The following is a 56,417-nucleotide window of genomic DNA, read 5'->3' as shown; positions in this document are numbered from 1 at the left end:
AGCTGACCGTCCGGGTAGCGCCCGGCCAGCCGGTGGGCCAGGTGCACGGCCAGCGTGGTCTTGCCGATGCCGCCCATGCCCACGATCGCCGCCACCCGGCCGCCGTCGTCGCCGAACGCCAGCAGCCGGGCCAGCTCGTCGGCCCGGCCGGCGAACGCGGCCAGGTCGCTGGGCAGCTGGGCCGGGGTGGCCTCGGGCGGGGCGGCCGGGACGACCGGCCGGGTGAGCGCCTCGCCCAGCTCGGGCCCCGGGTCGACACCCAGCTCGTCCCGCAGCCGCCGGACCACCTCGCCGCGGACCGGCACCGCCTCGGCCTGCTGGCCGGCGCTCACCAGGGCCTGGATGAGCAGGGCCTGGAGCGGCTCGTCGAAAGGGTGCCGTTCGGCGGTGGTCCGCAGCTCGAGCAGGATCCGCTCGGCCCGGCCGGACCGCAGGGCGGCGGTCGCGTACTCCTTGACCACGGTCAGGCGCTCGCGGTCGAGCGACGTGAAGGCCGGATGGGACTGGGTCTCCAGCGGCAGGGCGGCCGCGACCGAGCCGCGCCACAGGGCCAGCGCCTCGGCGAACAGGGCCACGGCCGGCTCGGGCGCGGCCATCCGGGCCTCGTCGGCCAGCCGCCGGAACCGCAGCAGGTCGAGCGAGTCGGCGCTGACGTCCATCCGGTAGCCGCTGCCGTCGCCGAACAGCCACCGCCCGGTCTCGCGGCGCCCCAGTTCCGGTTCCAGCAGCCGCCGCAGCACCCCGACGTGCCGCTGGACGATGTTGACCGCCGTCGGCGGCTCGTCCTCACCCCAGAGCACGTCCACGATCTCGGTCAGCGGCACGGTGGCGCCGGCCTGCGCCAGCAGCAGCGTCAGGAGCACGCTGGGCTGGCCCGCGGCCACCCGCAGCTCGGCGTCGTCGCGCCAGACACGGACCGGCCCGAGCACACCGAACGCGACTCCACTCATCACGGGAAAGATATACGCGCAGGTAGGAGCCTGGTTCGGTGTGAGCCCGATATCTGACAATCAATCTTCCAGATATCTGAGGACGGCCAGGACGCGGCGGCTGTAGCCCGGCTCGGCGGTCAGGCGGAGCTTGTCGAAGATGGCGTTGACGTGCTTCTCGACGGCGCTCTGGGAGACGTGGAGCTCGGCGCCGATGCGGGCGTTGGTCAGTCCCTGGGCCATCCGGTCGAGCACGTCGCGTTCGCGGGTGGTGAGGGTGGCCAGGGGGTCGGTGTGCGAGGTACGGGCGAGCAGCTGGCGTACCACCTCGGGGTCGAAGGCGGCGCCGCGTCTCCAGCGCGGCCGCCAGCCCGCCCGCGTCCAGCGCCGCCGGGAACACCCGCCAGGACACCTCGCGCAGCTCGGCCAGCGCGTCCGCCGCCTCCTCGTGGGCCTGGCGGAGCAGCTCCGGGATCCGGTCGGGCTGGGCCCGCCGCGCCCGGCCGAGCAGCATCCCGAGCGCGACCAGCCGCTGCTGCACGCCGTCGTGCAGGTCGCGTTCGATCCGGCGGCGCTCGGCGTCGACCGCGACCACGACCTCGGCCCGGGCGGTGGACAGCTCGGCGATCCGCCGCTCGTAGGCGACCCGGTCGCTCGGCGTCAGGAACCGCGCGGCCAGGGCCCGGTCCATCCGGCCGACGGTCAGCAGGCCCTGGAGCCCCAGGAAGGCCAGGACCGCCGCCGCCGAGAGGATCCAGACCACGTTCAGCGGCGACGGCTCGATGCCGTCCACCGTCCGCCCGGTGAACCAGCCGGCGACCAGCAGGACGGTGGCGACCGCACCCCACGTGTAGAGCAGTGTGAGCAGGCCGCCGAGCAGGCCCACCGGCAGCCGCAGGGCGAGGTAGGCGGCCGCCCGGCCCGGTTCGGCGTCGCCCTCGATCAGGCCGCCGCCGAGCATCCGGGTGACCCGCTCGCGGTCGAAGGTGGCCAGGGACCGTGCTCCGGCGCGTACCCATCGACGCCCGGGCGGCACCGCCCACAGCAACCCCGCGCCGAGGAAGAAGGCCAGCCCGACCAGGGCGGTGGCCGCGCCGGCCAGCACCCCGAGGATCTCCCGCGCCCATCTCACCGGACCAGTGTCCCGATCCGGCGCACCACGAACCAGGCCACCGCGGCCAGGACCACCACGATCACCACCTTCTGGAGTACGCCGGCATAGCGCTCGACCAGCTCCCAGTTCTCCCCGAGCAGGTAGCCGGCCAGCACGAACACGGTGTTCCAGAGGGCGCTGCCGGCCGTGGTGTAGAGCAGGAACCGGCGCATCGGCATGCGCTCGACCCCGGCCGGCAGCGAGATCACGCTCCGGAAGATCGGGACCATCCGGCCCAGGAACACCGCCTTGCCTCCGTGCCGGGCGAACCAGGCCTCGGTGCGGTCGATGTCGCCCAGGCTGATCAGCGGAAGGCGGGCGGCGACCGCGCGGACCCGATCGCGGCCGAACCCGGCGCCCAGCCCGTAGAGGACCAGCGCGCCGGCCACCGAGCCCAGGGTGGTCCAGAAGAGCGCGCCGGCCAGGCTCAGCTCGCCCCGGCTGGCGGCGAACCCGGCCAGCGGCAGGATCACCTCGCTGGGCAGCGGCGGGAAGAGATTCTCGAGCGCGATGGCCAGGCCGGCGCCGGGCCCGCCGAGCGTGTTCATCAGGTTGACCGCCCAGTCGGCGATGGTGTCGTTCATGCCGGAAACGCTAGAAATCCCGGGCGCCGCGGCCCATGGGGCAGAGCACCCGATCGCCTGTGGAAACCCACAGGTCCGCGGTTGCGGGGGTCCGCGAACAGGACGATGGTGAGGGCAGGAGATCAGCGTCGATCGATCCTGGAGCGCGCCATGAAAGCACTCGCGGCCGCGGTTGTCATCGGCACCATCGTCGGGCTGGCCGGTGTTGCCCCGGCATCCGCGTCACCGTCGCTCTCGGAAACCGGGCGGCTGGGTGAACGGCGGTTCGTGGTCACCGGCGACCGGATGTACGAGATGGGCGCGGCCGACGGGACCTACCCCGGCACCGGGTGGCACATCCGGGGCGAGATGGGCGGGTTCTGGTCGCCGCCGATCAAGCTGCTCGACGGCCTCTGGTTCGGGGTGAACGGCACCTGGTTGCGCGCGAGCCGGTTCACCACCCACCCCGGGTACACGTCGATGACCTTGAACGGGCCGGGTGGCCTGGCCGTCGAGCGCGTCGACGTGGTGCCGGACGGCCGGCGCGCGGCGCTGATCGGGCTGCGGTTCCCGGCCGGCGCCGGCCCGTCGCGGCTCACCGTCGAGGCGCATTCCGAGCTGCTGACGGCGTACCCCTGGAGCTTCACCACCCCGTCCGCCGACGCGGTCAACCGGCCCGACTCGGGCGCATTCGACGGCCGGAACCTGGTCTTCCGGGACCGCTCCTACGCGGCGCTGGTGGGCAGCACCCACGCGCCCCTCGGTCACGCGCTCGGCGCCGGCATGCGCGGGCCACAGGGGGCGGTGATCTGCGGCGACCCGGCGCCGGCGGCGTGCGACGACGGGCCGTCGGGCCGGGGTACGGGCGGACGGCTGTCCTATGCGGTCGCCGCCGGGAGCACGGTGTGGTTCGCGGTGGCCGGGTCCGATCAGGGTCTCGCCGCCGCGCGCGGCGAGCTGGCCGGCGCGCTCCGCGATCCGGCGGCGGCGCTGGCCACCAAGGTGGCGGCCCGGCGTGCCGTGGCCGCGCGCAGCCGTGTCGATCTGCCCGGCGACCGGCTGCTCCAGCAGAGCGTGGAGTGGTCCAAGCAGAACCTCGCCGACTCGGTGCAGGAGTCTCGTGACCTGCGGTTGTTCGCCAGCGACGAGGGCACGTCACTGCCACCTCCGGCGGGCCGTCTCGATCGCGCCCGCTGGATCGGCGCCGGCTGGCCGGACTATCCGTGGATCTTCGCCACCGACGGCGAGTACACGGCGTTCGCGGCGGTGGCGGCCGGCCAGTTCGAGGCGGTCAAGGACCATCTGCGTACGCTCCGCGACATCAGCGAGGTGGTGAACCACCGTTCCGGCAAGGTCGTGCACGAGGTCACGCCCGACGGTCAGGTCTACTACGGCGCCAACGACGACCCGGGCAACACCGACGAGACCGTGAAGCTGCCCAGCGCGGTCGCCCTGGTCTGGCGCTGGACCGGCGACGACCGGTTCCGCGACGAGATGTACGACTTCACGGTCCGGGGCATGCGGTACGCGCTGGCGCTGGACGCCGACCGCGACGGCTGGCCCGAGGGCAGCGGCAACGTCGAACGCGAGGGCATGGGCCCGGAGAAGCTCGACGTGGCCGTCTACACCATCCGCGGCCTGCTCGACCTGGCCACCCTGGCCGCGTCCCGGTCCGACCGGGCGACCGCGGCGTGGGCGTCCTCGCAGGCGGCGGCCCGGCTCCGCCGGTTCGAGTCGTCCTGGTGGTACGGCGGTGACGCCCGCTCGTACGCGGACTCCCGGTCGGCCGGCGACGCCAAGCTGTACCAACGGTTCTGGATCGGCGCCGTCCCGATGGAGTCCGGGCTGCCGCTCGCCCCCGCGCACGCGGCTGCCGCCCTGTCGCAGCGCGAGCGCGACTGCTTCACCGGCGACTTCGGCCTCTTCCACACCGGCGCCCCCGGCTGCGACAGCGTGGAATCCGCCGTCCCGCCCGAGCGCAGCGTCTTCTCCCTGGGCAACGCCGTCATGGCCGTCGCCGAGGGCAACCACGGCCGGCTCGCCCCGCAGCGCCGCTACACCACCGCGAACGCCCGCAGCCAGCTCGACCCGGCGGTGTGGGAGATGCCCGGCGCGATGCCGGAGATCCTCCCGTCGCCCGACTTCGGCTCGAACCTGGAGAAGGACTTCCTCAGCCGCTCCAGCGTCCTGCAGGCGTGGGGCGCCTACGGCGTCCTGTGGCCGGTCATCCACCAGCACCTGGGCGTCGCCCCCGACCTGGGCCACGGCCGCCTCACCGTGGTCCCCGTGTTCGCCTCCATGGCCGGCGCCGACATCGCGGTCGGCCCCGGCCACGTCGACGTCCGGTCGACCGCCCGCGCCCACCACGTCAGCGTCACGGTCAACGCCGCGGTGCGGGCCCGCCTGACCCTGGGCGTGGTCCTCCCGCCCGGCGCGACGGTCACCTCGGCCCGCCTCGACGGCCACCGCGTTCCCACCCGCCCGGTCACCACGCCCCGAGGCACCGAACTGCACGTCGAGGCCGGCGCCGGCGGCCGGCATGTGCTCGCCGTCGACCTGCGCTGACCCTTTGCTCAGGGCGAAGGGGCTTGCGCGCACGGACCCGGAAGGGCTCGGGCCATCTCCGATGGGCCCCAGCCCGTAGCCCGCGGGAGCATACGGTCTGCACCCCGACGGACGCGGGAAGATCAAGCCCTTGAACTTGATCTTGCCGTCGAGGCGGTTTCCGGGGCGGCGGGCCGGGGCGGGCGGACGGCCAGGTAGAGGAAGGGGAGGCAGAGGAGCAGGTCGGCCAGGTGGACGATCAGGGTCTCGCGGGTGATGCGGCTCAGGGGGAAGGCCAGACCGCCCAGGATGAGGAGCACGCCGATCGCGGCCGGGGCGGTGCGGAGGCGGATCAGCATGATGCCCAGGGCGACCATCATCATCGGGAACAGCGGGCCGCACAGCCAGAACAGGGTGTTCGCGGCGAGCGGGAAGTCGGTCAGGCGGTCGACCGTGGCGGCGTGGGTGACGCCGAACATCTCCTCGTGGATGGACTGCACCGAGAAGGCCACACCGCCCGCGGCGCCGAGGACGGTCAGGGGAACGGCCGCGGCCACGAACCGGGGGGAACGCGGGCGCAGGCCGTCGTAGAGAGACAGCAGGCCGATCAGCCACAGGGCGATGCCCAGGCCGGACAACGCGCCGCTGGTGGCGCCCTGACGACCGTCCTGCCAGAAGAAGGTGGCGGCGAGATTGAGCACGGGGCCGAGAATCAGGAAAATCATGGTGCCGACGCTAGGGACGTTGCCGGCGTGGGGAATCCAGCGTTCGTGGTAGGCCGGCCAGCCCGCCGCGGTACGCGAGGACGACGAGCTGGGCCCGGTCGCGGGCGCCCAGCTTGGCCATCGCCCGGTTGGTGTGGGTCTTCGCGGTGGCCGGGCTCATGCCCAGGCGGCCGGCGATGTCCGTGGTGGACAGGCCGTCGGCGATCAGGCCCACCACCTCGCGTTCGCGGGCGGTCAGGGTGTCCAGACCGGGTGGCGGGTCGGCGCCGACCCGGGCGAACGCCGCGATCAGCCGGCGGGTCACCGCGGGCGCCAGCAGGGCGTCCCCGGCGGCGACCACCCGCACGGCGTGGCGCAACTCGTCGGGGCTGAGGTCCTTGAGCAGGAAGCCGCTGGCGCCGGCGCGGAGGGCCTCGTACACGTACTCGTCGAACTCGAACGTGGTCAGCACGATGACGCGAACGCCGGGCAGACGCTGGTCGCCGAGGATCCGGCGGGTGGCGGTCAGGCCGTCGGTGCGGGGCATCCGGATGTCCATCAGCACCACGTCGGGGCGGTGGGCGCGGGTCAGCGCGATCGCCTCGTCGCCGTCCGCCGCCTCGGCGACCACCTCGACACCGGGCGTACGTTCGAGAAGCACCCGGAAACCGGCGCGCACCAACGCCTCGTCCTCGGCCAGCAGCACCCGCACGCTCATGCCGGCAGCCACCCGCGCACCTCGAAACCGCCGTGACCGGCCCGCCCGGCCCGCACCCAGCCGCCCAGGCCGGTGGCGCGCTCGGTCATGCCGCGCAGGCCGTTGCCGGGTGGCCCGCCACCGCCGGTCCCGTCGTCCCGGACCGCGAGCGACACCCCGTCGGCCGCGTAGCCGACGCGGATCTCGATGGTCGACGCTCCGGCGTGCCGCACCGCGTTGGCCACCGCCTCCTGCACGATCCGGTACGCCGTGGCCTCGACCGCCCGGGGCAGCGTCCGCCGGTCGCCCTCCTCGACCAGGGTCGCACCGGTGGCCGAGGCCAGCGACGGCAGCCGTTCCAGCGTCGGCGCCGGCTCGACGCCACGGACGCCGTCGCGCAGGACGCCGACCGCCGCCCGCAGCTCCGTCATCGCTTCGCGGGCTGCCCCGCGTACCGAAGCCAGCGCCTTCCGCACCTGATCGGGGTCGTCGTCGAGCGCGTCGGCGGCCACAGCGGCCTGCACCGACACCACGGCCAGGGTGTGTGCGCTCAGGTCGTGGAGCTCGCGGGCGATGCGGATGCGTTCCTCGGTCACGCGCTGCTCGGCGACCCGGTCACGCTCGGCGGCGAGCAGCCGCACCCGCTCGCGGCGCGCCCGGACCGCCTCGCCGAGCAGCAGCGCCGCCACGAACATGCCGGTCGAGCCGTCCAGCGCCGCGTCCAGCGGACCCAGGCCGGCCACGATCATCCGGCTCTGCGCGTCGATCACGATCAGCACCCCGGCCACGAGGAGCCCGAGCCGCCGCCGGGGCGCGACCGCGACGGAGTAGAGCGCGATCCACACCGGCACGGCCGGCGCCCCGCCCGGATAGCGGTCGACGTGGTAGGCGAGGAAGAGGAACACCACGGCGGCCAGGACGAGCGCCGGCTGCTGCCGCCGCGCCAGCAGGGCGAGGGCCATGCCGAGGACCATCGCGTACGCCAGCAGATCGGGCGCCCGGTCGGCCGGCTGGACCGGCGCGGCGGCCACCCGGGCGGCGGCCCCGGCGAACGCGAGGGCGGCTATCCCGAGGTCGCTCACGCAGGCCCGCATGGCGTCACGGTACGCATCCGCCGCGGCGCCCGCGTACCGCGAACGTGGTACCGCACTATGGTCGACTGATGAGCGCGCTGTCCCACCTCGAGTGCGGCCGTTGCGGCGAGAAGTACGACGCCGACGTCCCGCAGAACCTGTGCTCGTGCGGCCGGCCGCTGCTCGCCCGGTACGACCTGGACCACGTCGCGGTGACGCCGGCCGAGATCAAGGGGCGGGCACCCGATCTGTGGCGTTATCGGGAGCTGTTGCCGGTCCGCGAGGCGCGGCACGTGGTGACGCTGGGCGAGGGCATGTCGCCGCTGGTGCCGATCCCGCGCACCGGGGCGCGGCTCGGCCTGTCGCGGCTGCTGGTCAAGGACGAGGGGCTGCTGCCCACCGGCAGTTTCAAGGCCCGTGGCGCGGCGGTCGGTGTGTCCCGGGCCCATGAGCTGGGCATCGAGCGGATCACCATGCCGACCAACGGCAACGCGGGCGCCGCCTGGGCGACCTACGCGGCCCGGGCCGGCATGCGGGCGCTGGTGGTGGCGCCCGCGCGGGCGCCGGCGTTCACCCGGGCCGAGGCGGTGCTGGCGGGCGCCCGGGTGCACGTGGTCGACGGGCTGATCGCCGACGCGGGACGGCTGGCCGCCCAGGCGATCGACCGCGGGTGGTTCAACACGGCGACGTTGAAGGAGCCGTACCGGGTCGAGGGCAAGAAGACCATGGGCCTGGAGATCGTCGAGCAGCTCGGCTGGCGGATGCCCGACGTGATCGTCTACCCGACCGGCGGCGGGGTCGGCCTGATCGGCATCCGCAAGGCGCTGGACGAGCTCCTGGCCCTGGGGTGGATCAGCGGCCCGCTCCCCCGCCTGGTCGCGGTGCAGTCGACGGGCTGCGCGCCGATCGTCCGGGCCTTCGAGGCCGGCGCGGCGACCGCCGACCCGTGGCCGGCCGGCCAGGCCCGGACCCACGCGTTCGGCATCAACGTGGCCGGCACGCTGGGCGACTTCCTGGTGCTCGACGCGATCCGCGACTCCGGCGGCACCGCGGTGGCCGTGCCCGACAAGGCGATCGTGGCGGCCCAGGCCGCGTGCGCGGCGGCCGACGGGATGCTGATGTGCCCCGAGGGCGCGGCCACCGTCGCGGCCGCGGAACACCTGCGCGGCACCGGCTGGCTCACCGGCGACGAGGAGGTGGTCCTGCTCAACACCGGCGCCGCCGCCAACTCCGCCGACACGCTCGCCCTGCCGTCGCCGGAACTGCTCGCCCCGGACGCCGTCCTTCCCGATTGAATTCACTCCGTCGGGAATACGTCAGAGACAAATCGATCAAGAATTGCGCGCGTATCCTCCTCACCGCAATAGGAGGCGAGCGGCATGGCGACATTCACGGCAAGTGACGTGGTTCATCCGGTCGACGAGGCCGCGCGGCGCAATCTCGAATCCATGAATGGCTTGCAGGGCGCGGTCAAGGCATATCACAAGGCGTACAGCGAACGCCTGGTCCGCAGCTCCCAGCTGGCCGAGAATCTGCGCCTGGGACCGCGCCAGATACCTGAGGTCTACCGATTGCTGCCGCCGATCTGCGAGGCCTTCGGCATCGAGGAGCCGGAACTGTTCCTGACGATGGGCCCGGTGAACGCCTTCACGATCGGGCACACCCGGACCTCGATCACGATCTACAGCCAGTTGCTCGATCATCTCTCCCTCGACGAGGTCGAGGCGGTGCTGGCCCACGAATGCGGCCACATCCTGTGCGAGCACATGCTCTACCACTCGATGGCCCAGGTGATCGAGCTGGCGGTGAGCCTCGGCGGCTCGGCCGGCATCCCGTTCGCCTCGGCCCTGCTGAAGGTCGTGGCCGGGCCGTTGCGGATCTCGCTCAGCAACTGGAGCCGCAAGAGCGAGCTGTCGGCCGACCGGGCCGCGGCCGCCTACATGGGTGACCCCGACCCGATCCGCCGCGTCATGTTCCGCTTCGCCGGCCTGCGGCACGACTCGCCCTACACCCACGACGCCGGCCAGTTCAGCGCCCAGGCCCTGGAGTACGAGGCGCTGCGCGAGTCGCGCTGGGACCGCTTCCTGCAGTGGCAGGTCGGGCAGGCGTCGACCCACCCGCTGCTCGCGGTCCGGGTCCGTGAGATCGAGGGCTGGGCGACGACGCCGCGGTTCGAGAAGCTGGCCGAGCTGGCCGGCTACGTGCGCACCGCGCCCCGGTGCGGGATGTGTGGCCACCGGATCCAGGAACAGTGGCGGCACTGCCAGGTCTGTGGTGGCGCCCTGGCCGTCGCCGCGATGCCGGCGGGGTGAGGCGGCGATGGGGGTCTTCAAGAGCGAGCGCCGGTTCTGGACGGACGTCACCGACCTGCGCCCGGTCGTCGACCGGACGGCCGAACACTTCCGGGGCAAGGGTTACACGGTCGCCTCGGCCGAGACCGGCGCCGGGGCGTGGGACGTCGACATCACCCGGACCGGGGTGTTCCGTACGGTCTCCGGGATGCGGACCGCACTCAAGGTACGCCTGGAGCCCGAACCGGGCAGCGTCCTGGCCCGGGCCGGGGTCGGCATCCTGGGCCAGCAGGCGCTGCCCACGGTGGTGTCGATGCTGATCTTCTGGCCGATCCTGGTCACCCAGATCTGGGGCGCGATCCGCTCGGCCAAGGTCGACGACGAGGCGCTCGCGGTGATTGAGAAGGCGCTGTCCGGGGCGCCGGCGCCGGCCCCTTCGATCTGCCCGCACTGCGACGCCCCACACGGCGGCGGCCGGTTCTGCACCGAGTGCGGCGGCGCCCTGGTCACCGGCTGACCGGGACCCTCCCGAGGTCGCCGAGCAGGGTGGCCAGCGCCCCGGCGGCCGGACCGGCGTACTGCGCGATGCCGTCGCCCAGGTCGACGTGGGTCGGCCCGACGCCCGGCGTCATCACGGCCGAGAACCGGCGGGCCGGCAGCCCGGGGTACGCCATGGCCGCCGTCACGCCGCGCTCCGCGGTCAGCCAGTACACCGCGAGGTCGGTGAACAGGACCGCGGCGGCGCCGGGCAGCTGCACCACGGCCATCGTGCTCTCCCGGTCGGAGACGCCGCCCAGCTTGCGGACCCTGCGTTCGGTCCGGCTCCGGCCCGCGGGTTCGATCACCATGCCGGGTACGGCGTCAGCGTGGTCCCGGAGAACGTCGAGCACCGTCCGCCGGGCCGGTGGCGGCCCGGGCACCCGGGCCAGGTTCGGCCCGCCCTGGCCGTCGGCCCTCCACTGCGGACGGATGTGACCGTCCGCCTCCATCGCGCGGTTCACGAACTGGTAGAGGTCGACCACGTTGATGAACGCGGTGCCGGGCGGGGCGGCCTCGCCGCGCATGCCGCGGACCAGATAGTCGGTGAACGGGCTCATCCCGCCCGGCTCGGCCGCGTCCGGGGCCCGCTGTTTCGCGCTGCTGGCGGCCAGCACGAACCGGCCCTTGCCGCCCAGCTCGGTGGTGAGGTCGCCGCCCTTGAAGGCGCCGGCGTGGCAGCAGTCCAGCAGCACGATGGTCGCCGCGGCGGCGGTGCGCGCGATCAGCTGGCTGATCTCCTCGGTGCCCAGCGCCCCGGCCACCCGGCCGAGGACCGACCCGCGCCCGGCCAGCCGCAGCGATCCCCATCGGTCGGTGAATCCGTGACCGCTGTAGTAGAGCAGGACGACGTCCTTGCTGCCGGCGTCGCCCAGCAGCCGTTCCATGGCGCCGCAGATCTCGTGGGCCTGCCGGTCGGTGACCGTGGTGACGTCCTCCGGCCGGAAGAGGCCGGCCGGCTCGGCGGTCAGCGTCCGGCGCACCTGCTCGACGTCGTGCCGGGGGCCGTTCAGGTCGGTCAGGTTGGCGTCCTCGGGGAAGTGCCAGTTGGCGGCCAGCACGGCCCGGTACCGGTAGTCGGTCATTCCTGCTTCTCCAGGCGCGCCATCGCGAACTTGACCAGCCGGTCGTACTCGGCGCTGTCGATGCCGTGGCCGCTGAGCACGAAGCTCTCGGCGCGGCCGTCGACGGTGTAGCTGATCTCGACCCGGCGGGTCCGGTCCCGGGCGATCCAGGCCCGCAGGCATTCGAAGGCGCCGTTGAACGCGCCCGCCCCGGCCAGCGCGATCAGCACCGTCTCGACCACGCCCTTCTCGCCCGCGCCGGGGGTGGCGTCCCGCCGGACGCCGCCGACCTCGCGATGCAGCTCGTCGAAGAGCTCCTGTTCCTGGTCGGCCCAGGCGTCGCTCTCCGGGTCGTACCTGTCGGTGCCGGGCTTGATGGTGAGCGTGATGGTCATCGTCTCTTCCTCAGTCGTCGACCCGCCGGAACGCGCGGGTGAGGTGTACGAGCAGCTCCGGCATGGTGAGCCAGGCCTTCTGCAGTGAGCCGCCCGGACGGAGCAACCGGGCCGACGTCACCCGGTCGTCGCGGAAGTCGCACGAGAGCCGGCCGATACCGCCGAGGATCATGTTGAATCGCCCGCCCACGGAGTGCGCCACGCGCTGCGCGGAGTCGCTGACCCGGCCGAGGACCCGGCCGATCTCCACCTCGACGCCGCCCGCCCGGTCGTAGAGGTGGAACTCCCGGGCGGCCACCGAGGCGGCCGCCCGGCGTTCGCCGGCCTGCTCGGTCAGCCAGCCGATCAGGTCGGCGCCGTCGAAGTCGAGCTCGCCCTTCCACACCGTGCCGCCGAACCCGAGCACCACCTCGAACGGCTCATCGGTCAGAACAGCCGGCGTGCTATCCACCAGAGCACCCAGATCAAGGCCCCGGCGGCCATCACCAGGCCCCCGATCACGAGAGTGACCCGACGGCCCGGCGCCGGTCCTGGGCCCGGCCCCGGGCCGGGGCCGGCTTTTCCCAGCTCGGTCACCCGGTCCACGGTGCCGTCGACGAGCAGGATGGCCACGTCGTCCGGCACCGCCGCGTTCGCCGCCTCCGCGCCTTTCAGGGTGGAGAGCAGGTGGGTCGTGAAGGCGTACCCGTCGCCGCCGGCGGCCAGCCGCTCCACCCGGCGCCGGAAGGTGTCGAGCGCGTCCGGCTTCTCCCACGGCCCGGCCCACGAGCGCGGGCCGTCGTCCCCGTCCGCCGGGGCCGGCGTCCCGGGCAGCTCCCGCAGCGCCGCGCCGACCAGCTCGGGCACGTCGGCCCGGGCGGCGCCGCCGAGGATCTCGTCGACCACCGTGCCGCCGAACGACTTGTCCAGCAGCTCGCCGAACCGGGCCCGGCCGGCGTCGGTCAGGCCGGCGGTGAGCAGTTTCCGGGCCACGTCGAGGTCGGCGGCGACGTCCTCGACCACCACGGTGTAGCGCACCTCGGTGCCGATGACGTCGCGCCGGGCCGACGGCACGCCGGAGAGCAGGAAGCAGAGCCGGCCGTCGCGCCCGGCGACGATCAGCTCCGCCTCCTCCATCAGGACCTGGTCGGCCACCGGGGCCCACCAGCGGTCGGCCGGCTCGTCGCCGATGAACTGGTAGTCGTTGGCCCGGGCCGTTCCCCGGGTCATCAGATAGGTCTTCACGGCGTCACCATTCCTCGACCCGGCGGTCGTACGGGGTGGTCGCCAGCTTCTCGACGGCCTCCTGGAGCTGGAGCCGGCGGCGCTCCCCGGCGGCGATCTGCGCCTGGTTGGCCGCGCGGGCCAGCCGGTTCCGCCGGGCCTCGCCGCCCAGGTAGAACGTCAGCGCGCGACGGAAGCCCTTGGCCTCCACCTTGCGGGCCAGGAGCTGCTGGTAGGCGCCCTGGTACTCGTCGATCTCCTGCTTCTGCACCGTGTCCCAGCCGGACATCACGCAGCGGCACAGCTCCTGCATGATGGTGGCGGCCGCCTTCACCGCGATGCGCGGCGGGTTTCCCCGGAACCGGTAGTGCGCCTCGAAGTCCAGATGGTCGAGCACCGGGTTGGCCGGCCAGTGCGCCTCCATCAGCTCGACGCAGCCGTACGTGTCGATCGGCGCGTAGAGGACCCGGACGTCGCGGTCCTGCGCCTCGGCGGCGACGATCTCGAGCAGCGTGCCGTACTTCTCGCGGACCTTCTGCTTGAGCCGGTCGGCGTCCCGGCCGTGACCGCCGTTGTCGCCGAAGTACTTCTCACACTTGATCGGCGCCAGCACCAGCACCGCGGGCTCGTCCCGGTACTCCTCCATGTTCCGGGTCATCGCCCACTTCCGGGCCACCGCCTCGACATCCTCGAAGGCCAGCAGGTCGGGCACCGCGCGCCGCTGGGGCGGGGTGACCGCCTCCATCAGCACCGCCGAGTCGATCGGCACCAGCAGCATCACGCTCTCGCGGATGTGCGCCTCGCACCTGGCCCAGTCGGTCGCCGCGCGCGAGCTGGACTCCCGGACCGCCGGATCGAGCCAGCCGCCGGGGAAGTCGAGGATGCTGAACGGGATGTCGATGGTGTCGTCGCCGGCCGACTGGAGCATCAGCGTGTACTCGGACTTCTCCTGGGTGCCCTTGAGCGCGGCCGCGTTGAACTCGCCGGCCTCCAGGGCGCCGCGGAGCTGGCGACGGTTGGCGCGCACCCGGTTCGCGGTCTTCTCGTCCGGGGTGATCGCCACCGGGCTGCCGGCGAGCAGCCGCTCGGTCTCGGCGAGGATGGCCGTCAGCAGCGTGGTCTTGCCGACCCGGCTGGGACCGACGACCGCCGCCTTGAAGGACGGATTCATCTGGTGTTCCTCTCCTGCCTGACGGCGGTGGTGTCCAGGGCGGCGACCAGGTCGCGCAGCACGCTGCGCAGGTGTTGCACCCGGGCGGTGGCCAGCGCGGGTCCCTCCGGGCGGCCGGGCCACAGCTCGTCGCGGAAGGCCTCGGCCATCCGGCGGAACTCGGCCTCGGAGCCGGCCGACCGGATGAACGCGTCCTCGAACTGCTCGGCGTAGGCCAGCAGCACCTGCGCGGCGATGGCCGGTTCCTCGGCGAGGATCCCACCGGCCTCGTGGGCCGCCTGCCGGACCAGGTGCGACAGCCGGGTGAACAGCTCGCCCGCCCCGTCCGGCGTACGCGGGACGGTCAGCAGGGCCGCCATCTGCACCGGGTCCTGGCCGTCGGGCTCGGGCCGCAGACCGTTGAGCACGGTACGCATCCGCGGCAGCACCCGGGTGCGGTAGTCGAGCCGCAGGTCGAGCACGAACTCCAGCGAGCCGGCCAGTTCCGGGCAGGGCTCGGGCGCCTCCTGGAGCCGGACGGCCAGGTCGCGCAGCGCGTCGCCCGGCGGGGCGCCCTCGGCGACCGGCGCCAGCCGGGGGCCGAGCGCGGCCACCAGCCCGGCCCAGAACTCGTCGCGGCGCTCGTTGAGCAGCTCGTCGATCGTGCTGAGCCGCCGGGCCACCTCGTTGCGGATGTCGTTGAGCTCCCGGGTGGCGAAGGCCAGCGAGGCGTCGTCGACCAGCATCTGGTTCAGCGCCCGCGTCCGCCACCCGTCGACACCGTCGTGGAAGCCCTCGACCGCCCACTCCCGGACACTGTTCTGCAGGCTCTCCACGCGGCGGAAGAACTCGTCGTCCTCGTAGTTCTCGGCCGCCCGGCCCCGCAGCTGAGCGACCCAGGCCTGGATCGACACGGCCAGCTCGGCGCGCAGCTGCTTCGCCCGCTGGAGCAGCTGCTCCACCGCGTTCGGCGTCATCACCGACCGCAGCGCGCCCTGCAGCGCCTTGGCCTCGGCGAGCAACTGGCCGCGCAGCGCCGAGCTCAGCTCCACGGCGTGGTCGACGGCCATGCGGTCCATCCGGGGCAGCGCCTCGGCCAGGTGGCCGAGCACCGGCACGAGCACCTTCTCGCGGACCGCACCGGGATCGGCGGCGTCGGCGACGATGGTCCGGTACGCCGATCCGCCGCCGCCCTCGTTGACCCGCTTGCTGATGTCGGTCAGCAGCGCCTCCACGTTGCCCGGCGGGCAGCCGCCCTCGTTGACCAGGATGGCCACGAAGTCCTGCACGGTCACCGCGCCGGCGGCGCGGATGATCAGCCCCAGGCCGGCCGCGTCCTCGGCGAACCAGGCCGCGTTCGTCTCGGACGGCCGCTTGACGATCAGCACGAAGTCGACGTCGTTCTTCAGGCCGCTCAGGTGGTGTTGCTCGGCGCCGGCGGTCAGCTCGCCCAGCCCCGGCATGTCGCGCAGTTCGAGGTCGTTCACCTCGTCCACCGGGAACCGGCAGAGGATCCGCGCGTCGCGCACGGCCAGGTAGCGGCGGTCCGGCCGGCTGTCGCCGGGCGGCGGGTAGGCCACCCAGCCGCGCAGGTCCTCGAGTTCCACCCGGTGCGTGTCGCCGGTCAGCCAGCCCCGGAAGGACTCCACCGACTCCTGCATCTCGCGCAGCCGGACCAGCATCGGGCCGGCCTTCGGGCGGCTGTCCGGATCGACGCCGAGCTCGGCGCTGGTGGCGGGATAGCGCTGAACGGCGAACTCCTGGATGGTGCGCGGCGGCGACGGCAGCTTCAGCTCCTCGTGGTAGCCGCTCAGCACCTCCTCGCAGAACGAGCTCTCCGAGTGCATGGTCAGCACGGCCTCGCGCTGGGCGAACGAGTGCGAGATGCGGCTCCGCACGGCGGTCACCGGCAGGCCCGCGCCGGCCGGGATCTGCTCGTCGGTCAGGCCGGTCATCGACTGGAGCAGGGTGCTCTTGCCGTTGCGGGCGCGGCCGCTGACCCCGATGTTCAGCGTCTGCCGGCTGACCCGGGCCCGCACCGCGGCCAGCGCGGCGAGCACCTCGGCGACCCGGCGCCCGGAGGCGGGCAGATCGATCTCGTCGAGACCGGCCGGCGTGCTGTCCGGACCGTCGCGGACCGCGGCCAGCGCCCCGCCCAGGTCACCGAGCCGATCGCGGACCCGCTCCCAGGCCGCGATCTCGCGATCGACACCGGGCAGCAGCCGGCGGCGATCGGCCAGGACGGCGGAAATGCGGTCGTTGATGTCATTCATGGCGCCATCCTCGGTTCGAATCGCAGCCATGGTATCGGCGAAGAAAAGATCAACCGGTTCCTGCGGACGGTCAATTACCTGACCATTCGAAATTGATCCGTACGCGCCCGGGAAAACTCAGATGAATGAATCGCCGACAATTCACCGTGCAATTTGCACCGGGACGGGGGTAAAACTGGAGGGATGGGTCCCCTGAATGGAGTACGCGTGGTCGAGCTGGCCGGTTTGGCGCCCGGGCCGTTCGGCTGTATGGTGCTGGCCGATCTGGGCGCGGACGTCGTCCTGGTCGATCGCCCCGGAACGACACAACCGGCGCTGCTGCGCCGCGGCCGCCGGGTCGTCACGCTCGATCTCAAGACGCCGGCCGGCATCGACGGGCTGCTCAGCCTGGCCGACCACGCCGACGTGCTGGTCGAGGGCTACCGGCCGGGGGTCGCCGAGCGGCTCGGCTGCGGCCCCGACGTCTGCCGGCGGCGCAACCCCAGGCTGGTGTACGCGCGGCTGACCGGCTGGGGGCAGGACGGTCCGCTGGCGGCGCGCGCCGGGCACGACATCGACTACCTCGCGCTGGCCGGCGCCCTGGCCCCGCTCCAGCCTGAAGGGGAACGGCCGCACGCCCCGCTCAACCTGCTCGCCGACTTCGCCGGCGGCGGGATGGTGCTGGCCGTGGGGGTGCTCGCCGCCCTGCTGGAACGCGGACGGTCGGGCGCCGGGCAGGTGATCGACGCGGCCATGGTGGACGGGTCGGCGCTGCTCACCACGTTCGTGCACGAGTTCCCCGCCGCCGGCCTGCTCGACGGGACGGCGCCGTTCTACGACACGTACGCCACGGCCGGCGGCGGGTTCATGGCCGTCGGGGCGCTGGAGCCGCCGTTCTACGCGGAACTGCTCGCCGGGCTGGGCCTCGACGGCGACGACGATCTGCCCGCGCAGCATGATCCGGGGGGCTGGCCGATGTTGCGACAGCGGATCGCGGCGCGGTTCGCGGAGCGTACCCGGGACGAATGGTCCTTGATCTTCGCCGGCCGCGACGCCTGCGTGACGCCGGTCCTGTCGCCGGCCGAAGCGCCCGCGCACCCGCACAACCGGGCGCGCGGAACATTCGTCGAGGTCGGCGGCGAGGTGCGGCCGGCGCCCGCCCCGCGCTTCAGCCGCACTCCCGCCGCGTCACCTCAGCCACCCGTCGTGGCCGACCTCGACGATGTGATCGCGGGCTGGGAGGCCTAGCGAATCGGCTCGTCGGCCGGCGGCTCCCAGTCGCCGGTGGTCGCGTCGCCCGGGGTCGGGTTGGCGACGCCGGGGCCGGTGCGGGGACGCCGCGGGAAGCTGTTCGGGCCCGCCGTCCCGCCGGTCGTGGTGGCCACGCCGGGCGTCTCGTGCGGCCCGCCGTCGCGGAGCTGCTCGGTGTCGGTGCCGGCGGCCAGCGTGCTGGACAGGCCGGGGTCGTCGTCGCCCTTCTCCGGCCGATAGGTGCTCGGCTCGTCGAACGCGCCCGCGCCGTACTCCCCGCGCCCGATCTCCTGCTCCGCCTTGCGCTGCTCGTCAGTCATGCCACCCGAAATGCCCCCGCCGCCACCGGTCAAACGCGTTAGAAAACCCACCCGGCGGGTACGCCTGCCGCGTGGCCGATACCGCGATCTTCGACGTCGACGGCACCCTCATCGACACCAACTACCACCACGCCATCGCCTGGTACCGGGCGTTCCGGCGGTTCGACATCACCCGCCCCCTATGGCGCATCCACCGCGCCATCGGCATGGGCGGTGACCAGCTCATCCCCGCCGTGGCCGGCCAGGCCGCGCGGGACCGGCACGGCGACGCCCTCGAGGACGCCTGGAAGACCGAGTTCGACAAGATGATCGACGAGGTACGCCCGTTCGACGGCGCGCGAGACCTGCTGGCCGAGGTCAAGTCCCGTGGCTTCCGCGTCGTGCTCGCCTCCTCCGGCAAGAAGCCGCACGTCGAGCACTACCTCGACCTGATCGACGGCCGCTCGGTCGCCGACGCCTGGACCACCTCCGAGGACGCCGACCACAGCAAGCCCGAGCCCGACCTGGTCCGGTCGGCGCTCGGCCGGGTCGACGGCGCCACCGGCGTCATGATCGGCGACTCGACCTGGGACTGCGTCGCCGCCGGCAAACTCGGCGTGCCGACCCTGGCCGTCCGCACGGGCGGCTTCTCGGTCGAGGAACTCACCGAGGCCGGCGCCGCCCGGGTCTTCGACTCCCTGATCGACCTCCGCGACGCCCTCGACGACACTCCCCTGGCCCGCCCGAGCTAGGGTGCGCCTCCCCTGGCCCAACCCCAGCTAGGGCCAATGCCGGGTAGTTAAGGGTCCAGGCTGGTCGTCAAGGCGGGTCCAGCGAGGATGTTGAGGCTGATGGTGGCCGTGTAGGTGCGGCGGTCGATATTCGGGCCGCGGGCGTTGTATTTGGAGATGGCTCGTTTGACGGTGCGGGCGTTGACGCGTAGACGCCGTTCGGGCAGTAGATCGTCCAGGACGAGGCGGCCGATCTTGCCGACCAGGTCGATGACGGTGTCGGCGATGACGCCGGTGGCGTGGACGACCTGGTCACGGGCGGCGTGCAGGGCGATGGAGAAGCTTGCTCGATCGGGGTCCACTCCTGGTTCGCTGTTGGTCGCGTCGGTCATCGCGGTGCGCAGGATCTGATAAGTGACCAACAGGGCGTGGATTTCTTGATCGACGCCGGCCGGGGTCCGGGCGCGTAGCACCCGGCCGCCGAGGATGCTGGATTTGATCTCCAGGTAGGCGGTCTCGATCTCCCATCGTTCGTGATACAGCCGCAAGATCGCGGTGGCGGGATAGGTGTCCGTGTCGAGCAGGGTGGTGATCAGCCGGTAGACGCCGGCGACCGTGCCGGTCTTGGTGGCGATGCGGATCTCGGCGTCGATGACCCGGACGCTTTGGCCGCCGAACACCGACCGGTAGGAACCATCGGGACACCGGTGCAGCACCGGCAGTTTCGGGGCGCCGCGACCGGTTTTGGCCCGGACCAGTAGATGCGCCTGACAGTCGGTCACGATCTTCAGTAGGTGTCCGGCGGCGAAGTTGCGGTCGGCCAGCAGCAGAACACCAGCGGGTAACCGGGCGAGGAGGTCCTTGGCATAGGTGGTCTCACCGGAGGTGATCGGCCCGAACACGGCGTCCATCACCGACCGGGTGCCACACGCCATGATCGTGACCAGCCGCACCATCGGATAGCTCGACCCACCGGTGCGGCCCCCGCGCTGTTTACTGAACCGGGCCAGGTTCGCCGCGCTGTCAGCGACGAACAACGTCGTGCCGTCGATCGCGCAGACCAGCAGACCCCGCCAGCGCACCGGTCCCGCCATACTCGCCGCCGGGCCCCGCAGCAGATCGAACAACGCCCGCAACGGCTGCGGGCCAAGACGTCGGCGGGCCTGGGAAAACGCGGCCTCGCTCGGATCCGCAACCGCCAGCCCTTCGAGACCAGCGACCAGACGCTGCCACACCTGCCGATACCCGAGCCCGGCGAACAAACAACCACCGAGCAGCAGATACACCACCACCCGCGAGGGCAGATCCCGAACCCGACGCTGAACACAGCAGGTCTGGGCCAGGACCGTATCGATCATCTCGAACGGCACCTGCTGAGTCAGCTCACCCAGATGACCCGGCGCGAACGGGCCGGCCGCGACCCGAACCACACGCGTAATGACAGACTGAACCAACAGCGGGACTCCCGGCGGTAAGGCATGTCTTTGGCGGACGTACCTCTCTACCGGAGTCCCGCTGCCTACCTCACCACCAACACGCCCACTTGACGAACCATCGCCGCGCTTAACTACCCGGCATTGCAGCTAGGGCGCGCCTCCCCTGGCCCAACCCCAGCTAGGGCGCGCCTCCCCTGGCCCAACCCCAGCTAGGGCGCGCCTCCCCTGGCCCGCCCGAGCTAGGGCGCGTCTTTTTCCTGGGCGGGCGGGATGCGGCGGCGGACGTCTTTCACCGTGGCCGGGCCGGGCTCCCAGGCCGCGACCCAGGCGTGCTCGCTCGGATGGGTGATGATGCCGTCCTCGACGAACGCGTAGCGGCCGGCCATGGCACGCTTGGCGACCCGCACGTCGATGTCGTCGGTGTTGTCCCACAGGGCCGCGAACAGCGCGTCGGCGCGCAGGCGGGCCTGGCGGCAGAAGGCGTCGGCCAGTTCCAGGCCCTCCGGGTGCAGGTCGCGCTCGGCCCGGGCGCGTACGCACACCGCCGACATCGCGAACAGCTCGGCCCCGATGTCCACGATGCGGCCCAGGAAGCCCTGCTTGCGCTCCATCTTGCCCTGCCAGCGGGACATCGCGTAGAACGTCGACCGGGCCTGCTTACGGGCGGCGCGCTCGACGTACCGCAGGTGGCCGGCCAGCGGGCCGAACTCGGCGTACCCGTTGGGGGCCTGACCGCGCCCCACCGCCAGCGTGGGCAGCCACTTCGCATAGAACGCCCCGGCCCGGGCCCCCGCGCGGGCCTTGCGGCCGAGGCCGGCCTCGGGGTCGATGATGTCGCCGGCCACCGACAGGTGCGCGTCCACCGCCTCGCGGGCGATGAGCAGGTGCATGATCTCGGTGGAGCCCTCGAAGATGCGGTTGATCCGCAGGTCGCGCAGGATCTGCTCGGCCTCGGCGGACCGCTCGCCGCGCGCCTCCAGCGAGTCGGCCTTCTCGAAGCCCCGGCCGCCCCGGATCTGGATCAGCTCGTCCGCCACCTGCCAGGCCATCTCGCTGGCGAACAGCTTCACCAGGGCGGCCTCGATGCGGATATCGTTGCGGTCGTCGTCGGCGATCAGGCAGCACAGGTCCAACATGGACTCCATCGCGTAGGTCGTCGCCGCGATGAACGACAACTTCTTCGCGACCGCCTCGTGCTGCCCGACCGGACGCCCCCACTGAACCCGGTCGGCCGACCACTCCCGGGCGACATTGAGCGACCACTTGCCCGCGCCCACACACATCGCCGGCAACGACAGCCGCCCCGTGTTCAGCGTGGTCAGCGCGATCTTGAGCCCCTTGCCCAGCCCGCCGATCACATTCTCCGACGGCACGAACACGTCATGAAACCGGGTGACGCTGTTCTCCAGCCCGCGCAGCCCGAGAAACTCGTTGCGCCGCTCCACCGTGATGCCCTCGGCGTCACCCTCCACCACGAACGCGGTGATCCCCTTCCCCGGCACCCGGGCCATCACCACCAGCAGCGTCGCCACGGTGCCGTTGGTCGCCCACAGCTTCACACCGTTGAGCCGGAAGCCACCCTCGACCGGCTCCGCGACGGTGCCCAGCCGGGCCGGATCGGAGCCGACATCGGGCTCGGTCAGCAGGAACGCGGACACCTCGCCGCCGGCCAGCCGGGGCAGGAACTTCTTCTTCTGCTCGGGAGTGCCGAAAATCTTGAGAGGCTGCGGTACGCCGATCGACTGATGCGCCGACAGCAACGCCCCGATCGACGGGTTGGCCGACCCGACCAGCGTCAGCGCCTTGCAGTAGTGCAGATTCGAGAGGCCGAGCCCGCCGTACTCCCGATCGATCTTCATCCCGAAGGCGCCCAGCCGCGCCAGACCGTGAAAGACCTCATCCGGGATCCGGGCGTCCCGCTCGATCTGAGCGCCGTCGATCTCGTCGCGGGCATAATCACGCAGCCGCCCCAGGAAGTCCTCGGCGTCGGGCCGCGCTTCGGCCGACGGCCAGGGGTCGATCAGGTCGAGCCGGAACCGGCCGAGAAAGAGTTCCTTGCCGAAGCTGGGCTTACGCCACTCGGCCTCGCGGGCGGCCTCCGCCACCTGCCGGGCCTGCTTCTCGGAGACGTTGGTGGTCACGGCTCTACCTCCTCGCTCGGAGGACTGCTTACTTACCCCGCCAACGTCACGCTACTCGCGAGTAGCGCCCTTGACGATCCCCGCCGCCCCATCTTTCCAACCACACCACCGCGCTCTGCCCACCGCCCACCCGAGCGCAGGCCGCGAGGCGCGGTCGCGGGTTGCGAGGCGCGGGGCGCGGGTTGCGAGGCGCGGGGCGCGGGTTGCGAGGCGCGGGGCGCGGTCGCGGGTCGCGGGTTGCGAGGCGCGGGGCGCGGTCGCGGGTCGCGGGTTGCGAGGCGCGGGCGCGTGGCGCTCCGCCCACCGCGCTCCACCCACTGCCTGCTGCCCACCACCCGCCGCTCCACACACCACGCACCGCCCACCGCCCGCCGAGCCGCGCCGGCATCACCGGCGCCTCATCACCCTCCGCGTTCCGACCGCAATCCCAACCGAAGTCCTGCCCTCGAGTTTCGGCCCGCTCTCTTGCTCGCGCGCTCCTTTGCTCTGAGCGCGTATAGGCACCAGTTCGATGGTGGCGGTATCCGGATGTTGCCCGCATCTGAGTGGTGCCTATATGCGCTCAGAGCAAAGGACCCACGGAGGGGTGAGGCGTGAGGCGGTCGCAGAGGGGGCGAGGGCACGGGACGCCAAAGCGGCCGCAGGGAGCAGGGCGGTCGAAGCGGCCGGGCGTCAGCAGAGGCAGCCGCTCCCAGGGCAAGGGCAGGGCGGTCGCAAGGCCGGGCCGCCGCAAGGGCCAGGCCACCGCGAGGGGTTTGGGCGCGGAGCGCCCGGAGGGTGACCACTCGCGCAGAATGAAGGGTGTGCGGCTCTGTTCTGGCCGGTCACGGCCTTGGAGCCGCGCGCCCGGCCTCGGCGCCGGGAGCGACGGTCAGCACCACCCACGCACGACATCAAGCTCTTGACCTTGTGGCCTGGATGACATCTAGTCTCGTGACTATAGTGGGCGTTTCGCTCGTGGTGCACGCGGTTGCGATGAAGCGCGGGATACGGGGAGCGGACACATAGGATGATCGGCACTGCCCGATTGAGTGAGATATCCGGGGGTCGCGGTGACGAAGCCTGATTGGGTGCCTGGCAACGTGGACATCACCGTCCCGCATGCGGCGCGGATCTATGACTATGCGCTTGGCGGTGATCATCACCTCGAGGTGGATCGGGAGTTCTGGGAGCGGGCCAAGAAGCTGATGCCCAGCGCGGAAGTGCTGGCTCGGGCCAACCGGGCGTTTCTCGGGCGGGCGGTCCGGTGGCTCACGAGCGCGGGAGTCACCCAGTTCCTCGACATCGGGTCCGGGATCCCGACGATCGGCAACGTGCACGAGGTGGCCCAGGAGGCCAACCCCGAGGCGAAGGTGATGTACGTCGACATCGACCCGATCGCGGTCGAGCAGAGTCGCAGCCTGCTGCGGGGCAATCCGCGGGCCCGGGTGATCGAGGGTGATCTGCGCCGGCCCGAGTCGGTCATCTACCACCCGGACGTGCTCGACCTGCTCGACTTCGCCCAGCCGCTGGCGGTGCTGACCGTCGCGGTGTGGCACTTCGTGCCGGACGCCGCCAAGCCCGCCGAGATCATCGCGAAGATCGGTGACGCGCTGGTCAAGGACAGCTACCTGGTGCTGTCGCATCTGGGACACGATCCGACGCCGGCGGGGCAGGAGGAGCAGGCGCGGGTGGTGAAGCTGTACGAGAACACGCCCACCCCGGCGACGATCCGGTCGGCCGAGGAGGTCGCGGCGATGATCGGGCCGGGGTTCGAGATCCTCGAGCCGGGCGTGACGGCGGTGTCCGACTGGTTCGCGGATCCGGAGGACGCCGACGATCCGCGGACGCCGACGGGGCTGGGCGCGGTGGCACGAAAGCGCTGACCGGCCCCGGGCCCTGTCACCCACTCGGGGTGACATGACCTGCCGCAATTTACTGATGGTGCCCAAACGGTCACCCGCCGGGGCGCGGCGGGGGCCGCGAAGGCGCACGTCGGCCGCTGGCTGCCGGGGCGATGAACGCCGATCCGGGCGTCCGGGGCTGCGGTGGCGTCCTCCTATCCATCATGGTCGGATGTCCTCGCCCCCTCGGCCCGTGAGGCGGCCGACCGAAGGGACCGCCGCCATGGCCGACCGCGATGCCACATCATTGCCGTCGGCCGACGTCTCGGAGACCGCCCGCCGGTGGACGGCCGCGGTCGCCGCCGTGGGGTTCCTGCCCGCGGGCCGCGCGCGCACCCGGGCCGACCTCGAACGTCTGCTGCACGAGGTGCTGGCGATTCTGCGGGCGGCGGACCCCGATCCGGCGGCGGGGCACGCGGTCGGGGTGCGGCTGGTCGAGCTGCGGATGGGGTCGCCGGCGGCGATCGGCGCCACGGTCACGTTGCTCGCGGAGTGGCTGCCCCGGCTGGTCCCGGAAGCGGCCCGGGACGGTATCCCGGGCGTGCTGGGTCAGCTCGCCGCGGGCGCCAGCAGCGCGCAACGCACGGCCGCGGTCCGCGCCGCCGAGACGCTGAACGGGGCCGAGAAGCTGCACTGGCGGAAGGTCTTCGCCGAGCAGCAGGAGCGCCTGCGCCACCAGCAGCTGCACGATCCGTACTCGCACCTGCCGAACCGCGCCTTCCTGCACGCCCACCTCGCCGAGCGGATCGCCGCGGCCGGCGCCTCGGGGCGGCTCGGGGTGTGCCTGCTCAGCATCGGCGACTTCGGCCGGCTGTCCGACGCGCACGGTGACGCCCTCGACGACCTGCTGGCGGGCATCGGGGCGCGGCTGGACCGGCTCGCGGCCGAACACGGTCACTTCGCGGCGCATCTGGGCGACGACCTGTTCGCCGTCGTCACCGCCACCGGGTCGCTGGACGATCTGGTCAAGGCGGCCGACCAGGCGCGGCGTGCGGTCACCGGCCCCCTCCCGATCGTCGACGGGCTGTTCGAGGGGGCGGCGGCCGGCACCGACCCGCGCCGGTGGATCCGGAACGCCCGCCACGCCCTGGGCTGGGCGCGGCAGGACGGGACCGAGCGGGCCGTCTTCGACCCGGACCGGGCCGCCGCCGACCTCCGCCGCCGGAACACCGCCGCGGCCATCCCGGACGCCCTGGCCGGCGGCGAGTTCGTGTGCCACTACCAGCCGATCGTCGACCTGGGCACCGGTCGCGTGGTCGGCGCCGAGGCCCTGGCCCGGTGGCAGCGGGGCGACCGGCTGCTCGGGCCGCACGAGTTCATCGCGCCGGCCGAGCAGAACGGGACGATCCACCGCCTCGGCGCCGCCGTCCTGGAGCAGGCCTGCCGGCAGGCGGTCGCGTGGCGGGCGGCCGGCGCGCCGCTGCTGATGAGCGTCAACGTCTCGCCGCACCAGCTGGCCGATCCGGGTCTGACCGCGACCATCGCGGGCGTCCTCCGGTCGACCGGTCTGCCCGCCGACAGCCTGCAGCTGGAGATCACCGAGAGCGCGGCCGTCGAACGCTACGAACACGTCCTGCGGGACGTGGCCCGCCTGGGTGTCGGCATCGCCCTCGACGACTTCGGCACCGGGTTCGCCAACGTCGGCGCCCTCACCCGGCTGCCGATCACCTGCGCCAAACTCGACCGGCGATTCATCGGCGACCTCGCCTCGGGCACCCGCTCGGCGCTCGGGGTGCTGCGGCATCTGCTGGGCCTGTTCCAGCGCCTGGACCTCACCGTGGTCGCCGAGGGCATCGAGACCGCGGCGCAGAAGGACCTGCTCAGCCACCTGGGCTACCGCCTCGGCCAGGGCTTCCACCTCGGCCGGCCCCAGGCCGCCGAGGGCTTCCTGGAGAAGAACTCCGACGACTACGAGGAGATCGCGGGATCGGCGCCGGGCGAGTGACCGATCGTCGTTGATGTCGCAATAACCCCGAACGGGCCGGGGCATTTGGAGCCCTTTGGTAGCTTGCCCCCTCGTGAGTGACGACGATGGTGCGCGGGTTGTCCGGCGGCTCCTCGACGCTGCTGACGGGCGGGTGGAAGCGGCCCGGCGGGTGCTCGGCGGCGTGGACGAGCGGGCAAGGATGACGCGGCGGCGGCTGCTCGGGGCCGGCGCCGTCGCGGCGGGAGCGTTCGCCCTGGGCGGGTCGGCCTCGGCCGCCACCCCGCCCGAGGTGCGGGCCCGCGCCACCACGAAGCCCCGGCCGTCGGCCCCGCCCCGGCGTTCCCCGGGGCCGGCCAAGCCGCGGACGCCCGCCATGCCGGTGCTCAAGAAGCCGGTCAACACGATCGCCGACTACCACCGCTCGGTCGGCGGCCCGGCCTTCCCGTCCGACGTCATCGCGCTGACCATCGACGACGGGCCACATCCGGTCTGGACGCCGAAGATCCTGGGGCTGCTGGCCAAGCACCACGTGCCCGCGACCTTCTGCATGATCGGCAACCAGGTCCTCGGCCACGAGACGGTCGCCAAGGACGTGGTCCGCGACGGCCACCACCTGGCCAACCACACCTGGAGCCACCCCACCCACCTGGGCACCAAGAGCGGCCGGGTGATGCGGCGCGAGCTGAGCCGGGCCCAGGAGAAGATCCACGACGTGACGGGCCTGGACACCACGCTGTTCCGGTCGCCCGGCGGGGACTGGTCGCCGGCCCTGCTCGGCGCGTCGGCCAAGCAGGGCCTGATCGCGCTGGACTGGAGCGACGACCCCCGCGACTGGGCCAAGCCGGGCGTCGCCCACATCCGGCGCCGGCTGATGGCCGCCAAGCCCGGCCAGATCCTGCTCTGCCACGACGGCGGCGGCGATCGCTCACAGACCTACACCGCGCTGTCCACGGTGATCCCGGCCCTCAAGGCGCGCGGCCTGCGCTTCGTCGCCCTCGACCGCAAGCCGGCTCTCTAGGCGGGACTGGGGGCCCGTCGCAGGGTCGAAGGATCAAGAGCTGGAGGTCGTAGCTGGGAGGGTGGTTCGGACCGCAGCTCCCGCCGAGGGTCGGCTCGCCTCCGGCTACGCCTCCACGCCCGTGCCCACTCACCCTCTTGCGCGATCCCACATCGTCCCGCCACCCACACAGCCCCGCCGCGACATCGGCTCTCAGAGGGAGACCTGCTGGGTGGCCTCGGCCGCGGCGGTCAGGAAGACGAGCGTGGCACCCAGAGGACGAGGGCCGCGCCGAGCAGCACGGCGAGCCACGCGAGGCGCGGGCGGGACACCGGCCCAGCCTCGCACGGCGATCAGCCGGTCAGGGCCGCCACGGCGAGATCCACGTCGGCCTCGGTGGAGTAGATGTGGAAGGACGCGCGGACGCGGCCGGCCCGCACCGCGGCCCGGACGCCGGCGGCGGTCAGGCGGTCTGCCGCGCCGGGGGCGTCGACCGTGACGATGGCGCTGGTGCCGGGCTCGCGCCCGAGCCCGGCCAGGAAGCGGTTGGCCAGGGCCACGTTGTGGTCGTGGATGTTCTGGACGCCGATCTGCTCGACGGCGGCGAGCGCGGGGGCGGCGCCGACCCAGCTGAACCAGGCCGGCGAGACGTCGAACCGGCGCGCGTCGGTGGCCAGGCGCATCTCGGGGCCGTAGTACGAGTTGTGCACGTCGGCCCCCGCGTACCAGCCCGCGGCGATCGGACGGAGCGTTTCGCGTACCGCCGGGTTCAGGTAGGCGTAGGCCGTGCCGCGCGGGTTCATCAGCCACTTGTAACCACCGACCGCCACCACGTCGGCCAGGGACGCGTCGAACGGCAGCCACCCGCACCCCTGCGAGGCGTCGACGACCACCATCGCCTCGACCGACCGGGCCGCCGCCACGATGCCCGCGTAGTCGGCGACCTCGCCGGTCGCCGACTGCACCAGTGAGAAGGCCACCACGTCGCAGCCGCGGGCGACGGTGTCGACCAGCCGGTCGACCGGCACCGTGGTCACCTCGAGCCGGTCGCCCTGCACCAGCCACGGGAAGAGGTTGGAGGTGAACTCGATGTCGGGCACCACCACCCGGGCGCCGTCCGGCAGCCCGGCGGCGACCGGCGCGAGCACCTGGGACACCTGTGAGCCGACCGTGACATCGGCCACCGGCACGCCGACGATGCGGGCGAAGGCGGCCCGGGCCGCCTCGGTCGCCGCGCCCCACCCTTCCCAGCTGATCGCGCCGGCCCGCCACTCGGCCAGCGCTTCCTGCAGCGCGTCCCAGCCGGGTTGCGGCGGGAGCCCGAAGCTCGCCGTGTTCAGATAGCCGGGCTCGGCGTTCCAGGAGATGTCCACGCGATCGAGTTTTCCATCGGGCCGCCGGGGGCGGGAGAGCCAGTCAGCGGCACTGGCTGTCGCCGGAGTCACACCGGACCCGCGGAACCGGCTGTTAATAGCCGGTTAATTCGGCACAATCAAGGCGTGCGAAGGCTCCGAATCAGCGCCCGCCTGACCGCGACCATGCTCATCCTGCTCGTGCTGCTCGGTGGCATCGGGGCGGTCGGCGTCGCGGCGATCTTCGCGCTGCGGCGGGCCACGGCGACGGTCGGCGACTACCGGGAGACGACCCGGCTGGCCGGGCAGGTCAAGTTCCGGGCCGCCGACTTCAACGGCTGGCAGACCGCGTACGCCTTCGACGCCGTACGCGGCATCAAGGACGCGACCACCGACTCGGCCACCAGCCGCAAGGCCTTCCTCACCTCGGCCGCGGCCTTCCGGGCCGAGCTCACCGACCTGGAGCAGCACGGCCGGCTCACCGAGGCCGAGCGGCGGGGCGTCACCGCCGCCCGGGCCACGTTCGAGCGGTTCATGAGCCTCGACCAGCAGATCGCCGACGGCTACCGCGCGGGCACGCCGGCGGGCCGCCAGACCGCCGGCGACCTGGTCATGGGCGACGAGATCGTGCTGTTCAACGACATCGCGCGAGAGATCGAGGCGGTCGTCGGGGCGATCGACACCGAGGCCGAGGCGGCGGTGGCCGAGGCCGAGGCGGCGGCCGGCCGCTCGGTCACGATCATCGTCGTCGCCGGGCTGACCGCGCTGCTGATCGGCGTCGCGCTGGCCGTCCTGCTGGCCCGGTCGGTGGTCCGGCCGCTCGGCGCCCTCAACCGGCGGCTGGCCGAGATCGCGGACGGCGACGGCGACCTGACCCAGCGGATCACCGACCGGGCCCGGGACGAGGTCGCGGACGCCGCCGCCGGTTTCAACCGCTTCGCCGACCGGATGCAGAAGCTGGTCGGGGACGTGGGCGCGCGGGCCGAGGAGGTCTCGGCGGCGGCCGACCAGCTGCGTACGGTCAGCGCCGACCTCGCCGACGGCGCCGAGCAGACCAGCGTCCAGGCCGGGCAGGTGAGCAGCAGCGCCGAGGAGGTCTCGGCGATCGTGTCGACGATGGCCGCGGCGGCCGAGCAGATGAACGCGTCGATCGGCGAGATCGCCCGCAGCGCCGGCCAGGCGTCCGCGACGGTGGAGAGCAGCGTCCGGGCGTCGGCCGAGGCCGGGCAGACGATCGGCCGGCTGGGCGCCGCCTCGGACGAGATCCAGTCGGTCGTGCAGCTGATCACCGCCATCGCCGCGCAGACCAACCTGCTGGCCCTGAACGCGACCATCGAGGCGGCCCGCGCCGGCGACGCCGGCAAGGGTTTCGCCGTCGTCGCGGGTGAGGTGAAGGACCTGGCCCAGCAGACCGCGTCGGCCACCGAGTCGATCGCCCGGCAGGTGGAGGCGATCCGGTCGGGCAGCGAGGCGGCGGTCCGGGCCATCGATCAGATCAGCGAGGTGGTCGGCGAGATCAACCACGCGCAGCTGACCATCGCGTCGGCCATCGAGGAGCAGACCGCCACGACCAGCGAGCTGAGCCGCAACGTGGGCGAGACCGCGGTCGGCGCCGGTGAGATCGCCGCGAGCATCGGCGGGGTGGCCGGCACCGCCCAGCGCACCACCACCGCGGCGGCCAGCACCAGCGCCACCGCCGAGACGCTGAGCCGAGCCTCGGCCGAGCTGCGGTCCCTGGTCGGCGCCTTCCGCTATCGGTAACCGGTACCGCTCAGCGGGACTCGGCATCGTGCCGGACGGGTCGCCGGCCCGACACTGACGTGATGGTGGACCGACCTGAACTACCGGAGCCGGACGCGGACGAGACCGGCCCGTACACCCATCTGGGTTTCGCCCGCGCGAAGCCGGGCCTCGAGAACGAGGTCGAGGCGCTGATCCTGGCGCTGGTGGAGCCGCTGCGCGCCGAGGAGGGCGCGATCGAGTTCCACGTGCATCGGGATCGGGCCGACCGGCGGCTGTTCGTCATCTACGAGATGTTCCGGTCCAGGAAGGACCTGGAACGGCACGTCGCCCAGCCGTACACGCAGGATTTCATCCGTGCCATGCGGCCGCTGGTCGAGGGCCCGCTGCGCCAGCAGTTCCTGCGTATGTCCAGCGAACTGCCGGGGTGATCGCATGGGTCTGGTCGTCCTCGCCCTGATCACGCTGACGCTGGCGTTCGGCCGGCGGGCGTGGGCGCGTCTGCGCGGAAAGCCCTTGCCCCGCCTCGGCGTCCGCCACCCGGACACCCGGCCACCGGCCGGTGAACAGCAGGACGGCGAGGTGCTGGTGGTCGGCGCCGGGCCCAGCGGGCTGATGACCGCGGCGCTGCTGCTGCGGCAGGGCGTGCCCGTACGCATCATCGACGCCAACGCCGGGCCCTCCACCGAGTCGCGCGCGTTCGCCGTGCAGGCCCGCACCATCGAGCTGTTCCGCTCACTGGGACTGGCCGACGAGCTGCTCACCCACGGCGTGATCGACACCGGCATCAAGTTCCACCTGAGGGGCCGGTACGCCGGCGGGCTCGACTTCGACCGGGCCCGCGCCGCGGACACCCCGTACCAGTTCATCCTGATGGCGCCGCAGAGCGAGGTCGAGCAGATCCTGCTGGCCGACCTGGCGCGGCACGGGCTGACCGTGGAGCGGAACACGCGGCTCGACTCGTTCGAACAGACCGCCACCGGCGTCCGGGCCCGGCTCAGCACGGGCGACCTGACCTGCCGCTACATCGTCGGGGCGGACGGCTCGCACAGCGTGGTCCGCAAGCAGCTCGGCCTCGGCTTCACCGGCGAGGGGTACGCCCAGCGTTTCCTGCTCGCCGACTGCCGGGTGGAGTGGCCGTTCGACCACACCAGCTTCCGCATCTTCATGAACGGCGAGCGCATCGGCCTGTTCCTGCCGCTGGACGGCGCGAACCGGTCCCGGGTGATGACCACCGACCACGGCGGCGAGGACACCCTCGAGGCGATCGAGCAGGCCTTGCGCGAGGCGATGAACGTGCCGGTGACGCTGTCCGAGCCGGTGTGGACCACCCGCTACCAGGCGCATCTGCGCCAGGCCGGCCGCTACCGGGCCGGTCGTGGCTTCCTGGTCGGCGACGCCGCGCACATCCACTCCCCCGCCGGCGGCCAAGGCATGAACACCGGCCTGCAGGACGCGGCCAACCTGGCCTGGAAGCTCGCGGCCGCCCTGCGCGGCGCCGGCGACGACCTGCTGGACAGCTACCACGACGAGCGGCACCCGGTCGGCGTCGACCTGCTCCGGTTCACCGACCGGCTCTTCCGGGTGGCCGCCGGCCTGCACGGCTGGCGGGCCCGCCTGCGCGACCGGGCCGGCCCGTTCCTGATCGGCCGGATGTCGGCGGCGCCGCTGCCGCACCGCAAGGCGTTCCGCCGGCTGTCACAGATCGGCTTGGCGTACCGGCCCGGCCCGTACGCGGTCAACGAGCTTCTCCACTCGCTGGACGGTCCGTGGGCCGGGCAGCGCGCGCCGGACGCCCGGATCCGCACCGGCCGCCAGATGTTCGACCTGCTGGCCGGCTACCGGCTGCGGGTGATCGCGTTGTCCCGCCAGCCGCTCGACGACGCGGCCGTCACCCGGCTCACCGCCGAGCTGGCCGGCCTTCCCGCACACATCGTCGCCCGCGTCGCCTGCCGCGCCGACGAGCGGGTCGAGCTGGTCGACGCGGTCCAGGTCTTCGACGCGTACGGCCTGCGGACCGGAACCGCGCAGGCGCTGTACGTCATCCGCCCGGACGGCTACGTGGCGTGGCGCTGCGACGAGCTCGACGTCGACGCCTGCCGCGCCTTCCTCGCCCGCATCCCGTCCCCGATCGACCGGGAGGTGCCCGCCTGATCGGGTTCTCCTGAGGCGGCTTGCGCGCGGGCCGCAAGATGATCTCCATGGTGATTGTCGCGCCGGTCGCGGGGCTGCTGCTCGGGTTCCTCGACTTCGTCTGGATCAAGTTCGTGCCGTTCCCGTTCGGCGGGCTCGGCAACTCGATCGCGGTGTGGGCGGTGGCGGCGTTCCTGCTGACCTGGTCGCGACGCCGGCCGATGGGCCCGTCGATCGCCGGCGCGGTGGTCATGCTGGTCGTGGCCGTGCCCGCCTACTACGTCGCGGCGGCGCTGATCCAGGGGGACGACTGGTCGAACATCTGGGCGGTCACCTCCTTCCTGTGGATGGGGCTCGGGGTGGTCGCCGGGGTCGTCTTCGGCGCGGGCGGCGTGCTGGCCCGCTCACCCGGACGGCTGCGGCTCCCGGCCCTCGGCCTGCCCGCCGCCGTGCTGGTGGCCGAGGCGATCCTGCGGCCCGGCGACCTCGCCTACGTCGTGGTGCTGGTCCTGCTGGCCCTCGGCGTCACCGTGCTGGTCGCCCCGGCCTGGCGGGACCGGGCCCTGGCCCTGGCCTGGGCGGTGCCGCTCAGCGCGGTCGGCTACCTGCTGATGATCGGCACCGCCTTCAGCCGGTGAGGGCGGCCGATCAGGCCCGGAGCTTGGCGAGGGTGAGGACCTCGCCCCGGATGCCCCACCCACCGTCGGCGACCTCGTCGACCAGCACCATGGTGTTGGCCCGGACGGCGTCCCCGAAGGTCTCGGCGTAGAGATCGGTGACCCTGGTGATGAGCTGTTCCTTCTGCGCGGCGTCGAGCAGGCCGGCGGGAACCTTCAAATTCGCGAATGGCATGGGTACGAGCCTGCCGACGGCGGCCGGGCCCGACCAGTGGCCGGCTACCCGGGGGTCGGCAACCCCTGGGTGGCCGGGCCCGCGGGCGGCACACTGAGCTGGTGAACCTCGACGAACTCGGCGGCTTCCTCCGCTCGCGGCGGGCCCGGATCAGCCCGGCCGAGGTGGGTCTGCCGGCCGGACCACGGCGGCGTGTGCCGGGCCTGCGCCGGGACGAGGTGGCCCAGCTGGCCGGGGCGTCGGTCGACTACTACATCGAGCTGGAGCGTGGCCGCGGCGCCCAGCCGTCGGCGCAGATGCTGGCCGCGCTGGCCCGGGCGCTGCGGCTGGACGCCGACGAGCGGGACCACCTCTTCCGCCTGGCCGGCCGGAGCGCGCCGGCCGGCCACGGGACGGCCGCCCACGTGGCGCCGGCCATGCTCGCGCTGCTCGACCGGCTCGGCACCACGCCGGCCCGGATCATCACCGACCTGCACGAGACGCTCGTGCAGAACCCCCTCGCGACCGCCCTGCTCGGCCCGCCCGACGCGGCGAGCTTCGTCGAGCGGTGGTTCACCGAGCCGGGCCGCCGGGCGATCTATCCGGCCGAGGACCACCCGCACCACTCCCGGGTGCTGGCCGCCGACCTGCGGGCGGCGGTGGCCCACCGCGATCACGACGCCCGGTCCACCGAGATGGTGGCCCGGCTGCGCCGGGTCAGTCGAGAGTTCGCCGCCCTGTGGGACAGCGGCGACGTCGCCGTACGCCGGGGCGAACGCAAGCGGATCACCCACCCCGAGCTGGGTGTGGTCGACATCCACTGTCAGAACCTGTTCAGCGAGGACGGCCGGCAACGCCTGCAGTTCTTCACCGCGCCACCCGGCAGCGAGGCCGTGGAGCAGCTCCGGCTGCTGGCCGTGATCGGCGGCCGGCAGCTCACGCCGCCCCTGGGCTGAACCGCAGGCGGATCGTGCGGGCCTCGGGGCGCAGGGCGAAGCCGGGCCACACGTCCGGGCCGCAGGCGCGCGAGCCGAGGCCGTGCTGGGCCGCGTCGATGAACAGGTAGCTGGTCGTCGAGGGCGGCAGCTCGTGGGGGTGCGCGGCTCGCGCGATCTGCTGGGGGGTGTGCCGGCTCAGCGTGAAGCCGGGCCGCCGCCCGCGCGTGTCCGGGATCGTGGTGAGGGTCAGCCAGGCGTCGTCGCCGCTGGTCAGGGTCAGACTTCGGACCTGCGAGCGGTGGCCGGTCTCCTGCGGGCGGGCGTAGGCGACCGAGAGCTCGTCGATCGTGGCGCGGTAGTGGCCCACCTGGGCGGCGCGCATGCTGTCCGGATACGACTCGTGCGGGCCGAGCCCGAACCACGAGGCGCCGTCCACGTCGCCGGGCAGGTCGAAGCGGACGCCGATCCGGGGCCACACCGTGGGCCAGCCGCTCGACGGGAGGATCTCGACCCGCACGGAGCCGTCGGCCGACCAGATCGTCTCCATCAGCACCGACAGCGCGGAATCGGCCGCGGCGACCCGGTCGACCGTGCGCAGCGCGTCGCCGGAACGCTCGACCGAGACCCGCCGGGTGGTCAGCCGGTCGAGCCCGGCACGCCGCCACACGTCGGCGCTGGACACGTCGGGACGGCTCTCGTCGCTGTCCTCGATCCGGTCGGACAGGCCCTCGTCGTTGTCGGTCGGCGCGCGGAACAGCTCCAGCCGCGGCCCGGTGGCGGGGCGGCCGGCCAGGCGTACCAGCGAACCGTTCTCGAACTCGAACGGACGCCACCCGGAGGAGACGCGGGCGGGCGCGACCGGAGCTTCGGAAGCGGGGCGCTGCGCGGTGGCGACGACGTGGCCCTCGGGCGCCCAGGCCGTCGCGGCGGCGAGGACGGCGTCGATGGTCAGCCACGCGGCGGGATCAGCGTCGACGGCCACCCGCACGCTGCCGCCCGGCGGGATCGGTGGCACCGCCAGGGCGGACGAGTCCCGCCGGACGAAGCGCAGGTCGGACGTGTCGGCCGAGTGCCGCAGGTTGTCGATCACCACGTCGGCGCCGTCGAAGGTGAGGCGGAGCGGCTGCACCACGGCCTTGAACTCGTGCAGGCCGGGCGTCGGGACGTCGTCGCTGAGCACCATCCCGTCCATCACGAAGTTGCCGTCGTGGACGACCTCGCCGAAGTCCCCGCCGTACCCGTAGAACGGCCGGCCGTCCGGCGTCGACGTGCGGATGCCGTGGTCACGCCACTCCCACACGAACCCGCCGTGCAGCCGCGGATGCCGGTGCACCAGGTCCTCGTACTGGTCGAGCGCGCCCGGCCCGTTGCCCATGGCGTGCGCGTACTCGCAGAGCAGGAACGGCTTGGTGCGCTGCCGGGCGCCCTGCGCCGGGGTGCAGCCGAGCAGCGGCGTACGCGACCCGTCGGTCCCGATCTGCTCGGTCTCGGTCACCGGCGGGTACATCCGCGAGTAGAGGTCGGTGTAGTCGCCGGTGTAGTCGCCCTCGTAGTGCACCGGCCGGCCGGCGTCGCGGGCATGCACCCAGGCCGACATGGCGGCCAGGTTGGCGCCGGTGCCGGACTCGTTGCCGAGCGACCAGATCACGATGCTGGGGTGGTTCTTGTCCCGTTCCACCGTGCGCTCGACGCGGTCGAGGTAGGCCTCACGCCAGGCCGGGTCGTCGCTCGGGTTGCCGTGCCAGCCGAGCTTCTCGAAGCCGTGCGTCTCGAGGTCGCACTCGAGGATCACCCAGAAGCCGAGCTCGTCGGCCAGGTCGAGCAGGCGCGGGTGCGGCGGGTAGTGGCTGGTCCGGATCGCGTTGACGTTGAACCGCTTCATCCGGGCCAGGTCCTCGCGGGCGTGCTCCTCGTCGAACACCCGGCCGCGCTCCGGGTGGGTCTCGTGCCGGTTCATGCCGTGGAAGACCACCCGGCGGCCGTTGACCAGGAACTGGTCGCCGCGGATCTCGACCGTCCGGAAGCCGAGCCGCAGCGTGACGGTCTCGGCCGCAGTGGACACCGTGGCGTCGTAGAGCATGGGTTCCTCGGCCGACCACGGCGCGACCTCACCCACGTCGACGGGTTCGCCCGCGACGACGACCTGCTCGATGTTCAGCGCCGGGATGCGCAGGGTGACGGGAGCGTCCGCGGTGACTTCGGGAAGAACAAGACCCCGCCCGTCCGTGTACGAGGTGCGCAGCCACACATCCTCGATACCCCCGGCCGGGCGCCCGATCAGCGTGACGTCCCGGAAGATGCCCGGCAGCCACCACTGGTCCTGGTCCTCCAGGTAGCTCCCGGCCGACCACTGGTGCACACGTACCGCGACGACGTTGGCCCCGGCGCGCAGCGACCCAGTCACGTCGAACTCGTGCGCGAGCCGGCTTCCACTCGCGGTCCCGACCTCGTCGCCGTTCACCCACACCCGGAACATCGACTCGACACCGTCGAACCGCAGCACCACCCGCTCGCACCCGGCCAGGTCGGCGGGCACGTCGACCTGGCGGCGGTAGTCGCCGGTGGGGTTCTCGTCCGGCACGTGCGGCGGGTCGATCGGGAACGGGTACTGGACGTTGGTGTAGATCGGCCGGCCGTACGCGCCGTCGCCGTGCAGCACCCAGTGCGCGGGAACCGGCAGGTCGTCCCAGCCGGCGTCGTCGAACGCCTCGGCCGCGAAGTCCTCCGGCGCGGTCGCCGTCGGTGACAGCCGGAAGCGCCAAGGCCCGTTCAGCGACAGGGCCGGGGCGTTCGAGCGCAACCAGGATCGGGCCGGCAGCGCGCCGTGATGAGGTCGAGGATCCGCGATGTACGCCACCCTACGAATCTCCCACGCGCCGAGCCGAAGATCGAGTCCTGCCGCCTCCGGAAAGCTCAGGCCGCGAGGGCCATCTCGGCCTTCTTCCGGCTGGTGGCGACGTAACGGGCGGTCCAGGCGAACAGGGCGCCGAAGGTGACCACGGTCAGCAGCGTGGAGATCCCGACCATGACCGAGATCGGCAGCGTGTAGACCAGCGCCACCCGGACCACGGCCTCGGCCAGCAGGCCGCCACCCCAGACCAGCGAGGTGACCCGGTAGCCGTGGCGGACCCGCGGATTCGACTCGTACGCCTCGGTCAGCTCGGCCGCCTGCCCCGGCCGCATGCTCTGCTGCGCGGCCAGGGTCAGCGGCCGGCCCCACAGCGCCGTGCCGACGAACACCAGGCCGATGATCGCCGCCATCGCCGAGTGCTTGACCAGCATCCAGCGCGGGTCGCCGGTGAGGAACGTGAACAGCAGCCCGACGCCGAACACGGCGGCCATCAAAGCCGAGAACGGGCTCAGCGCGCGGGCCCGCACGGCGACCCAGGCCAGCCGCGCCCCGGCGGCCAGCGTCCCGGCCAGCAGCGCGGTGGTGTCCCCGGCGCCGAGCGCGTGCAGCGCGTAGTAGGTGACCACCGGCAGGCCGAGGTCCCAGGCGAGCGAACGGATCAGGTCGCGAATTCCGTGTGTCATGCTTCGATGCTCGCCGCCCGAGGGGGTCGCGCGGGACGACCGACCCGCCGAGCCGCCCTGTCCACCGATCGATGGACAGGCCCTCCTACGGCCAGGGCGCGCTGCCGTTGGCCAGGCCCTTCTCCAGGTACTCGTGGAACCGCCGGGTGATCTCGGTCAGGATGTGCGGGTAGTCGTCGAGCGCGTCCGGGGTGCCCGGTCGGGTGATGATGTTGCTGCCCTCGAACAGGGCCTCGGCCGCGGCGTAGAGCGCGGCGTGGATCGCCTTGCGGGCGTCGGCGGCCAGCCGGACCTCGTGCGGCTTCGTCGGGTCGGGGATCCGGTACGGGATCGCCGGCACGGCCGCCTGGACGAAACGGGCGAAGCGGTTCGGGACGTTCGGCCTGGCCGGCTGCCCCGCGGGCGTACCGTAGAAGCTCTGCAGAATGTCGGACAGCGGCCGGTTGAGCGAGCGGTCGCGGACCATCGTGCCCGGGAAGTCGGGCGATCCGCCGTCCTGCCAGTGGTCGTTGACGGCGACCTCGGACTTGACCATGATCTGGGCGTCCATGTCGGACAGCAGGTCCTCCATCGAGACCTTGCTGTTCATCCGGGCGTTGAGCAGGGCGATGTCGTTCGCGGCCGGGTTCTTCTTCTTGTGGTCCGACCAGTCGACGAACCACGAGGCCAGGTCGCCGGTCCAGGTGAAGACGCCGGTGAGCGGCGCGCCGCTGACCTCCTGGAGCCCGCCGCCGAGGGTCGACGCCCCCTGCAGCGCGAGGTCGAGCGCGGGCAGGAAGTGGGCCGGGTCGAGGGTCTCGCCGGCCGGGGTCACGACGTTGTCGGTCGCGAACAGCCCGTTGAGCGCGGCCTGACTCACCGGCGGGCTGGTCATCGGAACCACGGCGTCGTCACCGTCGATCGCCTTGTCGAACTTCGGGCCCGCCGTACCCGACGGGTTCATGCCCTTGGCGCCGCCCGGGGCGCCGGCGACGAAGTTGCTGTAGTAGAGGCGCCGCAGCCGGTGGATCACCTCGGCCTTGCCCGGGTACGCGGCCTCGACCTCCTTGACCCAGGCCACGTACTGGGCGAGCGGCGTGGAATTCTGCTTACGCGCGACCGTCGGCCCCTGCGGCCACCAGGGTGCGGGCGCCTGCGGGCCGGCAACCGGCGCCTGCGCGGCGGCCGGCGCCCGCTGCGCGACCAGCGCGGCGACGGCCCGGTTGCCCGCGGTCTGCTGCAACATCGCCAGCCCGCCGGACGGGGCCGGCCGGCGCCCCGCCTCCTCGGCAGGCTCGTGTGTGGACAGGGGATCCGGGCGGCGCACTCGTCCAGGCACCCTCCCACGGTCCGCTCAATGACGTCCGCGGTCAAGGGACAGCCGGGCACTCACGGTCAACGCGTGCGGACAGTCCAGATAGGGCTGCCAGAACGCTCCGCCCGCCTCCTGCACCCCGGCCGCCGTCACCACCGGGCCCGCCCAGATGACGTCGGCGAACCCGGCCCCGGACAGGGCCGCGTCGATCGCCGCCCGCGACCAGACCCAGGCCGACACGGTCTCGTCCAGGCCGGCGTAGCACAGGTCGAGCGTGACCGGCTCCGGTTCGGTGCCGCGGGTGGCGCCGTACGTCCGGAACCCGTACCGCTCGTAGTAGTCCGGTTCGCGCCGCAGGGCCGGGTTGGACGGCAGAGTCACCAGCCGCCCGCCGGGACGCAGCGCCCGCGCCGCCGTCCGGCAGATGTCGGTGAGCCGGTCCAGATCCTCCGCGTACGGCAGGACGTACACGGCCAGCACGATGTCGAAGGCGCCGTCCAGGTCGGCGGGCAACGCGCCGGCCACGTACGAGACGCCGAGCGGGGACGACGCCTCGACCGACCGCGCGTGCTCGACCATGCCCTCGGTGGCGTCGAGACCGACCACCCGCGCGGCGCCGCGCTGCTTGAGCATCCGCGTGTAGCTGCCACTGCCGCAGCCGAGGTCGAGCACGTCCAGGCCGGCCACGTCCCCGAGGGTGGCGAACACGGTCGGGAACTCGAGTTGCCGGCGGAACGGCGAGGTCGAGAAGATGTCGTACACGCCGCCCAGCTGGTCGAACTGGGCGGCGGGGTCGAGGCCGGACATGGTCGCTACTGGAAGTCGCAGCCGGGGTTCGGCGCGTCCTCGGAGAACGGCGAGCCGGTCGGCAGCACGTAGAGGACCTCCAGCACCACTGGGGTCCGGCCCTTGTTCACACCGATGTGGACGTTGCCCGGGCCGCTCGGCTCCTGGATGTGGCTGCCGCGCGGGTACACGCCGTCCGACTCGCAGGTCGCGTCGAAGTGGCTGAGCGTGCCCTGCTTCACCCGGCCGTAGAGGCTGCCGTCGTGGTAGTGCCAGCCCGTCGCCTGGCCCGCCGGAATGGTGATCTCACGCAGGATGTAGTCGGTCGGCCCGATCGTGGTCTGCCACTTGATCGTGCCGACGACACCCGGGCCGGGCGGGGTGGCCTGGGCCGGCGTACCCATCAAGACCGTGGCGCCGACGACCGCGGCCGCGACGATTGCTGTTCTCTTCACGACGTGCATAACGGCTGATTCGCCCCGGAGTTCACCGCACCCTGAACCTTTTGCCCGGGTTCAGCCCCAGGCCTACCAGAGCCAGCGCAACGCCTCCTCTCGGCAGCGGCGCCGCCGCGGCCTCCAAACACACCCTCCGTGACCTCCCCACCCACCCGCCAGTCCTCCCCCGCCCCGTTTGCTCTGCGCACTCATACTCACCCCCTCGCCCACCTGCGACTTCGCACCCGGCCCGCCGAATCTTCCCGCCGGCCTGGTCACTGCGGGTGATCCGCCAGAACGGCACCGCCTCGTTCCCGCTCTGCGCACCTATCTGCACCCCAGGCTTGACCTGGGCGAACACCGGACGAACGCCGGTTCCACCGGGCAAGGACGGCCGGCAGCCGGCTTGCGACCGCAGACGGCGACACGCGATCCACGTCCCTGAGGCGGGGCGGGGGGGTACGTATATGTGCGCAGAGCAAAGTACCGGCGGGCGGGGATGTGAGGGCCGGGGCGAGCGGTGGGCAGGGAGGGGACGGGGTCAGCGGTCGATGGCGGCGACCTCGTCGGGGGTCAGCGTCAGCTCGGCGGCGGCCAGGTTGGTGCGCAGGCGGTCGTTGTTGGCGGATTTCGGGATCACCACGATGTCGTGGGCCAGGTGCCAGGCCAGGACCACCTCGGCCGGGGTGACGCCACGCGCCTCGGCGATCCCGCGCAGCGTCTTGTCGCGGAGGTTGCTGCGCTTGATCGGGCTGTAGCCCTCCACGGTCACGCCGCGCTCCTGCTGGGCGGCCAGGTAGGCCGGGTCGTGCTGGGACGGCGACCAGGGCACCTGGTTGACCGCGGGGGTGACGCCGGTGGCCTCGACGAGTTCGTCCAGCTGGGCGACGCTGTAGTTGCTCACGCCGGCCGCGCGCACCCGGCCCGATGCGACCGCGTCGACCAGCGCCCGCCAGGTCGGCGGGGAGGCGGTCCGGTTCGGCGGCCAGTGGATCAGCCAGAGATCGATGTGGTCGACGCCCAGCGCGCGGAGGCTCTCGTCGAGCACCACGGACGGCTCGTGGGCCCGCTCGGGCGGCAGTTTGGTGGTGATGAAGACCTCGGCGCCCGAGTCGCGGACCGCGCGGCCGACCTCGGCCTCGTTGCCGTAGCTGGTCGCGGTGTCGAAGTGGCGGTATCCGAGGTCGATCGCGCTGCGCAGGGCCGCATACCCCTTCTCGCCCCGCAGCCCGTAGGTTCCGAGCCCGATCATCGGCATCTGCACGCCGTCGGCGACGGCAACGGTAGGAACGTTGGTCATGACCAAGTATGGTTCCCCCGTGCGGTGGTCGCGCGACTCCTTGATCGCCGCGGTGGTGGTCGGGCTCTCCTTCACCCCGTGGGTGCGCGACAAGGGCACCATCCTGGGCTGGGACACGCCCCAGCGGCCGTTCGACCTGCTCGCGGCGGCGCTCGTCGTCGCGCAGGGGCTCCCGCTCGCCGTCCGGACGCGCTACCCGGTGCTCGGCCTGACGCTCGTGTCGGCGGCTTTCTCGGCGTACCAGCTGATGGGTTTTCGACCCACCTTCGCCAGCGTCGCGCTCTACCTCACGCTGTTCACGGCGGGTGCGCGGCAGCGACGGCATCGGTGGGTCACGGTTGGTGCGTGGGTTGTCGGGTACGCCGGGCTGTGCGCCGCGTTCGTGCTGCTGGGGGCGCCCCCGGTGATCGAGTACGTCTACTACTTCGCCATCCCGGCGGCCTGCTGGCTGGGTGGGAGCTGGGCCCGGGGCGAGGTGCTGCGGCGCGAGGAGCAGCAGCGGCACGAGATGGAGTCGCGGTTGCGGGACGAGCGCGAGCATCTGGCCCGCGAGCTGCACGACGTGGTGACCCATCACGTCACGGCGATGATCATGCAGGCCGACGCGGCGCGGTTCGTGCCCGCCGGCGACCGGTCCGGCCTGCGGGCGATCGGTGACACCGGCCGCCGCGCGCTGACCGACCTGCGGCAGTTGCTGAACGTGCTGAGCCCGACCGGCGAGGCGCCGCGGACCCCGTCGACCGGCCGGATCGTGGAGCTGGTCGAGCAGACCCGGCTGGCCGGGCAGCCGATCGAGCTGGTGACCGAGGGTGAGATCGACTCGGCGGTCGCCTACCGGGTGGTGCAGGAGGCTCTGACCAACGCGCTGAAGCACGCGCCGGGCCGGGCGACCGTGGTGCGGGCCACGCCCTCGTCGGTCGAGGTGAGCACCGCGGGGCCGTCCGCGCCGGGCTGGGCTCCGGGCCGCGGCCTGGACGGGCTCCGGCGGCGGGTGCGCCTCGTCGGCGGTGACCTCGACGTTCACCGGGACGCCGGCGGCGCCTTCGTGGTGCGGGCGACGCTGTGACGATTAGGCTGCTGGTCGCCGACGATCAGGATCTGGTGCGGGCGGGCTACGTGACGATCCTGTCCTCACAGCCCGACTTCGAGGTGGTCGGTACGGCCGCCGACGGCGCCGAAGCGGTCGAGCGGGCCCGCCGGCTCCGCCCGGACGTGGTGATCATGGACATCCGGATGCCGCTGCTGGACGGCATCGAGGCCACCCGGCGGCTGGCCGGACCGGACGCGCCCCCGGACGGCCCGCGGGTGCTGGTGGTGACCACGTTCAACCTCGACGAGTACGTGTTCGAGGCGATCCGGGCCGGCGCCAGCGGCTTCCTGCTCAAGGACACCCCGGCCGAGACCATGATCGAGGGGGTACGCACGGTCGCGGCCGGCCACGCCCTGCTGGCGCCCGAGGTCACCCGGAACCTGATCGGTCACTTCGGCGCTCGCCTCCGCCAGGACGACCGCGCGACGGCGGACGTCCTGGCGGCGCTGACCGAGCGCGAGGCCGACGTGCTCCGGCTGGTCGCCGCCGGTCTTTCCAATCCGGAGATCGCGGCGGCGCTGTTCATCGGCCGGGAGACGGTCAAGTCCCACGTGTCACGCATCCTCACCAAGCTGAACCTGCGCGACCGGGTGCACGCCGTCGTGCTGGCTCACCGGGTCGGGCTCACCGCCGGCCCGGATCCACGATGAACTCCAGCGCGAGCCGCAGGCCCTCGGGCATCTGCACCGGCGTGTGCCCGGCGCCGGTCACCTCGACCACCCGCGCGTGCCGGAACTGGGCGGCCGCCGCGCGCCCGGACGCGGTCGGGGTGTTCGCGTCCAGGTCACCGCTGAGCACCAGCACCGGCACGTCGGGCAGGCGGGCGCCGGGGGCGAACGGCGGCTTCGCGGTCGGGTCGTCCGGCCAGCGCAGGCAGGCGCCGGTGTCGAAGGCGGTGCGGGTGACCCAGGCCCGCGGCGAGAATGGCGCGAAGTCCCGAGGGTCGAGCCGCGCCACGTGCCGCTCGTAGTCGCGCCGCCGCTCGGCCGGGCGGTCGCCGTAGTCGAATACGCGTGGGTAGTCGTGGCAGCTGGTGGCCCAGCTCAGCGGGATCGACACCCCTTGCGGGCCGATCTCCACCGTTTCCGCCTCGGTGACGAGGTGGGCCCGGACCACGTCCCGGATCGGTTCGAGGTTCCCGCGCCGGGCCTCGGCCACGGCCCGCGCGAGTCCCAGCTGCGCCGTCTCGTTGGGCTTCACCGAGTACATCTTCCCGACCGCCCCCGCGAGCGCCCACTCGTCGAGCACGACCCGATGCGTCTTGGTCCCGTACTCGACGTCGACCGTGGTGGGATCCTTGCGCAGCCGCGTGGCGAGCTCGCCGAGGTCACGCAGGACGGTCTTTCCTTCGCAGGCTCCGGTACGGGCGCAGACCAGCGTGATCGCCCGCCGCAGCGCCGTCGCGGCCACCGCCTCGCTGGTCTCGCCGTTGACCGCGTACGCGCCGGCCAGCGTGATCGACCGCACGTGCCGCGGATGCCGCTGCGCGTACACCGGCATCAGATAGGTCCCGTAGGACACCCCGAGCAGATCGAGACGATCAAGACCGAGCGACTCGCGTACGTCGTCGACGTCATCCGCCACCGCGGCGGTCCCGTAGTAGCGGGCCTTGGCGCCCAGCTGCCGCCCGCAGTCGCCGATGGCCCGCCGCTGCGCCTCCAGCCCCTGGAACACCGGGTCCGGTCCGGCCAGCGCCGGGCAGCTCAGCGGATCCGAGCGGCCGACCCCGCGCGGGTCGATCAGCAGCAGGTCACGCCGGTCGAGGATCGGGTCGAGGGCCGCCGCGAAATCCTTGCCGGTCAGGTCGATCGTCGACGTACCCGGGCCGCCGGGGTTGGGCACGATCGTGCCGAGCGACGGCTTGTCCTGCTCGCGGCGGGGCACCAGCACGTACGCCACGGTCGTGGTCCCGGCCCTGGGGTTCGCCCGGTCGAGCGGGACGGTGACGCTGCCGCATCGCGCGCCGGGCAGGTCTGAGCAGGGTTCCGGCGCCGGACTCGTGGATGCGTAGGCCGCCGCTCCCCCGGTCAGGGAGAGCGCGATCGCCAGGACCGCGGCTAGTTTCTTCATGCCGTCGACGCTAGGGATCGGCGGCCGTGCGATCGTCACCCTCGTGCGCCTGCCCGCCCTCCCCCAGCTGGGGGATCGATCGACCCGACCCGGGCTGGATCACCGGCGGCGTGATCTTGACGTCCGGCGGCCGGCGCCGACCTTCCGCCGGGCCCCGGCCGTGACGTTCCGCCGGGCCTCGGCCGTGACCGGGAGCGGCTGGGGGTCGGCGCCGGTGGGTGCCGGTCGCGGGCGGCGGAGGACGGCGTGTTCCAGGGCCGTCCACGCCGCCGACGTCACCAGGTAGAGGCCGGCGGCCAGCGGCATGATCAGGAGGGCCGGGACGCTCAGGTAGGGCAGCCAGGTCATCCAGGCCGGCGTCTCCGGGTTGAGCCGGCGCATCCGCCGCGACGACCACCAGGCCAGGGCCGCCGACAGGGCGATCAGCACGGCGAACACCGGCACGGCCGCGGTGACGTGCGCGGTCAGCGGGTGGCCGAACAGCGACCCGGCGATCAGCCCGTCGCTGCTGACCCGGTACATCAGCATGAAGAACGGCGCCTGCGCGATCGCCGGGAGCAGCGGGCCGAGCGGGCTGATCCCGTGTGCTCGCTGCAGTTCGAGCTGGGCGGTGGCCAGCCCCATCGGGTCGTTCTTGTGCTTGTCCCGCAGCGCGGCCAGTTGCGGGGCGAGCGTGGCCCGGCGGCGCTCGCCGCGGACCTGCCAGTAGGTGAGCGGGCTGATCAGCAGCCGGACGGCGACGGTGAACAGGACGATGGCCAGCGCGGGTGTGGAGAAGGCGGCCAGCAGGTCGATGATCGAGTGGGCAAAGTGCGTGAAAAAGGACATGGGAGTACCCCTGCGTTCCACAAAAGGCGAGATGGACGCGGAGGCGGCCGGCGTGTTGCCGATAGGTGCGCAGAGCTGCTCTGCGCACCTATCGGCAACGGGCGGCCGCCGGGTACTCGGTCGGGGCTCGGGGGCGCGGACGACCGGCCGCGTCGGGGTCGCTCAGACGCGGCGGGCGGGCGACGGCGCGGGTGCGCAGGCAGGAGGCGACGCCGACCGTACGGGAACTCGGCAGGCTGACCCCGGCGGCCGCGACCACCACCAGCAGCGCGGCGGCGACGACGGCCAGGCTCAGCACGAACTGGGCGGCCGAGTCGGAGGTTCCGGGCAGCACCGGGCCCAGCAGCAGCCAGAGCGCCTGTGCCATCACGCCGACCACGCTATCCCCCGGCCGCAAGGATGGTCAGCCCCGCCCGAACGCCTTGTCCTGGCAGGCGTCGACCTTCTTCATCTGGTTCTCCGGCGGCAGGCTCTCGAAGGTCAGGTAGCCGTCGCTCTCCCAGGCGTCGATGCCCTGCGACCGGGTGCAGGTGACCCAGTCGCGGAGCTTGTCGGCGTACGCCGGGTCGAGGCGCTTGGCCCGCTCCCAGACCTGCTCGGGCTCCTTGTTCGCGCACAGCTTCTCGGCCTGCTTGTACCTGGCCTCGAAGGCGGGGTCGACGTTCGCCTTCGCTGCCCCGCCGGTCGAGTCGGCGGCCAGCTTCCGCTTGTCGGCGGTGCCGGCGCCGTTCTTGTCCAGGCAGCTCAGCCACAGCTGCATGAGGCGCTCCTTCTCGTCGTCCGACGTGTCGGTGCGGATCAGCGGGCGCTCGGACGACGACGAGGGCGCGGACGACGACGAGGGCTGCGGCGGCTTGATGCTCACCACCGACGCGACGTCGTCCGAGGACGAGTCGTCGGCGCCACCGGAGCAGCCGGTGAGCAGGAGAGCGACGGCCAGAACGGCGCCGGTGATGCGTACCTTCATCGTGGGTTCCTTCCCAGGGACAGTTGATCAGGCCGAGGCAAGCGCGGCGGTCGGGGTCAGCCGGGCCGCGCGGATCGACGGGTAGACGCCGGCGATGACGCCGACCAGGACGGCGCCGCCGAGGGCGGCGGCCAGGGCGCCGGCCGGGATCACGACCGGCCAGTGCTGACGGGTGGCGTAGACCGCGGTGCCGGCCACCCCGAGCAGGGCGCCGGTGACGCCGCCCAGGGCCGAGAGCACCACCGACTCGGTCAGGAACTGCACGCGGATCTGGCCGCGGCTCGCGCCCAGCGCCCGGCGCAGCCCGATCTCGGAGCGCCGTTCGAGCACCGAGATGACCATCGTGTTGGCCACCCCGATGCCGCCGACCAGCAGCGCGACCAGGGCCAGGCCGACGAACAGCAGGGAGAACGAGCGTTCGGTCGCGCGCTTGGCCGCGAGCGCGTCGGACGGCAGCGTGACCAGCACCTTGCTCGGCTCCTCGGGGTTGACCGTGGCCGGCAGCACGGCGCGTACCGATTCGATGGCCGACTCGCGCGCCCGCAGGTAGAGCACGGTCGGCCGGCCGTCGAAGCCCAGCACGCCGCGGGCCGCCTCCCAGCTCACCAGCACCGAGCGGTCGATCTCGGGCGACAGCGGCGTGGGCGCGAGGACCCCGACCACGCTGAACCACGAGTCGGCCACGGCGATCTGGCGGGGAGGACCGTTGACGGGTACGGCGGGAATGCCCAGCCGCGCCGCCGCCACCGAGCCGAGCACCACCGTCGGGAACTTCCCGCCGTCCAGGAAGCGCCCGGACAGCAGGTGTCCTTCGAGCGCGTCGAGCAGGTCGGGGCGGCCGGCCAGCACGGTCAGCCCGGAGCCGTCCCGGGGGTCGGTCAGGTTCGAACGGCGGGCCACGGTGTTCAGGTTGGCCACCGCCGAGACGCTGGTCACCGGCCCGATCCGGGACACCATGGCGACCGAGGCGGCGGGCAGGGCGGCCCGGTCGACCTCCCGGTCCGGCGCCGGCATCACCTGGAGCAGGTTGGGGCCGAGCGCGGCCAGCTCGTCCATCAGCGCCCGCTCGCTGGACGCCGGGATGCTGGTGACCGCGACCATGGTGGCGATGCCGACGGCGATCCCGAGGGCGGACAGCACCGCCCGCATCCGCCGGATCCGCAGCCCGATGGTGCCCAGCGACAGCAGGTCGAGCGGCGCCAGCCGGACCGGGCGGATGTCGGTCATCGCCGATCACCGGCCGTCTCCACGATGCGGCCGTCGCGCATCTCGACGCGGCGCGGCAGGCGGGCGGCGATCTCCCGGTCGTGGGTGATGACCGCGATCGTCGCCCCCTCGGCGTGCAGCCGGTGGAACAGCTCGAGCACGGCCTGGCCGTTGGCGGTGTCCAGGGCGCCGGTCGGCTCGTCGGCCAGCAGCAGCGCGGGCTCGTTGACGATCGCGCGGGCGATGGCCACCCGCTGCCGCTCGCCGCCGGAGAGCTCGTGCGGGCGGTGGGTGATGCGGTGCGCGAGGCCGACCCGGTCGAGCGCGGCCTCGGCCAGGGCGCGGCGGCGCCGGCGTGGCACCCCGGCGTAGAGCAGGCCGGTGGCGACGTTCTCGGCCGCGGTCAGCCCGTCGGTCAGGTGGAACTGCTGGAACACGAAGCCCAGCCAGCGCCCGCGCAGCGCGGACAGCCGGCGGTCGCCCAGCGTCGCCACGTCGTGGCCGGCCACCTCGACCGACCCGTGGCTGGGCCGGTCGAGGGTGCCCATGATGCTCAGCAGCGTCGACTTGCCGGAGCCGGACGGCCCGACGATCGCGGTCAGCTCGCCGCGCTCGATGTCCAGGCTGACCCGGTCGAGCGCGACCACACCGCCGGGATAGACCTTCCCGGCGTCCCGCAGCGAGACCACCCGGCTCATGAGGTGGTCACCACCGCGAGGCCCTCGGTCAGCCCGTCGCCGGTGACCTCGACCAGGCCCATCGCGAACAGTCCGGTCTCCACCGGCAGCAGCGTGTTGTCCGGCCGCTGGACGGCGTAGCCGCCCTCGCGCAGGGCGAGCAGGGCGGTGACCGGCACGGCCAGCACGTCCGACCGGGTCTCGCCGGTGACGGTGATCTCGACGTCGCCGCCGTCGAGGGTGACCGCCTTCCCGGGCTGGATCGTCACCGCGACCTGCTGCGGGGCGCCCGGCTGCTGGCCGTCCGGGGTGGCCGCGACGGACGCCACCGCGCCGATCGTGCCCGGGGCCGAAGCGCCGTCCGGCATCCGCAGGGTGACCTTGGCGCCGGTCTTCAGCGAGGCCGCTTCCGGGGCGTCGACCTGGGACGACACCACCTTCGAGGTGCGGGTCACAGCCAGCAGGGGCCCGTCGGCGTTGTCACCCACGACGGCGGAGACCGATTCGACGCGTACGGATTCCGGCATCACCACCAGATCGCCGACCTCCAGCACCCCGTCGACCGGCAGCCCGATGTCGCTCTGCCACCGCTTGATCGCCTTGATCAGGGTTGCGGTGAGAACGGCCTCGCCCGCCCGGACGGTCACCCGCCGGGGTGGCGGGGCGGGTTCACCGGCCGGCGGCGGCTCGGCGGGCAGGGTCACCACGGATCCGGGGCGCGGCTGGAGGCCCGTGGCGTACCCGAGGCCTCTGAGGTTCTTGCGCACCATCGCGACGTCACGACCGACGACGCCCGCCGACAGGGTCCGGTACAGCGGCGGGCTGCCGTAGAACAGCGGCACCGGGTCGTCGTTCACCTGGAACATCGTCGCGCCGCGCTTGACCACCTGACCGGCGCGCGGCAGCGAGGTGACCACGCCGGCGCGCCCGCCCTTGACCACCCGCGGCGTGCCGTAGCCCAGCGATCCGTGCAGGGTGCGGCTGGTCGACAGGTCCGTGCGGGCGACCTCGACGGTCTGCACGGCGATGGTGGCGGCGCGCGGTACGGGAGGGCCCTCCGTGCCGCGCGCCCAGACCACCACGCCGGCCGCCGCGAGCACCACGAATCCGGTGAGCGTGGCGGCGACGAGACGGGGCTTGGCTGGCATGGCGACGATCGTGGCGGACGATCTACAGGAACTTGTCGGGACGGCCGGATTCCTCCGCGGCGGTCCTATAGTCGGCGCCGTGGCAGCTCACGTACTGGTCGCCGAGGACGACCGCACGCACGCCGAGATCCTCCGTCGCTATCTGGAGTCGGCCGGTTACCGCACGACGATCACCCATGACGGCCCGACCGCGCTCGACCGCACCCGGCGCCTGGCACCGGACCTGCTGCTGCTCGACGTGATGATGCCGGGGATGAACGGGCTCGACCTGTGCGAGGTGCTGCGGCGGGAGTCGGCCGTGCCGGTGCTGATGCTGACCGCCCGGGCCGGCGAGGACGACCTGCTGGCCGGCCTGGGCCGCGGCGCCGACGACTACCTGACCAAGCCGTACCGGCCGCGGGAGCTGCTCGCCCGGATCCAGGCGCTGCTGCGCCGGCATCAGCGCGACGGCCAGGAGAACGACGTGCTGCGGCTCGGCCCGATCGCGGTCGACCGGCCCCGTCGCGAGGTGACCGTGGACGACCGGCCGATCGACTGCACGCCGGACGAGTTCGCGATCCTGACCACGATGATGCGCCGGCCCGAGCGGGTGTTCAGCCGGGCCGCCCTGCTCCAGGCGACCAGCGGCTACGACAAGGAGTCGGCCGAGCGCGCCATCGACACCCACGTGTCCAACCTGCGCCGCAAGATCGAGCCGAACCCGCGCCGCCCGGTGCACCTGCTCACCGTGTACGGCGTCGGCTACAAACTGGCGGCCGGATGAGACACAGCCTGATCGCCCGGCTGCTGGCCACCTCGCTGCTGATCGCCGTCTGCGCGATCGCCGCCACCGCCTGGCTGACCATGCAGCTCACCAAGCAGGCGGTCACCCAGGAGCAGAGCCGCACGCTCTCCGCCGACACCGACATCTACGACGCGCTGATCGAGTACGCCGCCACCCACGACAGCTGGGACGGCGCCCAGGCCAAGGTCGAGCGGCTGGCCGACCTGACCGGCGCCCGGATCGCGCTGACCACCCCCGACCGGCGCCGGATCGCCGGTTCGCCGGTCGACGCGCTGGACGCCGCGGTGGTCTCCGACGTGCCCACCGCGACCGTCGACCCGCTGTTCCTCGACCCGGGGATCGCCCGCAACACCGGCGGCCGGATCGACGCGCGGGCGGTCGGGCCGTACCGGCTGACCGAGGACGAGCGCCGGACCCTGCAGAAGGCCGCGGTGAGCTATGTGGACTGCCTGCGTTCGGACCGGGTGGCGGCCGAGGTCGTCGACACCCCGAGCGGCCGGCCGGTGGTCCGCCGGATCAGCGCCGACCCGGCGACCGGGACCGGCTGTGCGGACGAGAGCGCGACGCCGACCGGCTCGGAGCGCAAGCCGCTGGCCGACCTGACCCGTCTGGTCCAGCGGTGCACCGGCGAGGACCTGACGCTCACCCCGCTGTTCGGGGTGCGGTACGCGCGCGCCCCGAACCCCGATTCCCAGCAGGAGCTCGACCGCTGCGTCGGTGACAGCCGCCGCGAGCAGTTGCGTCCGTACGTCGCCCCGCCGGCCCTGCTCTTCGTCACCGGCCGGGCCGCGCCCGCCCCCTCGGTCGACCTGTCCCCGGTCAACCAGCTGCGGATCGCCGGCACCACCGGCATCGTGCTCGTGCTGGCGGTGATCGCGACCGTGCTGGTCGGCCGGCGCCTGGTCCGCCCGCTGCGGCTGCTGACCGAGGCGGCCCGGCAGCCCACCGACCGGCAGGGCCGGGTGTCGGTGACCACCCGCGACGAGATCGGCCACCTGGCGACGGCGCTGAACGACCTGTCGGCCCGGCGGGAGGCCCTGGAGGAGCAGCGCACGGCCATGGTCAACGACATCGCGCACGAGCTGCGTACCCCGCTGACCAACATCCGCACCTGGCTGGAGACCGCCCGGGACGGCGCGGTCGAGCTGGACGCCGAGGCGGTCGGCCTGCTCGTCGAGGAGGCGATCCAGCTGCACCACGTGGTCGACGACCTGCGCGACATCGCCGCCGCCGACGCGGGCAGTTTGCGCATCCACCGTGAGCACAGCTATATCCGCGAACTGCTGCTGGGGCGGCCCGAGGCCGAGGTGATCGCCGACCCCGACCTGATGGCGTACGTCGACCCGGTCCGCATGCGCCAGATGGTCGGCAACCTGGTCTCCAACGCCCTGCGCCACACCCCGCCGGACGGCCGGGTGACCATCCACGCCGAGGTCACCGGCGACCGCCTGACCATCGCGGTGACCGACACCGGGCCGGGGATCGCGCCCGGGGACCTGCCGAAGGTGTTCGACCGCTTCTGGCGCGCGGACGGCTCCCGCAGCCGCGCCACCGGCGGCAGCGGCCTGGGCCTGTCGATCGCCCGCCGGCTGGCCCGGGCCCACGGCGGCGACATCACGGCCACCAGCCGCCTCGGCCGGGGCAGCACGTTCACCATCGACGTGCCGGTCCGATAGCTCGCCGCCATTGTCTCTCCATCTGGGAATAACGTTTCCGGGGTCCCCTAGCAGCTCGCGCCGGCAATCCCCTAAGCCCCTAATCCGGTTTATCGCCGGCCCCCCTTGATCGCCCGCCCGGCACCGGGGGCCATCCACCGGCGCGCCCGCGTACCAGCGCCGGATTCGCTGCTCAACAAGCGTTTCCGGCGATCCGGAGGGAGAGCGGCGCGTCGGCTGCGGCCTGATCGCGGAGTGACCGCCCGCTCACTGCGTTGCCCGGCAAACCAGCCGGAAGATGTCCGGGAAGATGGTCACGCTGGACATTCCATGGTCATTCACTAAAGTGAGCGTGCCTCCACACCGGACAATTTGTCACCGCGACCGAGGACGGCCATGCCCGACAAACCACATCCGCCGATGGCTCCGGCCTCGGAACACGACGCCCTTCCCGGCCAGCTGATCTGGCTGATCACGCTGCCGTCGATCGCCACGGTCACCCTCTTCGCCGTGACGATCGGCTACCTGCGCGGGCGGAACGGGCTCCAGCCCACCTTCGTCGTGCCCTACCTGGTGGCGATCGCCGCCATCGTGATCGCGGCGGCGGTCGCGGTCCGGCTGACCCGCAAGGCCGGCCAGCGATCGGCCGAGCTGCGGGCGACCGCCGTCGAGACGAACTCGGCGCTGGCCGGCGCGCACGCCGAGCTGAGCGAGGCCCGGTCCGAACTGGACCGGCTGGAGAAGTCGCTGCACGAGGCCGAGGTCCGCCCGGTGCTGGCCGCGAAGTCCGAGTCGCAGGCGGCCGGTCGCCAGGTCGAGGTCTTCGTCAACCTGTCCCGGCGGCTCCAGTCGCTGGTGCACCGCGAGATCAAGCTGCTCGACGCGCTGGAGAACGAGGTCGAGGACCCCGACCTGCTCAAGGGCCTGTTCCAGGTCGACCACCTGGCGACCCGCATCCGCCGGCACGCCGAGAACCTGGCCGTCCTCGGCGGGTCGGTCTCCCGGCGGCAGTGGAGCCGCCCGGTCGCCCTGACCGAGGTGCTGCGCTCGGCGATCGCCGAGGTGGAGCACTACTCCCGGGTCAAGCTGGTGCCGCCGATCGAGGGCACGGTGCCCGGCCACGCCGTGGCCAGCGTGATCCACCTGGTCGCCGAGCTGATCGAGAACGCGACCATGTTCGCGCCGCCGCAGACCAACGTGGTGATCCGGGTCGAGCTGGTGGCGGCCGGCGTGGCCATCGAGGTCGAGGACCGCGGCCTCGGCATCCAGCGCACCGACCAGGACCGGCTCAACCAGCTGCTGGCCAACCCGGAGGACATCAACCTCGACGACCTGCTGCGCGACGGCCGGATCGGGCTCTTCGTGGTCTCCATGATCGCCCGGCAGCACGGCATCCTGGTGCGCCTCCAGAACAACATCTACGGCGGTACGCAGGCCGTCGTCATCCTGCCCCAGGTGCTGATCGCCTCGGCCGCCGAGCCCGAGCGCACGGAGCGCCCCGAGCGCCGCGTCCGGCCGGACAGCCTGGCCCAGCACACCATCGAGTTCGCCCAGCACGGGAGCTGGCCGGCGTTCCAGGCCAGCACCCCGACGAACCGGCCGCGGGTGATCAACGGGAGCGCGAACGGAAGCGCGAACGGGAACGGGAACGGGAGCGGCAACGGGAACGGTCACAGCCACAGCCAGCCGGTCCCCGCGCCGCCGGCGGCCACCGACGGGCGCCCGCCCCTGCCCCGGCGCCGCGGCCAGACCCACATGGCCCCGCAACTCCAGCTCGGCCCGCCCAAACCGCCGCAGGACCCGGTGGGTGAGCACGACACCGGCCTGATGGGGTCGTTCATGAACGGCGTCTCGATGGGCGAGGCCGACCAGCCACGCCCCGATCACCACGGCTGACCAGCGCACCATCACCACACAAGGAAGGGTTCGGCCCCTATGTCGAGCACTGATCCGATGCGCCCCGCCCAGGACCTCGTCTGGCTCCTGTCCGGGCTCGTCGATCGCGTCCCGGACACCCGCAGCGCCCTGCTCCTCTCGTCCGACGGACTACGCAAGGCCGCCCACGGGCTCGACACCGACGGCGCGGACCACCTGTCCGCGGTCGCTTCCGGCATGTTCTCGCTGGCCCGCAGCGCCGGCGTCCGGTTCGGCGGCAGCGAGGTGGTGCGCCAGGTGGTGGCCGAGCTGGACGAATCGCTGCTGTTCGTCTCGGCGGCCGGCTCGGGGGCGGTGCTGGCGGTCATCGCCGGCAAGCAGGCCGACCCGGGCGTGCTCGGCTACGAGATGGCGCAGCTGGTCAAGAGCGTCCGGCCGTACCTATCCACGCCCACCCGCCACGAGGCTGACTTCCCGGTCGTCGTACCCGGCCGTTGAGCATGCCGAGCACCGACGACGAGCACTGGTTCGACGATGCCGCGGGCCGGCTGATCCGGCCGTACACCGTGAGCAACGGCCGGACCGAGCCGACGCTGCGGATGGAGCTGCTCTCCTTGGTCATGGCGACCGGGCGGCCCGCGCACAACCAGCTCGGCCCGGACCATTCGCTGGCGCTGGGGCTGTGCGGCCAACCCACCTCGGTGGCCGAGATCGCGGCCCGGCTGCGGCTGCCGGCGGTGGTCACCAAGATCCTGCTCTGCGACCTCGTCGACTGCGGGGCCGTGGACACCCGAGCGCCCGACCCGATTGCCGATCCCACCAACCCGGCGGTACTGGAGACCATCCTCGATGCCCTACAACGACGGCTCTGACATCTTCCCGTCCGCGCTCAAGCTGCTGATCGCCGGCGGTTTCGGCGTCGGCAAGACGACGTTCGTGGGCTCGGTCAGCGAGATCGCGCCGCTGCGTACGGAGGAAATCCTCACCACCGCGAGCATCGGCACCGACGACCTGTCCGGGGTCGAGCGCAAGTCCACCACCACCGTGGCCATGGACTTCGGCCGCATCACGATCAGCAGCGAGTACGTGCTGTACCTGTTCGGCACGCCCGGGCAGGAACGGTTCTGGTTCATGTGGGACGAGCTGTGCAACGGCGCGATGGGCGCGGTGGTGCTGGCCGACACCCGGCGGCTGGAGGACTGCTTCGCGGCGGTGGACTTCTTCGAGTCGCGGGGCATCGCCTTCCTGGTGGCGGTGAACGAGTTCGACCTCGACTACCGGTACGAGCCGGACGACGTCCGCGGCGCCCTCGACCTCAAACCGGAGACCCCGGTGATCTTCTGCGACGCCCGCGACCGCAAGTCCGCCCACGGCGTGCTGATCAGCCTCACCAAACACCTTCTGGACAGCCAGATCGCACGCGACACCGTCCCTCACAACGGAGCATCGGCATGAGTTACGAGTTCTCCGCCCACAACCCCCTGACCCCGATCGACTCGGAGGTGCCCACCCGGATGCGCCGCCTGAGGCAGCTGGGCCTGGGTGACGCGCCGGTTCCCGAGTTCGACGAGTTCGCGCGCCGGCTCAGCGAGGTGGCCAACGCGCCGTACTCGTTCGTGAACTTCATCGGCGAGGACCGGCAGTACTTCGCCGGGCTGCACGTCGCCGCCGCGCCGCCCGGCGCCCCACCGGCCGCCGAGCTGCCCCGGAGCATGGACCGGGAGCACGGCTACTGCCCGCATGTCGTGGTGCGGCGCAAGGCCCTGGTGCTGGACGACGTCTGCGACTACCCCCGGTTCGCCGGCAACCCGGTGGTCGACGAGATCGGCATCCGCTCGTACCTGGGCGCGCCGCTGATCGACCGCACCGGCACCGCCCTGGGCACGATCTGCGTGGTCGACGTGGAACCGCGGCCCTGGGGCCGCGCCGGGCTGGAGACCATCAAGTCGCTGGCCGCCGATCTGATGAACCAGATCAATTCCCGAGAGCTTTAATCCGGTTGGTGGGTAGAGGGCGAGGCGGGGTGGTGGCCCGCCTCGCCCGCCCGCCGTCCGTGCACCAGATCGATGTCCCATCACGCACGTCGACAGGAGCAAAGTATGGACACTGAGGATCCGGCGAAGCGAATGCTGGGCTTCCTGCGCGAGTACGCGCGGAAGTTCCTCAATTCCCGGCTGATGGATGAGCGTCGCTCGCTACCGCCGGCACTGGTCTCGGACTTCGCCGAGGTCGGTCTGCTGGGTCTTCAGATCCCCCGGAGCTACCAGGGCCAGGAACTGTCCCACTCGGACATGAACCGGGTCTTCACCCAGCTGGGCGCGATCGACGCCAATCTCGCGGTGCTCTGCGTCGTGCAGAACACGCTGGGCACCCCGCCGATCGTGCTGGCCGCGAACGAGGCGGTGAAGCAGGACGTGCTGCCGCGCCTGGCCACCGGGCGGGCGCTGACCACGAGCGCGATCAGCGAGCCGGGCATCGGCTCGCACGTCCGCGGGATGGACACGTCGGCCCGCCGGAACCCGGACGGCGGCTACACCATCAACGGCGCCAAG

At 72.7% G+C, this 56,417-nt stretch carries 52 protein-coding genes and 3 pseudogenes (2 of these 55 running past the window's edge); 24 read left to right on the top strand and 31 right to left on the bottom strand.

Going from position 1 to position 56,417, the window contains the following annotated elements; translation table 11 throughout:
- The 4 genes and pseudogenes from AB0M54_RS06410 to AB0M54_RS06395 all read right to left on the bottom strand — a co-directional run.
- Nucleotides 1–659, bottom strand: a pseudogene (locus AB0M54_RS06410) (BTAD domain-containing putative transcriptional regulator); its annotated part reaches 1,699 nt to the left of the window's first position; the annotation flags it as partial.
- A 351-nt stretch (nt 660–1,010) separates the two neighbouring features.
- Nucleotides 1,011–1,256 (bottom strand): LuxR C-terminal-related transcriptional regulator, encoded by a 246-nt coding sequence (locus AB0M54_RS06405; RefSeq protein WP_364469492.1) that lies wholly within the window; start codon nt 1,254–1,256, stop codon nt 1,011–1,013.
- Between the two features lie 121 nt (nt 1,257–1,377).
- Nucleotides 1,378–1,620 (bottom strand): annotated as a pseudogene (locus AB0M54_RS06400) (histidine kinase); the annotation flags it as partial.
- Nucleotides 1,621–2,075: 455 nt separating this feature from the next.
- Nucleotides 2,076–2,666, bottom strand: a pseudogene (locus AB0M54_RS06395) (DedA family protein); the annotation flags it as partial.
- Nucleotides 2,667–2,816: 150 nt separating this feature from the next.
- On the opposite strand from AB0M54_RS06395, the gene AB0M54_RS06390 reads away from it, so the two are divergent.
- Nucleotides 2,817–5,210 carry a hypothetical protein gene (locus AB0M54_RS06390; RefSeq protein WP_364469490.1) on the top strand — a complete coding sequence of 798 codons (2,394 nt, stop codon included), beginning with the start codon at nt 2,817–2,819 and terminating at the stop codon, nt 5,208–5,210.
- Between the two features lie 122 nt (nt 5,211–5,332).
- Here AB0M54_RS06390 and AB0M54_RS06385 read toward each other — a convergent pair whose 3' ends face one another.
- From AB0M54_RS06385 to AB0M54_RS06375, 3 genes are read right to left on the bottom strand one after another with little or no spacing between them, the layout of a single operon-like run.
- A complete protein-coding gene (locus tag AB0M54_RS06385; protein ID WP_364320201.1) occupies nt 5,333–5,914 on the bottom strand; it encodes a hypothetical protein in 582 nt (193 codons plus the stop codon).
- A 10-nt stretch (nt 5,915–5,924) separates the two neighbouring features.
- Nucleotides 5,925–6,611: a response regulator transcription factor gene (locus AB0M54_RS06380; RefSeq protein WP_364469686.1), complete on the bottom strand. Its 687-nt coding sequence runs from the start codon at nt 6,609–6,611 to the stop codon at nt 5,925–5,927.
- Nucleotides 6,608–7,684, bottom strand: coding sequence for a histidine kinase (locus AB0M54_RS06375; protein WP_364320199.1), 1,077 nt, complete (start codon nt 7,682–7,684; stop codon nt 6,608–6,610). Before AB0M54_RS06375 ends, AB0M54_RS06380 begins: the two co-directional genes overlap by 4 nt.
- A 68-nt stretch (nt 7,685–7,752) precedes the next feature.
- Between AB0M54_RS06375 and AB0M54_RS06370 the strand changes: the two genes are divergently transcribed.
- The 3 genes from AB0M54_RS06370 (at nt 7,753) to AB0M54_RS06360 (ending at nt 10,471) form a co-directional block, all read left to right on the top strand.
- On the top strand, nt 7,753–8,958 hold the full coding sequence (locus tag AB0M54_RS06370) for a threonine synthase (RefSeq protein WP_364469488.1): 1,206 nt from the start codon (nt 7,753–7,755) through the stop codon (nt 8,956–8,958).
- Between the two features lie 153 nt (nt 8,959–9,111).
- Complete coding sequence (locus tag AB0M54_RS06365; protein ID WP_364469486.1) at nt 9,112–9,975, top strand: M48 family metallopeptidase; 864 nt, start codon at nt 9,112–9,114, stop codon at nt 9,973–9,975.
- Nucleotides 9,976–9,982: 7 nt separating this feature from the next.
- Nucleotides 9,983–10,471 (top strand): hypothetical protein, encoded by a 489-nt coding sequence (locus tag AB0M54_RS06360; protein WP_364469484.1) that lies wholly within the window; start codon nt 9,983–9,985, stop codon nt 10,469–10,471.
- Here the strand turns inward: AB0M54_RS06360 and AB0M54_RS06355 are convergent.
- The 6 genes from AB0M54_RS06355 to AB0M54_RS06330 are packed head-to-tail and all read right to left on the bottom strand — an operon-like array spanning nt 10,461 to nt 16,576.
- Entirely contained in the window at nt 10,461–11,576 is a 1,116-nt protein-coding gene (locus tag AB0M54_RS06355; protein WP_364469482.1) for a caspase family protein, read from the bottom strand. The genes AB0M54_RS06360 and AB0M54_RS06355 overlap by 11 nt on opposite strands.
- Nucleotides 11,573–11,950, bottom strand: a complete 378-nt coding sequence (locus AB0M54_RS06350; RefSeq protein WP_364469480.1) for a hypothetical protein — start codon at nt 11,948–11,950, stop codon at nt 11,573–11,575. Before AB0M54_RS06350 ends, AB0M54_RS06355 begins: the two co-directional genes overlap by 4 nt.
- Nucleotides 11,951–11,960: 10 nt before the next feature.
- Entirely contained in the window at nt 11,961–12,401 is a 441-nt protein-coding gene (locus AB0M54_RS06345; protein WP_364469477.1) for a hypothetical protein, read from the bottom strand.
- Nucleotides 12,377–13,174, bottom strand: coding sequence for a hypothetical protein (locus tag AB0M54_RS06340; RefSeq protein WP_364469474.1), 798 nt, complete (start codon nt 13,172–13,174; stop codon nt 12,377–12,379). Before AB0M54_RS06340 ends, AB0M54_RS06345 begins: the two co-directional genes overlap by 25 nt.
- A 4-nt stretch (nt 13,175–13,178) precedes the next feature.
- Nucleotides 13,179–14,324: a hypothetical protein gene (locus AB0M54_RS06335; protein ID WP_364320183.1), complete on the bottom strand. Its 1,146-nt coding sequence runs from the start codon at nt 14,322–14,324 to the stop codon at nt 13,179–13,181.
- Nucleotides 14,321–16,576, bottom strand: a complete 2,256-nt coding sequence (locus AB0M54_RS06330) for a hypothetical protein (protein WP_364469472.1) — start codon at nt 16,574–16,576, stop codon at nt 14,321–14,323. The genes AB0M54_RS06335 and AB0M54_RS06330 overlap by 4 nt, the downstream gene beginning before the upstream one ends.
- A 183-nt stretch (nt 16,577–16,759) precedes the next feature.
- On the opposite strand from AB0M54_RS06330, the gene AB0M54_RS06325 reads away from it, so the two are divergent.
- The gene (locus AB0M54_RS06325; protein ID WP_364320179.1) at nt 16,760–17,803 is read left to right on the top strand and encodes a CaiB/BaiF CoA-transferase family protein; all 1,044 of its coding nucleotides are present in this window, start codon (nt 16,760–16,762) and stop codon (nt 17,801–17,803) included.
- On the opposite strand, the gene AB0M54_RS06320 is transcribed toward AB0M54_RS06325, so the two are convergent.
- Complete coding sequence (locus tag AB0M54_RS06320; protein ID WP_364320177.1) at nt 17,800–18,126, bottom strand: hypothetical protein; 327 nt, start codon at nt 18,124–18,126, stop codon at nt 17,800–17,802. The genes AB0M54_RS06325 and AB0M54_RS06320 overlap by 4 nt on opposite strands.
- Before the next feature lie 71 nt (nt 18,127–18,197).
- Between AB0M54_RS06320 and AB0M54_RS06315 the strand changes: the two genes are divergently transcribed.
- Nucleotides 18,198–18,857, top strand: a complete 660-nt coding sequence (locus tag AB0M54_RS06315; RefSeq protein ID WP_364469470.1) for an HAD family hydrolase — start codon at nt 18,198–18,200, stop codon at nt 18,855–18,857.
- Nucleotides 18,858–18,904: 47 nt separating this feature from the next.
- On the opposite strand, the gene AB0M54_RS06310 is transcribed toward AB0M54_RS06315, so the two are convergent.
- A complete protein-coding gene (locus AB0M54_RS06310; RefSeq protein ID WP_364469468.1) occupies nt 18,905–20,266 on the bottom strand; it encodes an IS4 family transposase in 1,362 nt (453 codons plus the stop codon).
- Between the two features lie 245 nt (nt 20,267–20,511).
- Nucleotides 20,512–22,413, bottom strand: coding sequence for an acyl-CoA dehydrogenase family protein (locus AB0M54_RS06305; protein WP_364469466.1), 1,902 nt, complete (start codon nt 22,411–22,413; stop codon nt 20,512–20,514).
- Nucleotides 22,414–23,483: 1,070 nt separating this feature from the next.
- Here AB0M54_RS06305 and AB0M54_RS06300 point away from each other — a divergent pair.
- The 3 genes from AB0M54_RS06300 to AB0M54_RS06290 all read left to right on the top strand — a co-directional run bounded on the left by AB0M54_RS06300 (nt 23,484) and on the right by AB0M54_RS06290 (nt 27,241).
- Nucleotides 23,484–24,278, top strand: a complete 795-nt coding sequence (locus AB0M54_RS06300; protein WP_364469464.1) for an SAM-dependent methyltransferase — start codon at nt 23,484–23,486, stop codon at nt 24,276–24,278.
- Nucleotides 24,279–24,519: 241 nt separating this feature from the next.
- The gene (locus AB0M54_RS06295; RefSeq protein ID WP_364320169.1) at nt 24,520–26,241 is read left to right on the top strand and encodes a bifunctional diguanylate cyclase/phosphodiesterase; all 1,722 of its coding nucleotides are present in this window, start codon (nt 24,520–24,522) and stop codon (nt 26,239–26,241) included.
- A 73-nt stretch (nt 26,242–26,314) separates the two neighbouring features.
- Nucleotides 26,315–27,241: a polysaccharide deacetylase family protein gene (locus tag AB0M54_RS06290; RefSeq protein ID WP_364320167.1), complete on the top strand. Its 927-nt coding sequence runs from the start codon at nt 26,315–26,317 to the stop codon at nt 27,239–27,241.
- A 332-nt stretch (nt 27,242–27,573) separates the two neighbouring features.
- On the opposite strand, the gene AB0M54_RS06285 is transcribed toward AB0M54_RS06290, so the two are convergent.
- Complete coding sequence (locus tag AB0M54_RS06285) at nt 27,574–28,593, bottom strand: aminotransferase class V-fold PLP-dependent enzyme (RefSeq protein ID WP_364469462.1); 1,020 nt, start codon at nt 28,591–28,593, stop codon at nt 27,574–27,576.
- A gap of 126 nt (nt 28,594–28,719) precedes the next feature.
- On the opposite strand from AB0M54_RS06285, the gene AB0M54_RS06280 reads away from it, so the two are divergent.
- From AB0M54_RS06280 to AB0M54_RS06265, 4 genes are all read left to right on the top strand, one after another.
- A complete protein-coding gene (locus AB0M54_RS06280; protein ID WP_364469460.1) occupies nt 28,720–30,333 on the top strand; it encodes a methyl-accepting chemotaxis protein in 1,614 nt (537 codons plus the stop codon).
- 62 nt (nt 30,334–30,395) lie between these two features.
- Nucleotides 30,396–30,743, top strand: coding sequence for a putative quinol monooxygenase (locus AB0M54_RS06275; protein ID WP_364320161.1), 348 nt, complete (start codon nt 30,396–30,398; stop codon nt 30,741–30,743).
- 4 nt (nt 30,744–30,747) lie between these two features.
- Nucleotides 30,748–32,466 (top strand): FAD-dependent monooxygenase, encoded by a 1,719-nt coding sequence (locus tag AB0M54_RS06270; protein ID WP_364320159.1) that lies wholly within the window; start codon nt 30,748–30,750, stop codon nt 32,464–32,466.
- 38 nt (nt 32,467–32,504) lie between these two features.
- On the top strand, nt 32,505–33,083 hold the full coding sequence (locus tag AB0M54_RS06265; RefSeq protein ID WP_364320157.1) for a DUF6518 family protein: 579 nt from the start codon (nt 32,505–32,507) through the stop codon (nt 33,081–33,083).
- 10 nt (nt 33,084–33,093) lie between these two features.
- Here the strand turns inward: AB0M54_RS06265 and AB0M54_RS06260 are convergent, their stop codons facing one another.
- The gene (locus tag AB0M54_RS06260) at nt 33,094–33,297 is read right to left on the bottom strand and encodes a 4-oxalocrotonate tautomerase family protein (protein ID WP_364320155.1); all 204 of its coding nucleotides are present in this window, start codon (nt 33,295–33,297) and stop codon (nt 33,094–33,096) included.
- Between the two features lie 101 nt (nt 33,298–33,398).
- On the opposite strand from AB0M54_RS06260, the gene AB0M54_RS06255 reads away from it, so the two are divergent.
- Entirely contained in the window at nt 33,399–34,232 is an 834-nt protein-coding gene (locus tag AB0M54_RS06255) for a helix-turn-helix domain-containing protein (protein WP_364320154.1), read from the top strand.
- Here AB0M54_RS06255 and AB0M54_RS06250 read toward each other — a convergent pair.
- The 6 genes from AB0M54_RS06250 to AB0M54_RS06225 form a co-directional block, all read right to left on the bottom strand.
- On the bottom strand, nt 34,213–37,071 hold the full coding sequence (locus tag AB0M54_RS06250; RefSeq protein ID WP_364469458.1) for a glycoside hydrolase family 2 TIM barrel-domain containing protein: 2,859 nt from the start codon (nt 37,069–37,071) through the stop codon (nt 34,213–34,215). The two genes, AB0M54_RS06255 and AB0M54_RS06250, sit on opposite strands and share 20 nt — an antisense overlap.
- A 56-nt stretch (nt 37,072–37,127) precedes the next feature.
- Entirely contained in the window at nt 37,128–37,748 is a 621-nt protein-coding gene (locus AB0M54_RS06245; protein WP_364320150.1) for a VC0807 family protein, read from the bottom strand.
- Between the two features lie 85 nt (nt 37,749–37,833).
- Entirely contained in the window at nt 37,834–39,066 is a 1,233-nt protein-coding gene (locus tag AB0M54_RS06240; RefSeq protein WP_364469456.1) for a hypothetical protein, read from the bottom strand.
- Between the two features lie 15 nt (nt 39,067–39,081).
- Entirely contained in the window at nt 39,082–39,849 is a 768-nt protein-coding gene (locus AB0M54_RS06235; RefSeq protein WP_364320146.1) for a methyltransferase domain-containing protein, read from the bottom strand.
- 5 nt (nt 39,850–39,854) lie between these two features.
- A complete protein-coding gene (locus AB0M54_RS06230; protein WP_364320144.1) occupies nt 39,855–40,292 on the bottom strand; it encodes a cupin domain-containing protein in 438 nt (145 codons plus the stop codon).
- 514 nt (nt 40,293–40,806) lie between these two features.
- Nucleotides 40,807–41,565 carry an aldo/keto reductase gene (locus AB0M54_RS06225; protein WP_364320142.1) on the bottom strand — a complete coding sequence of 253 codons (759 nt, stop codon included), beginning with the start codon at nt 41,563–41,565 and terminating at the stop codon, nt 40,807–40,809.
- A gap of 19 nt (nt 41,566–41,584) precedes the next feature.
- Between AB0M54_RS06225 and AB0M54_RS06220 the strand changes: the two genes are divergently transcribed.
- A complete protein-coding gene (locus tag AB0M54_RS06220; protein WP_364320140.1) occupies nt 41,585–42,631 on the top strand; it encodes a histidine kinase in 1,047 nt (348 codons plus the stop codon).
- A complete protein-coding gene (locus tag AB0M54_RS06215; protein WP_364320138.1) occupies nt 42,628–43,305 on the top strand; it encodes a response regulator transcription factor in 678 nt (225 codons plus the stop codon). Before AB0M54_RS06220 ends, AB0M54_RS06215 begins: the two co-directional genes overlap by 4 nt.
- Here the strand turns inward: AB0M54_RS06215 and AB0M54_RS06210 are convergent.
- From AB0M54_RS06210 to AB0M54_RS06180, 7 genes are all read right to left on the bottom strand, one after another.
- A complete protein-coding gene (locus AB0M54_RS06210; RefSeq protein WP_364320136.1) occupies nt 43,280–44,725 on the bottom strand; it encodes an alpha/beta fold hydrolase in 1,446 nt (481 codons plus the stop codon). The genes AB0M54_RS06215 and AB0M54_RS06210 overlap by 26 nt on opposite strands.
- Before the next feature lie 99 nt (nt 44,726–44,824).
- Nucleotides 44,825–45,553 (bottom strand): membrane protein insertase YidC, encoded by a 729-nt coding sequence (gene yidC, locus AB0M54_RS06205; protein ID WP_364320134.1) that lies wholly within the window; start codon nt 45,551–45,553, stop codon nt 44,825–44,827.
- An 88-nt stretch (nt 45,554–45,641) separates the two neighbouring features.
- Nucleotides 45,642–45,920, bottom strand: coding sequence for a DUF6412 domain-containing protein (locus AB0M54_RS06200; protein ID WP_364320490.1), 279 nt, complete (start codon nt 45,918–45,920; stop codon nt 45,642–45,644).
- Between the two features lie 36 nt (nt 45,921–45,956).
- The gene (locus tag AB0M54_RS06195) at nt 45,957–46,520 is read right to left on the bottom strand and encodes a hypothetical protein (protein WP_364469454.1); all 564 of its coding nucleotides are present in this window, start codon (nt 46,518–46,520) and stop codon (nt 45,957–45,959) included.
- 27 nt (nt 46,521–46,547) lie between these two features.
- On the bottom strand, nt 46,548–47,747 hold the full coding sequence (locus AB0M54_RS06190; protein WP_364320130.1) for an ABC transporter permease: 1,200 nt from the start codon (nt 47,745–47,747) through the stop codon (nt 46,548–46,550).
- Nucleotides 47,744–48,424, bottom strand: a complete 681-nt coding sequence (locus AB0M54_RS06185; protein ID WP_364320128.1) for an ABC transporter ATP-binding protein — start codon at nt 48,422–48,424, stop codon at nt 47,744–47,746. Before AB0M54_RS06185 ends, AB0M54_RS06190 begins: the two co-directional genes overlap by 4 nt.
- A complete protein-coding gene (locus AB0M54_RS06180; RefSeq protein ID WP_364469453.1) occupies nt 48,421–49,551 on the bottom strand; it encodes an efflux RND transporter periplasmic adaptor subunit in 1,131 nt (376 codons plus the stop codon). The genes AB0M54_RS06185 and AB0M54_RS06180 overlap by 4 nt, the downstream gene beginning before the upstream one ends.
- 79 nt (nt 49,552–49,630) lie before the next feature.
- Between AB0M54_RS06180 and AB0M54_RS06175 the strand changes: the two genes are divergently transcribed.
- The 8 genes from AB0M54_RS06175 to AB0M54_RS06140 form a co-directional block, all read left to right on the top strand.
- Entirely contained in the window at nt 49,631–50,314 is a 684-nt protein-coding gene (locus AB0M54_RS06175; protein WP_364469451.1) for a response regulator transcription factor, read from the top strand.
- The gene (locus AB0M54_RS06170) at nt 50,311–52,011 is read left to right on the top strand and encodes a HAMP domain-containing sensor histidine kinase (protein ID WP_364320122.1); all 1,701 of its coding nucleotides are present in this window, start codon (nt 50,311–50,313) and stop codon (nt 52,009–52,011) included. Before AB0M54_RS06175 ends, AB0M54_RS06170 begins: the two co-directional genes overlap by 4 nt.
- 375 nt (nt 52,012–52,386) lie before the next feature.
- Nucleotides 52,387–53,886: an ATP-binding protein gene (locus AB0M54_RS06165; protein WP_364469449.1), complete on the top strand. Its 1,500-nt coding sequence runs from the start codon at nt 52,387–52,389 to the stop codon at nt 53,884–53,886.
- Between the two features lie 39 nt (nt 53,887–53,925).
- Nucleotides 53,926–54,363 carry a roadblock/LC7 domain-containing protein gene (locus tag AB0M54_RS06160; protein ID WP_364320118.1) on the top strand — a complete coding sequence of 146 codons (438 nt, stop codon included), beginning with the start codon at nt 53,926–53,928 and terminating at the stop codon, nt 54,361–54,363.
- A gap of 2 nt (nt 54,364–54,365) precedes the next feature.
- A complete protein-coding gene (locus tag AB0M54_RS06155; RefSeq protein WP_364320116.1) occupies nt 54,366–54,737 on the top strand; it encodes a DUF742 domain-containing protein in 372 nt (123 codons plus the stop codon).
- Complete coding sequence (locus AB0M54_RS06150; protein WP_364320114.1) at nt 54,715–55,320, top strand: ATP/GTP-binding protein; 606 nt, start codon at nt 54,715–54,717, stop codon at nt 55,318–55,320. The genes AB0M54_RS06155 and AB0M54_RS06150 overlap by 23 nt, the downstream gene beginning before the upstream one ends.
- Nucleotides 55,317–55,859, top strand: a complete 543-nt coding sequence (locus tag AB0M54_RS06145) for a GAF domain-containing protein (RefSeq protein WP_364320113.1) — start codon at nt 55,317–55,319, stop codon at nt 55,857–55,859. Before AB0M54_RS06150 ends, AB0M54_RS06145 begins: the two co-directional genes overlap by 4 nt.
- A gap of 105 nt (nt 55,860–55,964) precedes the next feature.
- A protein-coding gene (locus AB0M54_RS06140) for an acyl-CoA dehydrogenase family protein (RefSeq protein WP_364469447.1) crosses the window boundary here: on the top strand, nt 55,965–56,417 show its 5' portion. Its footprint extends 1,086 nt past the window's final position; the window shows 453 of its 1,539 coding nt (coding positions 1–453); it begins with the start codon at nt 55,965–55,967; the stop codon falls past the right edge of the window.

It is taken from the genome of Actinoplanes sp. NPDC051470 (assembly GCF_040682035.1).
Lineage (GTDB): Bacteria > Actinomycetota > Actinomycetes > Mycobacteriales > Micromonosporaceae > Actinoplanes.
The sequence above is the reverse complement of the archived record's forward strand: the minus strand, read 5'-3'. Positions and strand labels throughout refer to the sequence as shown.

What these genes read in the sequence shown, in the direction of transcription:
- AB0M54_RS06195 (WP_364469454.1), bottom strand. Translation starts at nt 46,520, where the DNA reads ATGAAGGTACGCATCACCGGCGCCGTTCTGGCCGTCGCTCTCCTGCTC.
- AB0M54_RS06200 (WP_364320490.1), bottom strand. Translation starts at nt 45,920, where the DNA reads ATGGCACAGGCGCTCTGGCTGCTGCTGGGCCCGGTGCTGCCCGGAACC.
- AB0M54_RS06170 (WP_364320122.1), top strand. Translation starts at nt 50,311, where the DNA reads ATGAGACACAGCCTGATCGCCCGGCTGCTGGCCACCTCGCTGCTGATC.
- AB0M54_RS06155 (WP_364320116.1), top strand. Translation starts at nt 54,366, where the DNA reads ATGCCGAGCACCGACGACGAGCACTGGTTCGACGATGCCGCGGGCCGG.
- AB0M54_RS06235 (WP_364320146.1), bottom strand. Translation starts at nt 39,849, where the DNA reads ATGTCCGGCCTCGACCCCGCCGCCCAGTTCGACCAGCTGGGCGGCGTG.
- AB0M54_RS06180 (WP_364469453.1), bottom strand. Translation starts at nt 49,551, where the DNA reads ATGCCAGCCAAGCCCCGTCTCGTCGCCGCCACGCTCACCGGATTCGTG.
- AB0M54_RS06380 (WP_364469686.1), bottom strand. Translation starts at nt 6,611, where the DNA reads ATGAGCGTGCGGGTGCTGCTGGCCGAGGACGAGGCGTTGGTGCGCGCC.
- AB0M54_RS06230 (WP_364320144.1), bottom strand. Translation starts at nt 40,292, where the DNA reads ATGCACGTCGTGAAGAGAACAGCAATCGTCGCGGCCGCGGTCGTCGGC.
- AB0M54_RS06245 (WP_364320150.1), bottom strand. Translation starts at nt 37,748, where the DNA reads ATGACACACGGAATTCGCGACCTGATCCGTTCGCTCGCCTGGGACCTC.
- AB0M54_RS06225 (WP_364320142.1), bottom strand. Translation starts at nt 41,565, where the DNA reads ATGACCAACGTTCCTACCGTTGCCGTCGCCGACGGCGTGCAGATGCCG.
- AB0M54_RS06275 (WP_364320161.1), top strand. Translation starts at nt 30,396, where the DNA reads ATGGTGGACCGACCTGAACTACCGGAGCCGGACGCGGACGAGACCGGC.
- AB0M54_RS06385 (WP_364320201.1), bottom strand. Translation starts at nt 5,914, where the DNA reads ATGATTTTCCTGATTCTCGGCCCCGTGCTCAATCTCGCCGCCACCTTC.
- AB0M54_RS06355 (WP_364469482.1), bottom strand. Translation starts at nt 11,576, where the DNA reads ATGACCGACTACCGGTACCGGGCCGTGCTGGCCGCCAACTGGCACTTC.
- AB0M54_RS06185 (WP_364320128.1), bottom strand. Translation starts at nt 48,424, where the DNA reads ATGAGCCGGGTGGTCTCGCTGCGGGACGCCGGGAAGGTCTATCCCGGC.
- AB0M54_RS06270 (WP_364320159.1), top strand. Translation starts at nt 30,748, where the DNA reads ATGGGTCTGGTCGTCCTCGCCCTGATCACGCTGACGCTGGCGTTCGGC.
- AB0M54_RS06295 (WP_364320169.1), top strand. Translation starts at nt 24,520, where the DNA reads ATGGCCGACCGCGATGCCACATCATTGCCGTCGGCCGACGTCTCGGAG.
- AB0M54_RS06390 (WP_364469490.1), top strand. Translation starts at nt 2,817, where the DNA reads ATGAAAGCACTCGCGGCCGCGGTTGTCATCGGCACCATCGTCGGGCTG.
- AB0M54_RS06165 (WP_364469449.1), top strand. Translation starts at nt 52,387, where the DNA reads ATGCCCGACAAACCACATCCGCCGATGGCTCCGGCCTCGGAACACGAC.
- AB0M54_RS06350 (WP_364469480.1), bottom strand. Translation starts at nt 11,950, where the DNA reads ATGACCATCACGCTCACCATCAAGCCCGGCACCGACAGGTACGACCCG.
- AB0M54_RS06375 (WP_364320199.1), bottom strand. Translation starts at nt 7,684, where the DNA reads ATGCGGGCCTGCGTGAGCGACCTCGGGATAGCCGCCCTCGCGTTCGCC.
- AB0M54_RS06145 (WP_364320113.1), top strand. Translation starts at nt 55,317, where the DNA reads ATGAGTTACGAGTTCTCCGCCCACAACCCCCTGACCCCGATCGACTCG.
- yidC (WP_364320134.1), bottom strand. Translation starts at nt 45,553, where the DNA reads ATGTCCTTTTTCACGCACTTTGCCCACTCGATCATCGACCTGCTGGCC.
- AB0M54_RS06260 (WP_364320155.1), bottom strand. Translation starts at nt 33,297, where the DNA reads ATGCCATTCGCGAATTTGAAGGTTCCCGCCGGCCTGCTCGACGCCGCG.
- AB0M54_RS06330 (WP_364469472.1), bottom strand. Translation starts at nt 16,576, where the DNA reads ATGAATGACATCAACGACCGCATTTCCGCCGTCCTGGCCGATCGCCGC.
- AB0M54_RS06325 (WP_364320179.1), top strand. Translation starts at nt 16,760, where the DNA reads ATGGGTCCCCTGAATGGAGTACGCGTGGTCGAGCTGGCCGGTTTGGCG.
- AB0M54_RS06320 (WP_364320177.1), bottom strand. Translation starts at nt 18,126, where the DNA reads ATGACTGACGAGCAGCGCAAGGCGGAGCAGGAGATCGGGCGCGGGGAG.
- AB0M54_RS06160 (WP_364320118.1), top strand. Translation starts at nt 53,926, where the DNA reads ATGTCGAGCACTGATCCGATGCGCCCCGCCCAGGACCTCGTCTGGCTC.
- AB0M54_RS06265 (WP_364320157.1), top strand. Translation starts at nt 32,505, where the DNA reads ATGATCTCCATGGTGATTGTCGCGCCGGTCGCGGGGCTGCTGCTCGGG.
- AB0M54_RS06150 (WP_364320114.1), top strand. Translation starts at nt 54,715, where the DNA reads ATGCCCTACAACGACGGCTCTGACATCTTCCCGTCCGCGCTCAAGCTG.
- AB0M54_RS06370 (WP_364469488.1), top strand. Translation starts at nt 7,753, where the DNA reads ATGAGCGCGCTGTCCCACCTCGAGTGCGGCCGTTGCGGCGAGAAGTAC.
- AB0M54_RS06360 (WP_364469484.1), top strand. Translation starts at nt 9,983, where the DNA reads ATGGGGGTCTTCAAGAGCGAGCGCCGGTTCTGGACGGACGTCACCGAC.
- AB0M54_RS06365 (WP_364469486.1), top strand. Translation starts at nt 9,112, where the DNA reads ATGAATGGCTTGCAGGGCGCGGTCAAGGCATATCACAAGGCGTACAGC.
- AB0M54_RS06335 (WP_364320183.1), bottom strand. Translation starts at nt 14,324, where the DNA reads ATGAATCCGTCCTTCAAGGCGGCGGTCGTCGGTCCCAGCCGGGTCGGC.
- AB0M54_RS06190 (WP_364320130.1), bottom strand. Translation starts at nt 47,747, where the DNA reads ATGACCGACATCCGCCCGGTCCGGCTGGCGCCGCTCGACCTGCTGTCG.
- AB0M54_RS06210 (WP_364320136.1), bottom strand. Translation starts at nt 44,725, where the DNA reads ATGAAGAAACTAGCCGCGGTCCTGGCGATCGCGCTCTCCCTGACCGGG.